This window comes from Pseudomonas sp. AC193 (assembly GCF_979258075.1).
This window is the reverse complement of the sequence record NZ_OZ409832.1, coordinates 2,244,756-2,302,426: the sequence shown is the minus strand read 5'-3', so window position 1 is coordinate 2,302,426 and position 57,671 is coordinate 2,244,756. Positions and strand designations below refer to the sequence as shown.

The window sequence follows — 57,671 nt, the reverse complement described above, 5'->3', positions numbered from 1 at the left end:
AAAGCCTGCGCACTCAGTATTCGCTCAAAAATGAAATGCAGCAGTTGTACCAGCAGGATTTGGTGGGTATCGAGCATGTGCAGGAAGTTCGGGTGCAGTTGCCGCATCTGTTGCTCGCCATGCAACGTGCAATCGCTACCAACAACGCGGACATCCGTATCAGCGCCAGAGCCCAGATGGATGTCGCCCAACAGCGACTGCATGAAGCGCTCGAGCAGGTTCGTCCGACACTGCGCCGACAGAGCAGCATCAGCAGCCTGGTGGAATTTGAAGTGTTATTACAGCGTCTGCAAAAAAATGGCGATGAGGCACTGGAACTGGCCGGCAAGGGCTCCTTGGGACAGGCCTTGATGTTGCTCAACAGTAAGGATTTTCTTGCGCTGGAGCAGGGCGGTGACGGGCTGCTCTCGCAGATCGAGAAAAACAAGGAAACCGACATCCACGATACGGCGAAGAACCTGGCGGAATACGCAGAGCGCAGTACTGCGATCACCTACATCTTGCTGCTGGGTGGTTCGGCGCTGGCCTTGCTGTTGACCTGGCTGGTCAGTTATTCGATTCGCGTGCCATTGAATCGCGTCCGCGTGGCGGTGGACGAATTGGCGTCCGGCAAGCTGGATGGCCAGATCCCGCACACCGATCTTCGCAACGAAACCGGAGACCTGGCGCGTGCTATCGCCACGCTGCAGCTGGAAGCTTGTCAGCTTGAGCGCCAGCGTTGGGTGAAAAACCACACCTCACTTCTGCAAGTGGGCCTGCAACAGGCGGAGACGCCGCAGCAGTTGGCCCAGGCTTTTTTCAGCCACATCGCGCCGCAGTTGGGCATGTGCCAGGGAGCGCTTTACGTTCTCTATGAAGGCGCGGCACGCCTGCGCCTGGTGGGCGGTTATGCGGTGGACAGTGCTCACCCGCTACCCACAGAACTCGATCTCGGGGAAGGGTTGCTTGGCCAGTGCGCACTGGATCGCCAACCTCGTCAGCTTGAGCATCTACCGGAACCGTTTTGGCATGTGCGCACGCCGTTGGGCGCTGCCCCCGCCAGCGTCCTGTTGGTTCAGCCCGTGTTGCGTGGCGAACGCCTGCTCGGGGTTATGGAAATGGCCGGTTTTCGCCAACTGGAAGAGAACGAAGCGCTGCTGCTGCAAGAAGTCCTGCCCAGACTGGCCGGTGCCATGGCCATTATGGAGCGCAGTGAGGCAGCCCAGGCGCTGCTCCTGGAAACTCGCCGTCAGGCAGACGAAATGGGCGCGCAAGCCTTGCAACTGGAACATCAGGCCAGCGAGCTGGAGGCCCAGCAGGCCGCACTGCGCGCCACCGAGGCCTGGTATCGCGGCATCATCGAGGCTGCACCGGACGGCATGCTGGTGCTGGGCGCCGATGGCCGCATCCTGATGACCAACCCGCAAATGGACACTTTGTTTGGCTATGCCCCCGGCGAGCTGATTGGCGCGAGCATTGAGCGTCTGGTACCGCAGGCTGCCCGCGAGCGGCACGTCAAGTTACGCGATGGCTTCATTGCCAGCGGCGGAACCCGGCAGATGGGCGGCGATCTGGACGATCTGAGCGGCGTGCGCAAGGACGGCAGCCTGTTCTCCGTGGAAATCGGCCTTTCCCACTTGCCCCGTCTGGAGGGGCGTGGCGTCTGCGTGTGCGCCTCGGTGCGCGATGTCAGTGAGCGCAGGGCGATGGAAGCCAGGTTGCGCACTGCCAGCGATCGCCTGAACCTGGCACAGGAGTCGGGTGACATCGGTCTGTTCGACGTCGATCTGGTCAGCGGCACAAACTATTGGACTCCCCAACTCGAAACCCTGTTTGGTCTGGAGCCTGGTGGCTTCGGTGGCACGCTGGCGCACTGGCAGGCGCTGGTGCATCCCGACGATGTCGCGCGGGTCAGCAGCACCTTCGAAAGTGCCGTTCAGAGTGGCGATGATCGGGCCGAATTCGATTTTCGCATCGTGCGCAAAAATGATGGTCGGGTGCGCACGTTCCGCTCGCTCAACCGTTTTTCACGCACACCGGACGGCAAGCCATTGCGCGCAACCGGGATCAACATCGACGTGACGGCTCTGGCGGAGGCTCGAGCAGCGGCCGAAGAAGCCACTCAAGCGAAGAGTGAGTTCCTTGCCAACATGAGTCATGAGATCCGCACGCCGATGAACGCCATCATCGGGATGAGCCATCTGGCGCTGCGTACTTCGCTGGACAATCGCCAGCGCAATTACATTGAAAAAGTCCATCGCTCGGCGGAGAACCTGCTGGGCATCATCAACGACATTCTCGACTTCTCAAAGATCGAAGCCGGCAGGATGAGTCTCGAACAGATTCCGTTCCGTCTGGAAGATGTACTCGACAGCTTCGCTGCCATGATCGGCCTGAAGACCGAGGACAAGGGTCTGGAATTGTTGTTTCAGATCCCGCCTGACCTGCCCACAGCTCTGCTTGGCGATCCCCTGCGACTGGGGCAGGTGCTGATCAATCTGGGCAACAACGCGGCCAAGTTCACCGAACACGGTGACATCGTGGTCGGCGTTGAAGAAATGGCTTCTCATAACGAACACGTGCAGCTGCACTTCTGGGTGCGCGACACGGGCATCGGCATGACCGTCGAGCAGTGTTCACGCTTGTTCCAGTCGTTCAGTCAGGCTGACAGTTCGATCACCCGTAAGTACGGGGGCACCGGGCTGGGGTTGTCTATCTCGAAGAAGCTGGTGGAACTGATGGCCGGCCGAATCTGGGTTGAAAGCCAACCGGGAGTCGGCTCCACGTTCCATTTCCAGGTGCAACTCGGCGTGCAGCAAGGCCTGCAACCGCGTCGTATGTTCAAGGCCGGGGAACTGCTCGGTATGCGGGTACTGGTCGTGGACGACAATGCGAGCGCCCGTGAAATTCTCTCGGGCATGGCGCGCAGCTTTGGCCTGGAAGTGGATGTCGCGCAGAGCGGTAGCACGGCGCTGCGCATGTTGGCCGACGCCGAGCATAAGGGGCTGCCTTACGATCTGGTCTTGATGGACTGGCGGATGCCGGGCATGGATGGCATGGAAGCCGTGAGCAGAATGCATTCTGCGAGTCTGATGCGCACACCATCGGTGATCATGATTACCGCTTTTGGCCGCGAAGAAGCCCGCGAAGAAGCCGAGCGCCAGGGCATCCAGTTACCGGTGGTACTGACCAAACCTGTCACGCCGTCATCGTTACTCGAAGCCATCGGTGTCGTGCTGGGCAGAGACACCCACAGCGATACGCGGGCTGGCGAACGTTCACAACAGAATGCCAGTACCGTTGCCAGTCTCAACGGCGCCCGGCTGCTTTTGGTCGAAGACAATGAGCTGAATCAAGAACTGGCCAGCGAGCTGCTGGAAAGTGTCGGCATCCGCTTGCGACTCGCTACGCACGGCCAGGAGGCCCTGGATATCCTCGCCGAGGATGGCGACTTCGATGGCGTGCTGATGGATTGCCAGATGCCGGTGATGGATGGCTACACGGCCACCCGGAAAATTCGCCAGCAACCGCGCTTCAGCACGCTGCCAGTGATCGCCATGACCGCCAACGCAATGGACGGCGACCGCGAGCGCGCGCTCGAATGCGGGATGAACGACCATATCTCCAAGCCGCTCAATGTCGAAAGCATGTTCGCCACAATGGCAAAGTGGATCAAACCTAAAGCGGCGAAACCATCGTTGAACGCAGGTTTCGCCGATGGATTCCCAGATCGTCTTGAGGGCATTGACTTGGCTGCGGGGCTCGCCACCTGCATGGGGCGGCGGGATCTCTACTTACGTCTGCTCTGCAAGTTTCGCGACACGCAGACAGACTTTGCCGAGCAATTCCAGGCCGCACAAACCGATCCGGATCCTGCCGCCGCCGTACGACTGGCGCACAGTTTGCGCGGCACCGCCGGCAACATCGGCGCCAAGGACGTGGCGCATGCCAGCGCTTTACTCGAGCAGGCCTGCCAGGATGGCGAGCCCGCTACGGTGCTGAAGACGCTGGCGATGCAGGTCGAGCATTGCTTGCTCCCGACCTTGGCGGCTCTGACCGGCCTTAAGGCGGACTCACTGGCCTCCACGGAGGGTTACCTGCCGGACGACTCGGCAATCGGCGAGCAACTGAATAGGCTGATCAGACTATTGGAGGAGGGGGATACGACGGCTTTGGACGTGCTGGCGGCACTGCGCAATATGCCACTTGATCGCGTCTTGGCAGAACGTCTGACACTCGCCGCGGCGCAGGTGGAATTGTTCGACTTTGATCGCGCCTTGAAGCTGCTTCAGTAAATATGAGTTGGGTTAGTGGGTTTTAACTGCAGTTGATCGTTTGTTACCGATAGACGCGGCTCGCGGGTGTCCGTTAACGGCCATAAGCGGACATTCGACAGATCGCGACTATGTGTTGTCGAGAGGTGCAGGTAACTGCTAAATAGAACGTGTTTACTCGCGAACTGAAAGGAATCGTATGAAGCAGATAGCAATGCTGGCCCTCTTCATCAGTGGTGCCGCCGCCATGACTGATCCGGTTTATGCCTTAGAGAAGGCGACAGACACAGCAGTTACGCCAGTCACAGTCGATAACTTCGTGAGGGCTGAGTCGGACACGTACATTGAATCCATGGCAAAGGAAGGGGGACTGGGCAAGCTCTATCATCGCCGCGAACCAGCATCTATTGATAAACAGACCGTTATTCGCCTCAATCGCGACACGCTTTATACCTCAGGGGTCTTCGATCTCGATGCGGGGCCGGTGAACATCACGCTACCTGACCCAGGCAAACGCTTCATGTCGTTGCAGGTCGTCAATCAAGATCACTACACCCCCAATGTCTTTTACGGCGCGGGATCCCACACACTAACCCGCGAAAATGTCGGTACACGTTATGTGTTCACCGCTATCCGTACGCTGGTAGATCCCAACAACCCAGACGACATCAAGCAAGTCCACGCTTTGCAGGACGCGATTAGCGCCAGCCAAAAGAGTCCCGGTGCTCTGGAGCTTCCTCACTGGGAGGCAACCAGTCAGAAGAAAGTGCGTGATGCGCTATTGGTTCTCTCATCGACGATCACTGATTTCAAGAAAGCTTTCGGCACACGAGAGGAAGTTGACCCCGTTCACCATTTGCTGGGCACCGCTGCGGGCTGGGGGGGCAATCCGGACAAGGATGCAACCTATCTGAGCTTCGCCCCTACTAACAACGACGGAAAAACGAACTACCGCCTTACCGTAAGGGATGTGCCTGTTGATGGCTTCTGGTCTGTCAGCGTTTACAACGCACAGGGATATTTTGAAAAAAATGCTGCCAACGCCTACACCCTGAATAATCTTACCGGTAAAAAATCGGATGACGGCTCAATCACCGTTCAATTCGGCGGGTGCGACTCGAATCCAACAAATTGCTTACCAATTATGAAGGGCTGGAACTACACGGTTCGCCTCTACCGGCCAAGGCAAGAGATACTCGCAAACACTTGGAATTTTCCTGATCCGCAACCAATCAAATAAACAGTCACATGGAGCTATTGCATTGGTCTGCCATGGGGCAAAAACGGTGGTTGATGACGGTCTGCTTCTGGCCGATTGCAGACTGTCGTAAATCATAGAAATCGGCAAAATTCCCCTCCTGATGTATGTTTGTTGTCACCGTTTTTACGACTATTCATGGAGGAAACTGACTAATGGCACGCATTGGATTGATACTGACGCCCGGTTTTGCGGACTAGGAATACGCTTTTATTGCTGGAACTGCGTCCCCCTATTACGGGATCGACGTCGGTTTTTTTTGCCACGGTTCCGGGACAGTTCAAGTCTCAGGGAGGGTTGGCTGTAACGGTCTATAGCAGTTTGCAACATTGTCTGGACTGGACGCCCGACGTTGTCGTCTTCATTGGAGGCATGGCCTGGGAGCGATCAGACGCTCCGGACATTCGAGACTTTCTTCGTACCAGTCGCTCAAGTGGCGCAACAATTGCCAGTATCTGTGGGGGAACGTTGGCACTAGCGAGGGCTAGCCTTCTCGACACCGTTCCTCATACCCCGAACAGTGCCGGTTTTTTGCAACAGAATGCCGTGGATTATGAAGCGAGCACCCTTTATAGAAACAGTCCGGTAGCTGTGGTGGCAGACCGAATCATAACGGCTCCCGGCCCTGCTCCCATTAGCTTCACCTGCGCAGTGTTCGAAAGCGCCGGACTGTCCTCAGAGATCGTTTCTCAGTTCAGATCAATGTTGGCAGCGGAACATTGATGACCACTTCGGCCGGGTAAACATCGAAACTGCAGTGGGCAGGCTTCGCGAGGCCGATGAAGTCTCAATCAACCATCACCTCATCCAGCGCCTGCTCAAGCGTGCTCACCGTACGCTCGATATTGTGCAGCTTCTCCAGCCCGAACAACCCGATGCGGAAGGTCTGGAAGTCGGCCGGCTCGTCGCATTGCAACGGCACGCCAGCGGCGATCTGCAGACCGTGGTTGGCAAATTTCTTGCCGTTTTTGATGTCGGCATCGTCGGTGTAACTCACCACCACACCTGGGGCCTGAAAGCCTTCAGCGGCGACGCTTTTGAAGCCCTTGCCGGTCAACATCGCGCGCACCCGATCACCCAGCACCTGTTGCTCGTCGCGAATCTTGGCGAAACCGTAGGCCTGGGTTTCTTTCATCACGTCGTTAAACCGTGCGAGGGAATCGCTGGGCATGGTCGCGTGGTAGGCGTGGCCGCCCTGTTCGTAGGCTTGCATGATTTGCAGCCACTTTTTCAGGTCGCAGGCGAAGCTGCTGCTTTGCGTGTGTTCGATGCGCTCAAGGGCCAAAGGGCTGAACATCACCAGTGCGCAGCAAGGAGAGGCGCTCCAGCCTTTCTGTGGGGCGCTGATCAGCAGGTCGACCGCGCATTTGTGCATATCAACCCAAAGCGTGCCCGAGGCGATGCAGTCCAGCACGAACAGACCACCCACCGCATGCACGGCGTCGCCGACGGCCCGCAGGTACTCGTCGGGCAGGATAATCCCGGAGGACGTTTCAACGTGGGGAGCAAAGACTATCTTCGGCTTCTGCGCGGCGATCGCTGCCAGCACTTCGTCCAGCGGCGGCGGGGCGTAGGCAGCCTGGTGGCCGTCGTCGACGGGGCGAGCTTTCAGCACCGTGGTGGCCGCCGGGATGTCGCCCATCTCAAGGATCTGGCTCCAGCGATAACTGAACCAGCCATTGCGTATCACCAGGCATTGCTGGCCAGTCGCAAACTGCCGCGCCACCGCTTCCATGCCGAACGTGCCGCTGCCCGGTACCACCGCAACGCCTTGGGCGTTGTAGACCTGCTTGAGGGTCTGGGAAATGTTCTTCATCACCGCTTGAAAGGACTGCGACATGTGGTTCAGCGAGCGGTCGGTGTAGACCACGGAGTACTCGACCAACCCCTCGGGATCGATACTGGGATAGAGCTTCGACATGGCGTAATTCCTTTGGCAGAGATGTAAGTGGGTTCGACCGTGCCTCAAGTATTGGCAAATGACAAGATTGCAGAGATTGAAATGCAGCCTCGGGTCAGGCAAAGAAGTGTAGGCAAAGGACAGCTATGAGCTGATTGAATGTCATCAATACGGTTAAAGTGCTCACCAATGTCTCCACCAACGTGTGAACGATGAATCCCGCGCTGTTTATTTCTCTCGATGGCCCCAAAGGCACCGGCAAAACCACATTGTTGGAAGCCGTGACGGCAGCCCTGAGGGCCGACAACAAGAAAGTCATCCGCCTGTGCGAGAGAAAAAACGATCCCGACAGGGCTGGCACCATGGCCCTCGTCAATCAATTCGCGAGACACCCCTCCACGGATCTGGAGTGGGCTATTTGTCAGCGTCTGGCGGATAGCCGCAGCTGGATTTCACAGCATGTGCTGCCCAAGCAACCGCTGGACAGCATCGTCCTGATCGACCGTTGGTACCCGTCAGACGCGGCGTTTCGGCGAACCGTCTCGTTCGCAGAGATTCTCCAAATGAACATGACGCGAGACGTGCGCGTGCCGGATCTGCATGTCGGCGTCGTGACCGATCCTGATATTTCCTGGGCAAGGGCGGCGGCACGCTCCCGGGGGTTGGGCAGCACGGTGATCCACAAGCGCGAAGAACACGTCGCGTGTACCGAGGCGTTCGCGCGAGCGGTGGCGGATCAGGGTTGGGTGTTGTGCCGCAATGAAGGCACGATTGAAGAGGCCGTGGCGCAGGTGGTTGGCGAGATTTATCGGGTTCTTCGGCAGCGCTCCGAGCAGTAGCGCACTTGCTCCCAGCAGCGCGCCCATTTCTTTCTCCAAGTGAAGGGAAGGCCGCAGGTCACGCAGGTTTTGACTGGCAGCTCGCTCTTTTTCACAACGACTCACCGTGATCCAGTTTGGCGAGCAAGAACTCGCCGCGTTGCCATAGCGCCTGCTGCTTGGCTTCAGGCATGCGGTCGAGGTTTTTATAGAGCATGCTCATGCGTTGATTGCCGCGCAGTAGGTCGCCGTGGCGCATGAGGAAGTGCCAATACAAAGAATTGAAAGGGCAGGCGCCGTCGGTGGTGCTTTCGCTGACTTTGTAGGCGCAGCCACGACAATAGTCAGACATGCGCTTGATGTACTGGCCACTCGCGCAATAGGGTTTTGAACCCAGATAACCGCCATCGGCGTGCATGACCATGCCCAGTGTATTGGGCAGTTCCACCCAGTCGAAGGCGTCCATGTAGATCGCCAGATACCAGTCGCATATCTGGCTGGGCGCGATGCCCGCGAGCAGGGCGAAATTGCCGGTAACCATCAGCCTTTGGATGTGGTGCGCGTAGGCATGTTCAAGGCTCTGTCCGATGGCCTGGCGCATGCAGTTCATCTGCGTTTCGCCAGTCCAGTAAAACTCTGGAAGCACGCGGGTGTTGCCGAAGACATTGCCTTGCGCGTAGTCGGGCATCTTCAGCCAGTAGACGCCATGGACGTACTCGCGCCAGCCGATCAGCTGCCGAATAAAACCTTCAGCCGCGTTGAGCGGAATGCCGCCCGACCAATAGGCTGATTCGACATCGCTGCAAATATGCCGAAGATCCAGCAGACCAATATTGAGCGCCGCGCTGATCCGCGCATGGAACAGAAAGGGTTCGTTGCTGGCCATGGCGTCTTGATAGTCGCCGAACGCGGCCAGTCCCCAATCGAGAAAGTACTCCCACAATGCCTGTGCGTCGGCGTGTGTCACCGGGTAGTCGAACGTGTCGAGCGCGCCGTAGTGGCTGGCGAAGTGTTCGGCCACCAACGCAAGCACCTCTTGGGTAACGGCGTCGGGTTTGAAGCGCACGGGAGGAGGGGGCCGAACGCCTTTGGGCAAGGCTTTGCGATTGTCGGCGTCGAAGTTCCAGGCGCCTCCGACCGGGCTGCCGTCCCCGTTGAGTAACAGCCTGCTTTTGCGGCGCATCTCACGGTAAAAGAACTCCATGCGCAGTTGCTTTTTGCCCTGCGCCCAGTCGGAAAATTCGCTCCTTGTGCAAAGAAAGCGAGCATCGCTATGCCAGTGGATTGGCAAGCCGCAATCCTTGATCGATTGCTCCAAGCGCCAGTCACCGCACTCTGTCAGGTGAATCTCACTGGGATTAAGCAGTGCGTGCCAGCGTTGTAATTCGTTCGGCACCGATCCGCTGTTGTCCGGATCCGTCAGCGTGACGTAGTGCACGCGCAACCCGCGCTGACGCAAAGCCTCGGCGAAATGCCGCATGGCACTGAAGATCAGCACGATTTTTTGTGGATGGTGGGGGACATGGCTGGCTTCCTCCATCACCTCGACCAGCAGCACGGCATCGTGATCCTGATCGAGGCCTTGCAGGGAGGCGAGGTCGAAAGACAATTGGTCGCCCAAGACCAGGCACAAGCGCTGCGTCGCATTCATCAATCGGAGTCCGTTAAGTTCGAGGTCATCGCCAGGCCGGCAATAAGTTATACAAGGGTAGTCCTCTGTATAGGTATTTGCGAGTCCAGCAGGAGGTCAGCAAACAGTGGTTTTCGGTTGCTGAAGCTCATCTCGATGGAACCAATCACCACGCCCGTTCCCCTAATGCTGTGCAGATAGCCTCTCGGCACACGCTCAGGTCGATTCTGAACTCTCCACTTACAGACGAAGGTTTGATGAATTATGAAAAGTGAACAAGTTGAAGGCGTTGCAGAAAAACTTGCTGGCAAGGCGCAGAGCGCAGTCGGGAAATTGATCGGTGATTCAAGGCTGGACGCTGAAGGCGCTGCACGTCAGGCCTCGGGCCAACTGACCAAAACCTACGGCGACACGTTGGACAACGTCTCGACGTTTGTTAAAGAAAAACCAGTGGCTGCACTGGCCATCGGTGCGGCAGTGCTGCTGTTGGTCAACCGCTTTCTGCGTCGTTGAATCACGAAAGGCAGACATAGCGGCTCTTCGGAGCCGCTTTCGTTTTATGATCTCAGCTAACCGAATTGACGGAATCACCCGCGCCCCATGCTCACGAACCTCTGGTATGTCGTTCTGCCCTCGTCGCAATTGACTGAAGGATTGATGCCGGTGCAATTGCTCGGGCAACCGTTTGTGGCGTTCCGTGATGAGGCGGGCGTCGCGCATCTGCTTTCGGATGTGTGCGTGCATCGCGGCGGTTCGCTGTCGGCCGGCAGCAAGGTTGGCAACAGCGTGCAGTGTCCGTATCACGGCTGGCGGTTTGGTGCGGATGGCGTCTGCACGCACATACCCGCGCAGCCAGACCAGCGGATTCCGGCGAAGGCTCGCGTCGACGCCTACCCAACGCTGGAACGCTATGGCTGGATCTGGGCGTTTTTAGGTGATCTTCCAGAAGCGGAACGTCCGCCTCTACCAACGCTCGACTGGATCGACGATCCGGCCATTCGTGTGGTCAGTGGTCATTTCGATTGGCAGGCCAGTTGGGATCGGATTATCGAAAACGGCCTCGACTTCGCCCACGCCCCGTTTGTGCATGGTTCAACCTTCGGCGATCCGGATCATCCCGAGATTGAAGCGTTCGATGTGGAAAGCGATGCGTGGAGCGGCAGCGCACAAATGCTCATGCGCAGGCCCGCGCGCAAAGGGCTGTTGAGACGCAAATCTTCCACCGAGTTTGTCAGTGTGGTCACCGTTCCGGGTTTTCATTTGTCCGGGCCGTGCACAACGCTGGAGCTCGAATTACCCAATGGCTGGCGGATCTACATCGTCTCAGCGCACGTGCCGATTGACGCCAACCGCACGCGAACCTGGTGGATGATGGGCAGAACATTCCTGCGCTCACGGCTGCTGGATCGCCGGTTCATTGCCAGCAATATTCGTATCTTTGAACAGGATCATGCGGTGCTGAAAAACGTACGCCCGGAGCGCGTGCCGGACTCCTTTCAGCAAGAGGTCTCGTTGAAATCTGATGCGCTGCAAATCGCCTTTCGTAAAGACGTGCAGGCACTGGAGCAGCGCGGCTGGCGCATTGATGAAGAACGCCTTGCGCGAACGTTCACCGGGCGTAAGGCTTGTGCGGTGCCGAGTCCCGAGCGTCGTCAAATCCGCGCCTGGGCGATTGAGCCGATCCCGCTGGTGGACATTACCGACAAACACGAATAGTCCAGTCTGGTAGAGGCGCCTTCGCCAAGACCAATGCAACGAAATCCACCTCCGGGCCTCATACATAAATGAATCGGGCGGTGTCGCTGTGCTGGATGCAAGGCCCGATCGCAGGCTCACTCCAACGAGAGGCAATGGTTTTCATGACGACGGCTGAACAGAACCAAGTGGCGTGGTTGGTCGAACAATCCATGCTGCATGCCGCAAGGCAGCGGGCCAAACTCTATTCGGGACAGGGCCGCTTGTGGCAGCAGCCCTACGCCCATACCCGCCCTCGGGACGCTTCGGCTTTGGCCTCGGTCTGGTTTACCGCGTATCCCGCTTCCATTGTTACCCGTGAAAACGGCACCGTGCTGGAGGCCTTGGGCGATGAAGGTTTGTGGCACCTGCTCTCGAAAATCGGCATTCAGGGCATCCATAACGGGCCGCTGAAAAAGTCCGGGGGCCTGCGGGGCACTGAGCACACGCCGACCATCGACGGCAATTTCGACCGCATCAGTTTCGACATCGACCCGCAATTGGGCACCGAGGCGCAGCTGCAGGCGCTGACCCGCATGGCCGCTGCGCATAACGCCGTCGTCATCGATGATGTGATCCCGTCGCACACCGGCAAGGGCGCGGATTTTCGTCTGGCCGAGATGGCCTATGAAGATTATCCGGGGCTCTATCACATGGTCGAAATCCGCGAGGAGGACTGGCCGTTGCTGCCTGACGTGGCAGAGGGGCGTGACGCGCAAAACCTCAGCCCGCAGCAGGTTGATGCGCTGCGCGACAAGCATTACATCGTCGGCCAGTTGCAACGGGTGATTTTCTTCGAGCCGGGGGTCAAGGAAACCGACTGGAGCGCGACGTCGATCGTCATGGGTGTCGATGGCAAGCCGCGCCGCTGGGTGTATTTGCATTATTTCAAGGAAGGCCAGCCATCGTTGAACTGGCTGGATCCGACTTTTGCCGCGCAGCAGATGATCATCGGCGATGCGCTGCACGCCATCGACGTCATGGGCGCGAAAATCCTCCGTCTCGATGCCAACGGTTTTCTCGGTGTGGAGCGCAAGCTCGACGGCACTGCCTGGTCGGAAAGCCACCCGCTGTCGATCACCGGCAACCAATTGCTGGGCGGAGCGATTCGCAAGGCCGGCGGCTTCAGCTTTCAGGAATTGAATTTGACGGTTGACGACATCGCTGCCATGTCCCACGGCGGCGCCGATCTCTCCTACGACTTCATCACCCGGCCGGCCTACCAGCACGCGTTGTTGATGGGCGATACCGAGTTCCTGCGGCTAATGCTGCGCCAGATGCACACGCTCGGCATCGACCCGGGCTCGCTGATCCATGCCTTGCAGAACCATGACGAACTGACGCTGGAGCTGGTGCATTTCTGGACGTTGCATGCCCACGACACCTACATGTTCCAGGGCCAGACGTTCCCCGGCAACATCTTGCGCGAACACATCCGTGAACAGATGTACGAACGCCTGACCGGCGAACACGCACCCTACAATCTCAAGTTCGTGACCAACGGCGTGTCCTGCACCACCGCCAGTATCATCACCGCCGCCCTCGGCATTCGCGACCTCGATGCAATCACCGCTGCGGATATTCAGCAGATCAAACAAATCCATTTGCTGCTGGTGATGTACAACGCGATGCAACCCGGGGTGTTCGCGTTGTCGGGGTGGGATCTTGTCGGTGCACTGCCTTTGCCGGCAGAGCAGGTCGAGCATCTGATGGGCGATGGCGATACCCGCTGGATTCATCGTGGTGCCTACGATCTGGTGGATCTGAACCCGGAGGCGTCGCTGTCAGCGGGCCTCATGCCCCGTTCGAAATCCTTGTACGGCAGCCTGCCTGCGCAAATGCAGGATCCGGATTCGTTTGCCTCGCAACTGCAGCGAATTCTCTCGGCGCGCCGTGCCTACGATATTGCCGCCAGTCGGCAGATTCTGGTTCCGGACGTTGAACACCCGGGGTTGCTGATCATGGTTCACGAACTGCCTGCGGGCAAAGGCACGCAGATCACCGCCCTGAACTTCGGCGCGACACCGATTACTGAAACCCTGCACCTGCCCAACATTGCGCCGGGGCCGGTGGTCGACATCATCAACGAGCGGGTCGAAGGTGACCTTACGCCGGAGGGTGAATTCACCATTGTTCTCGATGCCTATGAAGGCCTGGCGCTGCGGGTCGTTAGTAGTTCGCCGATGATCTAGGACTTTGCCGCTAGCGGGTGTTGTCAAATGTTCGGCAACACCCGCCGGCTATCGGGCCTTGACCGTCCACAGCTGATTGACCTTGGTCGTGTAGCTTTGGCTCATCAGGTCTCGACGCATCCCCCAGTCAGGCGCGGCGGGCACACTGGCCACCCGAAGGACTCCCTTGCCCCAGCGGCCATTGATCTCATCGAGAACGCTCATGACCTTGTCAGCCATCACCGGTTGGGTATGGGCGAACAGGTCATCCGTGAATTCACCCGGCTGCCGCAAATCCATCAGCAGCACTTCGGCCTTGCTGTATCTGAAACCCGGGCGAAACAGCCTATTGACCGCTTCCGTGGCTGCTTTCGTCATCAGGCGCACATCGTTGGTCGGGTAGGGCAATTCCACCAGCGCACCATTGGCATATTTCGCTTCTTCCGGATTGAACATGCCGGTGCGAATGCTCACGCGGATCTTCTTGCACAGCGAGTTCTGCGCGCGGAGTTTTTCGGCCGCACGCTGGGTGTAGGTCGCGACGGCTTCCTTGATCGGCTCGATCTGCGTGAGTCGCGTGCCGAACATTCGGCTGCAGCAGATTTCCTGCTTCGGCGGGTCAGCTTCTCCCAGTTCGAGGCATGACGTGCCGGCAAGCTCGCGCGCAGTCTTTTCGATCACCACGCTGAATTTCTGCCGAAGCATCCACGGGTCGGCCTTCGCCAAGTCCATGGCAGTGCTGATTCCCATGACTTCCAGGTGAGCTTTCATACGCCTGCCGATGCCCCAGACCTCGCCGACATCGGTATTGCGCAGCGTCCAGTCACGTTTGAATGGATCGCAAAGATCGACCACGCCGCCGGTGATGTCCAGCAGCCTTTTCGCGGTATGGTTGGCGAGCTTGGCCAAGGTTTTGGTGCGGGCAATGCCCACACCGACAGGAATGCCCGTGCGTTTGAGCAGTGCAGAACGCATCTGCCGACCAAACGCGGACAAGTCACCGGCAATGCCCGTCAGATCGGCAAACGCCTCGTCGATGCTGTAGACCTCAAGCGCAGGCACCAGCGATTCGATGATGGTCATGACGCGTTCGCTCATGTCGCCATACAACGCGTAATTACTGCTGAACGCGACGATGCCGTTACGGCGCAGATGATCCTTGATCTGGAAGTACGGCTGGCCCATTTTCACAAACGGTTTGGCGTCGTAGCTGCGCGCAATCACACAGCCATCGTTGTTGGACAGCACCACGATGGGCGTCTTCGCCAGGTCGGGCCGGAAAACTCGCTCGCAACTCGCGTAAAACGAATTGCAGTCAATCAGAGCGAAGACAGGTTCAGGTGTTGTCATGATCGCGCACGCTGTATTTCACCACACCCCAGATCACCAGCTCATCGCCTTCCATGACATGTCTTGCCGGGTATTTCGGGTTCTCTGATAAAAGCATCACGGCGTTCTCGCGCAGCAGCAGACGCTTGCAGAAGGGTTCGGAGTTCAGCGCAGCGATGACGATATCGCCACTGACCGCATCAATGCTTCGATCAACGACCACCAGATCCCCTGAATAGATGCCGGCGCCCTGCATGCTGTCGCCGTCAATTCTCACCAGGTACACGTGCGGCGCGCGGATGTCGAACAGCTCATCGAGGGAAATGTGCTTCTCGATGTGATCAGCCGCCGGGGAGGGGAAGCCCGCCGGCACACGGGATGAGTAGAGGGGCAGCTTCTGGCCGCCGGTCGCGAGTGGGCCGAGGAGGGTGATGCTCATGATGCAAGCCTTATCAGGTTAACTGTACATGCATACAGTTAACGATTTGCTTGGCTTTTGGTCAATCTAAGGGCACGGCAATTCGACGGATGACCGTATTGGCGGGCTAATCAGTTCCTTTGCAGAGCGTTTCATACCATTGCGCGTAAGGCGTATTGGAAACTTGATGCCTGTTGAGGTCGGGGCTGCCGTCGTTCCACCACACCGGGCCTCGTTCTCCAAGTGCAACTTTTGCAGCATGAACGCGTGCTCTTACTGCCTTCAATTGCTGAGGATCACTGGCGGCTTTTGCAGTTTTTACTTCCCGTCGGGCGGTCATTAGTTCGTCTACGAGTTGCTGTCGCAGATCTTCTTGCAGCGAGGGATTGGTGCATCGCCATAGCTGCCCTTTGACAACAAAGTAGCGACCGTCAGGCGTGACTGGATGCATTGCTGAGCTCCGATCGGCCAAAGAATGCTTGATGGACGATTGTCGAAGTATCGGGAACAGGAGGGCGGATCGTAGTTAATTCCTGAGGATCTACTGACTGGAAACGCCCGGCACGTCCATGTTGATCTTGCGCCAGCACGCTTCAGAAAAACTGTAGACCGAAAAGGCAATCAGCCCCAAGGCCATCACCATCAAAATCAGCCATCCTGCGGGCAGATTTTGCAGCGCGTCCAAAGCTTCTTTCATACCGGGAGGATCCATCGCCTGATAAGCGGAACCGCTGACGGCCAGCAGCAATGCGATCTCTATAAACACCACGCCACGGGCGATCAGACCAAATCGGGACACCGGGCGGACATAGCGCATGACGTCTTCGTCGGCCTCGAAATACTTTTCAAACGAGGCTTTCCAGCCCTTGATGATGTGAGCAATACCAACACCCAACGGAATAAGCGCGATCAGGTAAACCAATAAATTCGAGTATTCCCACGACAACAGATGCGCCAGCCAGTCTTTGGTTTGCCCTCCGGAACTGCCCGAACTTTTGATGCCGCTCACAAGCAGGCTCAATGCAAATAACGCGAGCGCGCCATTGACCAGACCGCCCGCCAAAAGACCCGCGCGAATTACCAAACCTTTGAGTTTTGTGCCGTGGTGATCAACATCACGCGTGGCTTGCAGTACACGCCAGGCTGCGAACGCGAGCAGACCTGCGACCACAATTCCTACTAAAAAATAGCCAAATGGCTGGGCCAACAAAGCTTCGAGACTTTTGTGACTGTCTTTGGGTTTGGTTGAGTCATGGGCGGCGAGTAACGCGAAGATACCGATGATCAAATAGAGCACGCCTCGAGCGGCGTATCCACCTCGAGCGAGTATCACAAGGCTGCGGTGCGCGGACATCGGATCAATTCCTGAGAGTAATAAGGAACAGACCGTTGCGGTTCGGAGGGGTTCTACCGCGATTTACTGGGTGGGGAATCCAGGTTTAGAGGCGCTAGTCGCCCAGAGAGGCGGAGCACTATGGCTCCGCACAGGCACTTCAGACTTTATTAGCGTTGAGCTTGCGCAGCTCTTCGTAAGTCGCCGACTGGACGAACCAGAAACCGGAAACGATGCACCAAACCAACGTGCCGGCAACGAAAATCCCCAGCGCTGGCAAGAAACCGGCGGTGAACAGAGACACGATAGCGACCAGCCAGATAACGGCCAGGGAAACGTAGAGGACGAGATTGTTGACGCTGATGACGAAGTCTTTCACAGGGCGTGTTCCTTACGGGAAGTGATAAAGCCCCCAATCCGGGGGGTGCGCATGCTATCACCAGCCGCCATGACTTTGAACAACAAGGCCCGTTGAAAGAGCGTGATCATCTGAAACGATTTTTTCGAAGTCGTGATGCAGGGAGGTTGTGAACAGCATTCCGTAATACATGATTTAACATAATATACATTACACGTAACAAAGTATTACGAGGCTGGGGTGGTTGCGCACAGCATTTCAATCTCCAGCATCGCCATCGGAACCTCTTTCCCCATAGCCTTTAGCAACCCGTTGAAATTCACCTCACTCAACCCTCATCACGCGTCAGCTTCTCAATCAGCGTTCGATGCTGTGGAAACTGATCCACGAGTTTCTGACGATCACCCATTTCCATGTCCGCAAAATCAAACCCTGGCGAAACCGCTTCGCTGATCAATCCAAATCCGTTCGGCCCATCCAGTAACCGTGAAGCTTTCCAGATTCCGCCCGGGACGTGTAATTGCAAAAGCTGTCCTGCGAGCATGTCGCTGCCCATTACCAACGTCTGCAACGAACCGTCAGCGTGAATCAGGCTGTACTCGATGGCGTCGCCCAGATGAAAGTAATGCAGGATGTCCGACTGATTGAAATGAAACTGGCCCACGGGCGATTGTTCATCCAGAAGATAATAAATAGACGTCATCAGGCATCGTGAACCATTGGCCGTTTCGAGCATGTCTCGATGGTCTGCCTGATAGGTTCTGCGAAAATAACCACCTTCGGCGTGAGGCTCCAGATTCAGTGCCCTGATCACATCCTCGGATCCCTTTCTGCGCTGAATCACGGCCTTCTCCTTCGAATATGCGGCTAACTTCTGGATAGCTCGACTAAACGGTCATTTAGTGTAGTTAAGTATATCGCCATCCCCAGACGCTCTCTCCAACTAAATTCAGGCAAAAAAAACCTCCCAAACGGGAGGCGAAGAATGAGAAGAGCCACAAGTCAACGTCCAATAGACTGGCTGCACACGCTAAGCGTACGCAGTGCCAGAATCTGTAGGCTATTTCCGTAACGGTTTGTTTTTCTCAATCCTTCACCCTCCCTGAGGTGATGTGTAATTTTCGACGTTGATCCTTCTCTATGGGTTGTCATCTACCTTAAAGACAAGGATTTACCATGAACTCTCCCGCCCTCCTTCGCCTGCTCTCCAACGACTTTGAAATCAAGTTGATGCGGTGGGCACTGATACTGATCTTCGCGATGTTTGGCTATGCCAAATGGTTTCCCTATGAAGCTCAGGGCCTGGTTCCGTTGCTCAGTAACAGCGCAATCCTCGGCTGGATGCACAGTGCGTTCGGGATACAAGGTGCCAGCTACGCCCTGGGTGTGGCGGAATCCGACGATTGGCCTGAGTTTGATTCTGGGCATCTGGTTTCCGCGAATTTCCGTGCTGGCGTCCGCAGGCTCGGTGGTCACTTACCTGACCACCCTCACCCTGATTTTCACCACGCCGGGCGCTTGGGAGGCGTCGGCTGGCGGTTTTCCGGCGATGGGCGGTGCGACCAGTTTTCTGATCAAGGATGCGGTGTTGCTGGCCGGCTCGGTGGTGTTGCTCAAGCACAGCCTGCTGACGGTGTTGAGAAACTCAAAAGGCAACTTCGCCTGCCAGAACCCGCTGGCCCCGGTTGAAGAGCACAGCGGACTTTGAATCTGTTCTGATCAGAACAATCATGCGCCCGGTTATACCGGGCGTTTTCATATCAGAAATCCACAGTGGCCGAGAGCAAATACGTCCGTGGCGTCGACAGCGTCAACCCCGGTTCACTGTCATCTGACGCCCCTGCCGAACTCCAGTAACGCTTATCCAGCACGTTCTCGATATTGCCGCGCAAGGTGATGGTCTTTTCATCCAGCTTGAACGCGTATCGCGTGCCGACATCGAAGCGCTCCCAGGAGTCGATCTCCTTCTGGTTTGACTGATCCAGATACTGCGAGCTCGAATAGATCCCGCGCCCTGTCAACGTCAGCCCCCGCACGTTCGGCACATCCCACTCAGCCCCCAAATTGACGTTGTACTTCGGCGTCGCTGGCGCACGATTGCCGTCAAACGTGCCGTTGGTGGTTTCAGTCAACTCGCTGTCGATGTACATCACACCGCCGAGCAAGCGGAAGCCTTTCAGGGGTTCGCCAAACACGCTGAGTTCAACGCCATTGTTCTCGCGTTTACCATTGGGCCCGAACACGCGCGTCGTCGCATTGGTTTCATAAGCAGGTTGCTTGATGCGGAAAACCGCAGCGGTCAGCGCATAGGCGCCGGCATCGTATTTAGCCCCGACTTCGACCTGACGGCTAATGAACGGCGGGAAAATCTCATCCTCGTTCACCGACGTCGACGGCGCGATCTTGCCCTGGCTCAGGCCTTCCATGTAGTTGGCGTACAGCGACAGCTTGTCGGTCGCCTTGAACAGAATGCCGCCGGATGGCGAAACTTTTTCCTCGTCATAAGCGGTGTCGCCCTTCACGTCATCGCTCCAGTCATCGACTTTGACCCGCTGCCAGCGCGCACCGAGGGTCAGCAGTAAACGATCATCGAAGAAACCCAAGGTGTCCGAGAGCGCCACGCCGCTGAAACGGTTTTCGGTATAGACCTTGGCGTCGTAGCGCGTCGGCGTGGCGGGTTTCGCTGTTTCCACCGGGTTATAGAGGTTGCTGCGCCCTGCCGCATAACGCGCGCCGCCGTTCTCGAAATCCATGTAGAAGTAGCTCGCCGCGAGGTTGACCTCGTGACTCACCGGCCCGGTGTGAAACCAGTTGCGCACACCGGCCGTGGCCGTACGCACATTTTCGTCACGGGTGAAATCTCGCGGAAGAACGCTGAAGTCGCCGGCATCGTTGGTGACGGAAACCGCGTGGCGCAGGAAGTCGTGGTTACTTTTTCGCGCACCGACGCCGCCGTACACCATCACCGAATCATTGACGTCGAACTCGGCGTTGACCGTGCCAAACGTGTCCTCGGTTTTCGCCTGGCTCCACGGTTGCGCGTAGTTGCGATGCACGTCGTTGGCGCTCGGCACCTTGGCGTTGGCGGCGACTTGCACGCGTTCCTGCGGCGCATCGGTATCGCGTTCGGTGTGGCCGACATCGGTGGAAAGCCGCAAGCGCTCACCGCGAAAATCCAGCCCCAACACCGCCATGTCGCGGTCGACACTCTGATGATCCCATTCAGTGTCGCCGGACTGTTTGACGCCATTGAAGCGCAGACCGAATTTGTTGTCCTCACCGAAACGCCGGCCGACATCCACCGCGCCGCCAAGCTGATTGTTCGAGGCGTAATTGGCGGTCAGCGAGGTGATCGGTTGGTCGGTGGCATGCTTGGGCACGATGTTGATCCCGCCGCCGACACTGCCCCGTGGCGAGATCCCGTTGATCAGTTGGCTCGGGCCTTTGAGGATGTCGACGCGATCGGCCATTTCCATGTCGATGGTGTACGTCGGCAACACACCGAAGAGCCCGTTGTACGAAACGTCGCTGTTGAACAAGCTGAAACCGCGAATGGTGAATTGCTCATAGCGGCCACCGGCCGGGTTGGTCGCGCGCACCGAGGGGTCGCTGGAAATCAGATCGCCCAAGGTGCGCGCCTGCTGATTCTTCACCGCCTCGCTGGTATAGGTGGTCATGCTGAACGGCGTTTCCATAAAGTCTTTCGACCCCAGCAAGCCCTGCGAGCCACGCCGCGCAACCTGGCCGCCAGCAAACACATCGGCATCGCTCGATCCGGTGGCGCCGAGAATCGAGGTCGGCGCCAGTTGCAGGCTGCTGCCATCGGCCGCAGGAATCAGCGTATAAGCGTGATCGCCCACCGGTTGCAGTTGCAGACCGGAGCCCAGCAACAAGCGGGTGAAGCCCTCCTCCACGCCATATTCGCCGGACAAACCGTTGCTGTTGCGGCCACTGACCAGCGCCGGATCCACCGACAGATTGACCCCGGCCAACCCGGCAAAGCGAGTCAACGCGGCACTCAAACTGCCGGCCGGTACCGAATAACTGCGGCGGGCCGCGTCATCGGCCCAACTGGATTGAATCAACACAGGGCTGGCACTCAGGCTCAGCAGGAGGCTCAACTGCAACAACGGACGCAAACGACTTGGGAATACTGCGGGCATTGGAAGAAGCTCTCGATTTTGTTCACTTACCTGCAATGACCGGTGAGGCGAATAAAAGGGACAGGCTTCAGACGATATTTTTTCGCGGCATCAACGTGACCCAGAAACGCGTGCGCGAATGCACCTCCAGCGGCAGGCTCGCCGCCAGCAGTGCGAGGACTTTATCGGTGTTGTCGAGGCGGAAACTGCCGGTGATGCGCAGATTTTCCAGTTCAGGATCCCAGCGCAATAAACCCGGGCGATAACGGCTTAACTCGCGCAGGAAGTCGCCTAATGGCTGGTTTTGCGCCATCAACACACCGTCGCGCCAACCGGGCATTTTCGTGTCGTAAGGCGTGACCAAACCGGCGCCTGAGGCTTGCAGGTTAATCTGTTGCCCTGCATTCAGTTGCAGCAAAGGCCCGTGCAACGGCTGCAATTGCACCGATCCGCTGAGCACCGATACGTTGCAATCACGCTCATTAAGGCGCACGCAGGCTTCGCTGCGGCTGACGATGATCCGGCCGTAAGGCGCATTGATCGTCAACGCCGCGCCGCCACGGACGTTGAGCGCCATTTCACCACGCACCAAGGTCAATTGACGGTTGGTGAGATCGACATTCACCGCACTCGCGGTGTTCAGTTGCAAGGTGCTGCCATCGGCCAGCAGCGTCTGTTTGTGTTCGCCGGTGCTGGTGTGCAAATCGGCGCGCCAGACGTCCAACGGTAATTGGCGACTGATCAGCCACGCCGTCGGCACCAATGCGGCCAGAGCCAGCGCCCGTTTCAGTGCCGCACGCCGCGCCAGATCCGGTCGATCGAGGGTGGCCATGGCCAACTCTGTGGGCAGACTGGAAAATCGCTGGCGTAATAACTGAATCTTCTGCCAGGCGTTTTCGTGGCGGCTGTCGCTCTCGCGCCAGGTCTTAAGCCGTGAGTAATCGGCTTCGCTGGCCTCACCGGACTCGAGCAACGCCAGCCATTGCGCGGCAGCCCGCGCCACTTCCCGCGCTTCATTACCGGGCGCTATTCTCATCATAGATCTAGCATCAAACAATGCTCGTAAGCCGTTGCCATATAACGTTTTATGGTTCGCTCAGAGACTTGCAAGCGTTCGGCAATCTCGCGATAACCCAGGCCTTCGAGCTGACTCCATAGAAACGCCTTACGCACCGCTCGCGGCAAGCCATCGAGTAATTCGTCCAGCGCTTGCAGGGTTTCCAGCAGCAGCCAACGCTGCTCGGGCGACGGCACGCACTCTTCGGGCAATTGCGCGAGGGCTTCGAGATAGGCTTTTTCGAGGCTGCGGCGGGTGTAGAAATTGCTCAGCAGACGTTTGCCGACCGTAAGCAAATAAGCTCGTGGCTCGCGCATGTCGACGATGGGTTGCGCGCTGCACAGCACGCGCATGAAGGTGTCCTGACTCAGATCCGCCGCATCCCAGGCATTGCCCATGCGCCGCCGCAACCAGGTTTCGAGAAAGCCACGATGATCGCGGTACAGCTCGTGCAGGCTCTGCTGCGATGGCGTCGCTGCTTCAGTCATCTCGAGAGGCCCTGCGCGAAGTAAGAATTCAAATGAGACTGATTCTAATTAACTTCACTCAGGAGACAAAGGTCTTTTTCGTCGCTGCAGCATTCATTAACGCTTCAGCGTCTCGCTCGGCAACTCGTTAAACAACGCCCGATAACTGCTGGAAAACCGCCCCAAATGCCAGAACGACCACTGCATCGCCACCTCCGCCACCGTGGTTTCCGTGGGTCTGCGCTTGAGCAATTCGCGGTGGGCACTGTTCAACCGGCGCAAACGCAGCCAGTGGCTGGGCGTCATTCCGGTGTACGCCTTGAACGCTTGCTGCAACTGACGCAACGACACGCCCGCAACGTTGGAAAGCTCAAGCAGATTGACGGTGTCTTCCGGTGAATCTGCGGCCCACTCCCCTACCCGTTTCATGATGTTTCGCTCTTCGGCGCGGCGCTGTAATCCGCCGCCGTCGAGACACACGCGTGCGTTGTCGAGGAGGAACATACAGTCCTCAAGCAGCTGTTTTGTCAGTGCATCTTTTTCATCAATATCAAGTGGTTGCGTCAACTTCGTGAGAGTTGAGCTTAACCAGCGACTGAACAGGGCGTTCTGTCCGCAGTTGAGCTGGGTCATGAACAAACCTTCGAGTTTCGCCACATCCAGACCGTGCTGACGGACGAACTGCGGGCCGAACACCACGGCAATTTCCTGATAGTTCTCCGGGGTGATCCAGATGTTGCGGCTGTCTTCGTTGAGCAGGTACAGCGCGTTATCACTGCGATCAAAACAAAACGCCAAAGCACCCGAGGGTGCGCTGAAATTCTGCTCGACGCGGGTGTTCATCTGCTCTTCGTAAACCTCGACACCCTGCAGATCCAGATAGCGGATCTGCCCGGCGAAATGGCCCGGCGACATCTGTTGGTAATGCTGTACCCAGCCCGGTGTGGCGCGCACTTGCTCGGCCACATCGGCGGTGTTGAACGCTTGTACCTGGAGCGGATTGCACGTTGTCATGGGGTGACCTTGCGCACTCTTTTGGTGCGCTTTGGTGCTGCTTAAAGTGGATAGATGGAACTGCAAGGCTCGCCCAAGATAGTCGTCAACGCGCCACAGGGGAAGGGGCGGAAGATGAAACCCGCCCTCCCCGGCGTCTATAAAACCAATAACGAGGTCTTTATGAATGCCCCTTTCGATCAGCTGTTCACGTGGCTGAAAGATCACAAGATTACCGAAGTTGAATGTGTGGTCAGTGACCTGACCGGCATTGCCCGCGGCAAGATCGCACCGACCAACAAGTTCCTGCATGAGCGAGGCATGCGCCTGCCGGAAAGTGTGCTGCTGCAAACGGTAACCGGGGATTTTGTCGACGACGACATCTACTACGACCTGCTCGATCCTGCCGATATCGACATGGTCTGCAAGCCAGTGGCTGACGCGGTCTACGTGATTCCATGGGCGATCGAACCGACCGCCATCGTCATCCACGACACCTTCGACAAGTTCGGCAACCCTATCGAACTGTCGCCGCGCAACGTCCTCAAGAAAGTCTTGCAGCTCTACACCGACAAAGGCTGGAAGCCGATTGTTGCGCCGGAAATGGAGTTCTACCTGACCCAACGCTGCGAAGACCCGGACTTGCCGCTCAAGGCGCCATTGGGTCGCTCGGGCCGTGCTGAAAGCGGTCGGCAGTCGTTTTCCATCGATGCCGCCAACGAATTCGATCCGCTGTTCGAAGACGTCTACGACTGGTGCGAACTGCAAGGTCTGGATCTCGACACGCTGATCCATGAGGACGGCCCGGCGCAGATGGAAATCAACTTCCGTCACGGCGACGCACTGGATCTGGCTGACCAGATCACCGTGTTCAAACGCACCATGCGTGAGGCTGCGCTCAAGCACAACGTCGCCGCGACGTTCATGGCCAAGCCGATTGGTGATGAGCCCGGCAGCGCCATGCACATTCACCAGAGCGTGGTTGAAATCGCCACCGGCAACCCGATCTTCGCCAATGAAGACGGGCAGATGAGCGAGCTGTTCCTCAATTACATCGGCGGTTTGCAGAAGTACATCCCGAAAGTGCTGCCGATGTTCGCGCCCAACGTCAACTCGTTCCGCCGTTTCCTGCCGGACACCTCGGCACCGGTCAACGTCGAATGGGGCGAAGAAAACCGTACCGTCGGCCTGCGCGTGCCGACCTCCAGCCCTGAAGCGATGCGTGTGGAAAACCGTTTGCCGGGCGCCGATGCCAACCCGTATCTGGCGATCGCCGCGAGCTTGCTCTGCGGTTACATCGGCATGGTCGACAAGGTGCAGCCGAGCGCTGCCGTGGAAGGTCGGGCTTATGAACGCCGCAACCTGCGCCTGCCGATCACCATCGAAGAAGCGCTGACGCAAATGGAAGAGTGCGAAACCGTTGCGCAATACCTCGGCGACAAATTCGTGCGGGGCTACGTCGCGGTGAAACGCGCCGAGCATGAAAACTTCAAGCGCGTGATCAGCTCGTGGGAGCGCGAGTTCCTGCTGCTGAGCGTTTAACCCCAAATCTGCACAAATCCCTGTGGCAGGGGGCTTGCTCCCGAAAGCGTCGGCACAATCACTATGGATGTCGACTGATACACCGCTTTCGGGAGCAAGCCCCCTCCCACATGGGGAATAGCGAAACGCCTGAAAAATCCAATAAATTTAAGAGGTGTCGATATGCGTCTGTTGAAATCCGTAATCCCGGTGGCCCTGAGCGTTCTGTTCAGTGCCGTAGCCCACGCCCAGCCACAAGTCAGCGTCTACAACTGGACCGACTACATCGGCGAAACCACCCTCGCCGACTTCCAGGCCAAAACCGGGATCAAGGTGATCTACGACGTTTTCGACTCCAACGAAACCCTCGAAGGCAAACTCCTCGCCGGCCGCACCGGCTATGACGTGGTCGTGCCGTCGAACCACTTCCTCGCCCGACAGGTAAAGGCCGGCGCGTTCCTTAAACTGGACCGCGAGCAACTGCCGAACTTCAAGAACCTCGACCCGAAACTGCTTGAACTGCTGCAGAAAAACGACCCGGGCAACGAGCACTCGGTGCCGTACCTGTGGGGCACCAACGGCATCGGTTACAACGTCGACAAGGTCAAGCAAGTGCTGGGCATCGATCACATCGATTCCTGGGCCGTGCTGTTCGAGCCTGAAAACCTGAAAAAACTCACCCAGTGCGGCGTGTCGATGATGGACTCCGCCGACGAAGTCTTCCCCGCCGTGCTCAACTACATGGGCATGGATCCGCGCAGCGAAAACCCGGAAGACTATAAGAAGGCAGAAGCCAAACTGCTGAGCATCCGTCCGTACATCACCTACTTCCATTCCTCGAAATACGTGTCGGATCTGGCCAACGGCGACATCTGCGTAGCCTTCGGTTATTCCGGCGATGTGTTCCAGGCCGCCAACCGCGCCAAGGAAGCGAAAAACGGTGTGAACATCGCTTACGCCATCCCGAAAGAAGGCGCCAACCTCTGGTTCGACCTGCTGGCGATTCCGGCCGATGCGAGCAACACCAAAGAAGCCCACGCCTTCATCAATTACCTGCTCGATCCGCAAGTGATCGCCAAGGTCAGCGCTTCGGTCGGTTACGCCAACCCGAACCCGGCCGCCAAGCAGTTCATGGATCCGGAGCTGGTCAACAATCCTGAGGTGTATCCGCCACAGGAAGTCCTCGACAAGCTCTACATTTCTACCACCCCGCCCCAGGCGATCATGCGTCTGATGACCCGCTCCTGGAGCAAAGTGAAGTCGAACAAATGAATCAGTACACCGAAGAACACGCCCGATCCTATTACGCCGCTTCGGCTCGGGCGACTGCACCTTATCCGCAATTGGAAGGTGATCTGAGCGCCGATGTCTGTGTGATCGGCGGCGGGTTCACCGGGGTGAACACCGCCATTGAACTGGCGCAGCGCGGGCTCTCAGTGATTCTGATCGAGGGCCGGCGAATCGGCTGGGGCGCCAGCGGGCGCAATGGCGGCCAGTTGATCCGTGGCATCGGCCATGACGTCGACGGGTTCGCCAAATACGTCGGTCAGGAAGGCGTGCGTTATTTACAGCGCGCCGGCATCGATTCGGTGGAGCTGGTGCGCAATCGCATTGGCGAAAACGGCATCGAGTGCGATCTGCGCTGGGGTTTCTGTGATCTGGCCAACACCACCGCGCAGTTCGATGCCTTCAAGGACGAACTGCTCGATCTCGCCGAACTGGGCTATGCCCACGAAACCCGTCTGATCGGCCCAGAGCAGATTCGCCAGCAAGTGGTTAACTCCGACATCTATGCCGGCGGACTGGTGGACATGGGCTCAGGCCACCTGCATCCGTTGGATCTGGTGCAAGGCGAAGCACGGCTGGCGGCTTCGCTCGGCGTGCGGATTTTCGAGCAAAGCAAGGTACTGGAAATCATCCACGGCGCCACCGTTCAAGTGCGTTGCGCCAATGGCAGCGTGCGTGCGGGCAGTCTGGTGTTGGGTTGCAACGCGCATCTGGATGAACTCGAACAACAGCTCAGTGGCAAAGTGCTGCCGGCCGGCAGTTACATCATCGCCACCGAACCGTTGTCCGAGGAGCGCGCCGCGCAATTGATTCCGCAGAATCTGGCGGTGTGCGACCAGAAAGTCGGCCTCGATTATTACCGGCTCTCGGCGGATCGGCGTTTGCTGTTTGGCGGTGCCTGTCACTACTCCGGACGCGATCCGGCCGACATTGCCGCCTATATGCGGCCGAAAATGCTCAAAGTCTTCCCGCAACTGGCCGACGTGAAAATCGATTACCAGTGGGGCGGCAAGATCGGCATCACGGCCAACCGTTTCCCGCAGGTCGGGCGCCTCAAGCAGCATCCAAACGTGTTCTATGCGCAGGGCTATTCCGGCCATGGTCTGAACGTCACGCATTGGTGCGCAAAACTGCTCGGCGAAGCGATTCACGCCGGCCACAGCCAAGGCATGGACGTGTTCAGCGGTGTGCCGCACATGACTTTCCCAGGCGGCCCGGCGCTGCGCTCGCCGTTATTGGCTCTGGGCATGTTCTGGTATCGCCTGCGCGAACTCATCGGCTAACATCCCTCCCCTGTAGGAGCTGCCGAAGGCTGCGATCTTTTGATTCTGTTTTTAAGATCAACAGATCGCAGCCTTCGGCAGCTCCTACATTTTCAATGACATATGGGTTGTTCACATTTGCTCTATCGCCAAGCACCTCTATATTAATGAGGTGCTTTTGCGTTACTGACGCTCAGTGCCCAATAAACCGAGGAGGACATGGATGAAGTCGTCAGCCGTCGACGAGCCGCGAGCACCAGGCCAGGCACCGATCAAGACCCGCCGTTTTGGCGTGTCATTGGTCTGGATCGTGCCGATTGTTGCCGTATTGGTGGGTATTTCGCTGGTCGTGCACAACATCATGCAGGAAGGTCCGACCATTACGGTCACCTTCAAGACCGGTGATGGTCTCACTGCCAACAAGACTGAAGTTCGCTACCGCAATGTGGTCATTGGCCACGTCTCGGATGTCGAGTTGAGTGACGACCACAAACACGTCAACGCCACCATCAAACTGGCCAAACAGGCTGAAAGCTTCACCCGCGAAGACTCGCAGTTCTGGGTTGTACGCCCGCGCATTGGTGCTGGCGGCGTATCCGGCATCGATACGCTGCTGTCCGGTGACTACATCGGCGCCGATATCGGTCAGGCGAACACCCGCGCGAAAAACTTTAAAGGCCTGGAGAATCCGCCGGCAATCACCTATGGCGAACCAGGCAAAAGCTTTACCTTGCATACTCAGGATCTGGGCTCTCTGGATATCGGTTCCCCGGTTTACTTCCGCAAAATCCCTGTCGGCCAAGTGGTTTCCTATGCATTGGACGCCGACGGCAAAGGCGTGAACATCGAAGTGTTCATTCATTCGCCCAACGACGCTTACGTCACGGAAAACACGCGTTTCTGGAATGCCAGTGGTATCGACGTCAACGTCGGCGCCAATGGTTTTGCGGTGAAGACCGAATCACTGTCGACGCTGCTGGTCGGGGGTATTGCGTTTCGCGCACCGGATTACAGCCCCAATGACACGGCTGCGGGCGACGACAAGAATTTCGAATTGTTCGCTGATCAAACCGCCGCCCTCGCCCCACCCAACGGCAAGGCCCAATACCTGACGCTGCGTTTCGACCAGGCCCTGCGTGGGCTGAAGGTCGACGCACCGGTTGAATTCCTCGGCGTTGAAATCGGTCGGGTGGTTGCGGTCAACCTCGACTTCGATGAAGTAAAACGCACCTTCCCGGTCAACGTTGGCATTGTCATCTACCCGCAGCGCCTCGGCCGGGCCCACGCGAAGATGCTCAAGGCGTTCAACCAGAAAGAAGATGACGAAGCCGCCGGCGTACGCCTGATCGGCACGTTTATCGAGAACGGCCTGCGCGCTCAGGCTCGCAATGGCAACCTGCTGACTGGGCAGTTGTACATCTCGCTGGATTTCTACCCGAAAGCGCCGAAAGTCGCGTTTGATCCGGCGGCCCGTCCGATCAGCATCCCGACCATTCCGGGCAGCCTCGAACAGTTGCAGGAAAAACTCGAAGCGATGGTCAACAAGATCAACGCGCTACCGGTGGAACGTATCGCCAGCAATCTCGATGGCAACTTGATCGAACTGCGTAAAGGCCTCACTCAGTTCAATGCGAAAACATTACCGGGCGTGCAAAAAACCCTCGGCGATGTCAGCAAAACGCTGGAGTCCGCCAATTCAACGTTGGCCGAAGATTCGCCACAACGCGAAAAACTCGGCGAAACGCTCGAAGAACTCGGACGGATGTCACGCTCGCTGCGTGAGTTGTCGGATTACTTGGGCCGTCATCCGGAATCGCTGATTCGCGGTCGCCCCGATAACGCCGCACCACTGGACCTTAAAGGCCCGCCACGCAATTGAGCACAGGAGCTGAAACCATGGCATTACCGTTGAAGATCACCGTGCTCGCTGCATGCTTGTTGCTCGGCGCCTGCCGCAGCGACCCGATCAGCTTTCACACCCTGACGCCGGTGCAACTGGGTAGCACCCGCGCCGGCGCGCAAATCCCGATTGAAGGCATCACCGTCCCGCCACAAGTCGACCGCCCGCAGATCGTTATCCGCCAGGGCAACAGCGGGCTGGCGATTCTAGAAACACAGTGGTGGGGAGCGAGTCTGGCCGATGAGTTACGCAGCGCGCTGACTGATCAACTGAGTAACACCAGTGGTCGCGGTAATGTATCGGTGCGCATCGATGTGCAGCGATTCGATTCGATTCCCGGCCAATACGCGTTGATTGATGCGAAATGGCGCCTGCGTCCGCTCGGCGACACGGACAACGGGCCGTTGACCTGCCGCTCTACCTTGCAGACGCCCTCAGGCTCGAGCATTGACGAGTTGGTGGCGGCCCAGCAGAACAACGTCAAACGTCTGGCTGCGCTGATCAGTCAGACCGCTGGTAATCCGCGTGCGTGCCCGCCCTCCTCCTGAGTCAGCGTCACTGCAAAGCGACAACCATTGGGCTCGCGGGTGCTCAGTTGCACCTGCCACTGTTGCTGGCTGCAGATTCTCTGCACCAGCGACAGCCCCAGCCCAAGCCCCTCTCCGCGCTGCTCATCGCCACGCACGAATGGCTGAAACATCGCAGGACGCTGCTCCTCCGGGATGCCTATGCCACTGTCCTCAACCACGAAACCGCTCTCGCCAAGCGTCAGCCGGACAAAACCGTCGTCGGTGTAGTGCCAGGCATTTCGTAGCAAGTTACCCATCACCGATTGCAGCAACGTCAGGTTGTACTGATCCGAGCCGGCCTGCTGTGGCTCGTAAACAAATTCCAGACCTTTTTCGCGAATCAAGCGACCCCAGACTTCCACTTGAGCATCGGCGATCTCCTTGAGTGTGCAGACGGACTGCGCGCTGACTTCCTCCGGCTTGCGGGCGAGCATCAGAAAGGTTTCCACCAATTGACGCATCTCATGGCTGGCGCGGGCGATGCGATTGACTTGCGCGGTGGTGCGCGCGTCCAGCGAAGGGTTGGCCAAGAGCAATTCACACGAGCTGGCGAGCACCATCAATGGCGTGCGCAACTCGTGGCTGACATCACTGGTGAAGAGTTTTTCGCGGCTGAGGGTTTCTCGCAAGCGCCCCAGTGTCTGGTCAAATGACAGAGCCAGTGCGCCCACTTCGTCGGCGGCATATTCAGGGTGCATGGGCGGCGCCAGCTCAATCAACTGATCGCGATGGCGAACCTGCTGCGCCAGGCGAATCACTGGCGCCATGACCCGTCGCGCCAGCAGCCGACCTAAAACGATCGCCAGCAAGATGCTCAGAATGAAACCGACGATTACCACAATGAACAGCAAGTGCTCGCGCTGTTCGAGGCTTTCCTGATCACGCAGCAGCACGTATTTACGCCCACCGACCAACTCGACCATCGCGTAAAAGTCATCGCCGTAGAACTTTATCTCCTGAAACCCCGCGGGCAGCGCTGCCAATTGTTCCGTCAGCGCCAACGGGCCGCGCCCGCCCTCAACGAAAAACAACTCGCTCTTCTCAGGCTTATGGCTCCAATGGCCAATGTCATCCATTGCCAGCAAGCGATGCAGCCCGCCACTGAGCGTGGTTGTAGTCAGCTTGCGTTCTACCACGTGCACGGTGGCGACGATGCCCAGCGCAAACACTCCGGCGACTAGCGCGCTCATCAAGGCAAACACGATCACGATGCGTTTTGTCAGGCTTTGCTTGAGATCCATCCGCTTGGGTGACTCCAGTGTTGTTATCGAGCTGCAAGATTGCAGCTTCACCGCGACCGATGAGTTTTGGTAAGACCTGGCAGTGAACAAAAACAGTATTTGAGTTTATTTATCAAATAGCCGTTTTAGTTGCACAGGTTTTTAATCGGCAATTTTTTTACATGTTCTTCACTGCTCCGCCACGGATCAGACCGTAGTGTTCAGCCAGCATTCAAGTCAAGCAACGTAGAGTCGCTCGCGTATCGATTATTACGTTGCGCTGAATGAAATATCAGGCGTTCAAAGGGGCAACATCGTGAGTCAATTAATACATTTAAAAACCTCACCGAAGTTAAGGCGCACGACCCTATTACGTTTGTTGATAGCGTTGGCTTGTGTTGTATTGGTGGCCATTCTGGTCAGTGGGTTTGTCTGGTGGCCGCGTTCACCAACCGATCTTGATCATGCGGCTGACAGCGTCACCGCCAATTGGATGAGCGCCTGGCAGCAAGGCGAAGTGGTCGCCCTGGTACGTCACACCGAACGCTGTGACCGCTCAAGCAATACGTGTCTGGGGCCGGCGGACGGCATTACGCAAGCTGGCAGCAGCGCGGCGGCCGTTGTCGGACAGGGTTTCATCAAGCTGGGCATGCATCAGGCGCAGGTTTTGAGCAGCCCGCTCACCCGCACCGCGCAAACCGCGCACGCCATGTTTGGTCACGATGCCAGCAGCCAGGACTGGCTCGCGACGTGCGGCCCGACGCTGCGTGATGAAATCGTTGCGCACAAAATGGCGCAACAGAATCTTGTACTGGTCACCCACAGCGGTTGTATCAGCGACTTTGAAAAACAGACCGGTTTTCCCCACGCGATTGCCGCCGAATACGGCAGTGTTCTGCTGGTGCGAATTGATGCGCAGAAGAAACTTGAAGTGCTGGGCATCCTCAATACGCCGTTCTGGCAGACGTTGAGCGCTAAATAGCACGCTGCAAAACCCGTCATTAATTTGCATTTTCATTATTTGCGCCAAGGTTCAGTCATGACGTCTGATAACAAATCGCTGCGCCACGCTGCCCGTCATTTAATGCCGCCTCCTGTGCCTTGCGCCTTGGTTCGTTGGGCGATCCCCGGCCTTATTGCGGCGTTCGTACTGTTTTACCTGTTACCGCTCGTGACCCACGGTTTGTGGATACCGGATGAAACCCGCTATGGCCAGATCAGCCAGGAAATGCGCCTGAGCGGCAATTGGGTCGCCCCGCATTTCATGGGCATCCGCTATTTCGAGAAGCCGATTGCCGGCTACTGGATGATCGCCATCGGCCAGGCGATTTTCGGCGACAACCTGTTGGGTGTGCGAATTGCCTCGGCGCTGAGTTCCGGCGCCAGTGTCTGGCTGACCTACCTGATGGCGCGCCGACTGTGGAACACCCCGCGCATCAGCGCTGCGTGTGCGTTGCTGTACATGAGTTTCGGTCTGATCGCCGGTCAGGCGGGATACGCCAACCTCGATCCACAATTCACCTTATGGGCCAACCTGAGCTTCGTCGCCGTGTGGTTTGCCATCGACAGCAACACCGTGCGCGCACGTCTCGGCAGTTGGGCGTTACTGGGCGCCGCGTGCGGCATGGGTCTGATGACCAAAGGTTTCCTCGCCTTGTTGCTGCCGGTACTGGTCGCCCTGCCCTACATGATCTGGCAGCGCCGTTTTAGCGAACTGTTGCGCTACGGCCCGGTGGCTGTGTTGGTCGCCGCGCTCGTCAGCGTGCCGTGGGCATTGGCTGTGCATATGCGCGAGCCGGACTTCTGGCGATTCTTCTTCTGGCATGAACACATCCGCCGCTTCGCCGCCGGCGACGACGCTCAACATGCGCGACCATGGTGGTTCTACCTGCCACTTCTGTTCGCGGCGACCTTGCCATGGGTGGTGTTGCTGCCCTCGACCCTGATCCGTGCGTGGTGCGAAAAAGGCCAACCGAAAACCGCGTTTCTGGCGCTGTGGTTTTTGTTGCCTCTGGGGTTTTTCAGCCTCAGCAGCGGCAAGTTACCGACGTACATCATGCCGTGCCTGATGCCGGTGGCGTTGCTGATGGGCCATACCGTCAGCCAATGGCTGGAGCAGCGGCATACTCGCTTGTTACGCCTCAATGGCGTGGTCAACACGGTGCTGGGCAGCGTCGCGCTGATCGCGCTGATCTATCTGCAAACCCACAAAGAGATCTACGCAAACACTGAGATGTTCAGCTTGTCGCTGGTGTTTGTCGTACTGATCGGCTGGATCATCGCCAACGCCCTGCAAATAATGCGTCCGTTGACGCTTTGGGCGATGCCCGCGCTGGGCATCGGTTTGCTGATTGCTTTACTGCCTGCCGCCATGCCGGCGCAAATCGTCGACAGCAAGATGCCGGATCAGTTTATCGCTGAGCATCAGCAGGCATTGAGCGAGACCACTTCACTGCTGAGCAATGATCTGGGCGCGGCGTCAGCATTGTCATGGCGTTTGCAGCGGCCACAAGTGGATTTGCTCAACACCGTTGGTGAACTCAAATACGGCCTCGATGACCCGGCAATGGCTTCACGCAAAGTCGATTTCGACAAGGTCGGCCAGTGGATGACCGAAGCGCGTAAAAAAGGCTCGGTGGGCGTGGTGATGCGGGTCAACAGTACCCAGGAGGTCGAGGAGACTGAACGATTACCGGTCGACGGCAAGCATTACCAGCGCGGCAATCTGCAGATCTACATCTTCGATAAGCGCCAGCCATGATCACCAAGGCCAATGGTCGCCGTGCCTTGCTGATTCTGCTCGCTGCCACCGCCGTGTTGTTGCTGTGCGGGTTGGGCAGCCGTGAATTGTGGGGCGCGGAAACCCGGTGGGCCAACATCGCGTTGCAGATGCTGCAGAGCGGTGACTATTTCGACCCGTATCTCAAGGGCGGCCCCTATTACGACAAGCCGTTGCTGTCGTATTGGCTGATCACCGCCAGTGCATGGCTGACGGGCGGGCTGGGGCCGTGGTCGCTGCGCTTGTCGTCGGTGATTGCGGCGTGGCTGAGCGTTTGGCTGGTGTACCTGCTCGGCGAGCAACTGTTTCGTAAAGGCACCGGATTGATTGCCGGCTGGATGCTGGCGACCACCTTCTATTTCGTGTTCTGGGCGCGGGTGGCCACGGCCGACATTCTCACGGTGTGCGGTGTACTGGCTGCGGTTTGGTGGTACTGGCGTGCACCCGATGAAACCAAGCTGTGGCGGTATGCGGTATTTTTCGGGCTGCTGTCACTGACGTCGCTGTTCAAAGGTTTGATCGGTTTCATCCTGCCGGGGCTGCTGCTCCTGCCACATCTGCTGCGTGATGGCCGCTGGAAACGCCACCTCAATCTGCGTCTGTGTGCGGCGTTGTTGATTGCCGGGGCGTTTTACATGACGCCGTTCCTGTTATCGCACCTGTACGGCGCGCCAAACTACGGGGAAAGCGGCCTGGGCCTGGTTCTGCGCGAAAACGTCGTGCGGTTTTTCCAGCCCTTCGACAACATCGGGCCGATCTACACCTATTTGTTGTATTTGCCGGTCTACACCTTGCCGTGGTCACCGTGCTGGCTGATCGCATTGTGGGTGGCCCTGCGCAATTGGCGCGACATCGAGCCCGATACGCGCTGGCTGATTCAGGGCTTGGGTTTGTTGCTGCTGTTTTTCACCGCCAGTGGCAGTCGTCGCAGTTATTACGTGCTGCCGCTGGTGCCGTTCGCGCAACTGCTCGGCGCGTGGTGGATCACCCGGCGCATGGCCGCGCGCAAGGTTGAAGGTCGCGGTCTGAAAATCGCTATCGGCGTTGCCGCTGTCTTACTGGCCGGCGTTCTCGGAGTTTTTTATCCGTGAACCAACGGCGGTGGCGGCGTGATCCGCTTCGGTGAAACCGTTCGCGAACAGGCCCGCCAACAGGCACCGCTCGATCAATGGCGAATGGTGATGGTCGAGGTCGACAACAAAGTGCCGATGTACCTGCAAACCGGCGGCGCGCCGTTCTATTACGTGGCGGAGACGGAAGACTTCCCTCGCAACGGTAACAGCGCCGCGATGATCGAATGGCTGGATCGCACCAGCGGTCAGCAGTGGAATCCACAACGCACCATCATCGTCGCCCAGTACCGCGCGGGCGATCCACTGCCGCTCGACTACCTGAGCGCCGATCACCGAATCATCACCACCACGCCGACGTACGGCGAGCAAGCCTTGCACGGCCGCGCCGACCAGAGCGTCGCGTACATCCCCAATCCCTCCTGAAAACCAGACGTTAGATGACGCACGGCCCTCGTGCGTCATCGAGTCGCTGCTAATCTGAATGGAAATGACATGTATTAACGGTCTGTTTGACGTTTTTTTCTCATTTGCCTGACTACATTGCCTGCGACTCAACACATGCAAATCATTCGCATTGCAGTCTGGCCGCGAGTGCCTGCACATAACGTCTAAAAAACAGGAGCGTTCTCGTATGAATCCACACCTTCCGTCTTTTCTGAAGCGTGCATTGCTGACCACTGCTCTGCTCGGGGCAGGGCCGGTATTTGCGGCTGACGGCGTCGGCCTGGTGGTCTACAACGCGCAGCACGAAAGCCTGACCAAATCCTGGGTAGACGGGTTTACCGAAGAAACCGGCATCCCGGTGACCATCCGCAATGGCGATGACACCGAGATGGGCAACCAGTTAGTGCAGGAAGGTGCGGCATCACCGGCGGACGTGTTCCTTACCGAGAACTCCCCGGCGATGGTGCTGGTCGACAACGCCAAGCTATTTGCGCCGATAGCGCCAGCGACGCTGGAACAGGTGGATTCGGCCTACCGCCCGGCCCACGGCCAATGGATCGGCATCGCAGCGCGTTCGACTGTGTTCGTCTACAACCCGATCAAACTGACGGAAAAAGACCTGCCGAAATCCCTGCTCGATCTGTCCGGGCCTGAGTGGAAAGGTCGTTGGGCAGCCTCGCCTGCCGGTGCCGATTTCCAGGCCATCGTCGCCGCCGTGCTGGAGCAGAAAGGCGAAGCCGCCACGCTTGACTGGCTCAAAGGCATGAAGACCAACGCCACCGTGTATCGCGGCAACAGCGCCGTGCTCAAAGCGGTGAATGCCGGGCAGATCGATAGCGGTGTGATCTACCACTATTACAGCTTCGTCGATCAGTCCAAGACCGGCGAAAACAGCAAGAACACCAAGCTTTACTACTTCAAGCATCAGGATCCCGGCGCGTTTGTGAGCATCTCCGGCGGTGGCGTGCTGGCGTCCAGCAAACACCAGGATGAAGCACAGAAATTCCTCCAGTACATCACTGGCAAGCAAGGTCAGGAAGTGCTGCACAAAGGCAATTCGTTCGAATACGCGGTTGGTAAGGGCATCGAGTCCAACCCGAAACTGGTACCGCTGAAGGATCTGGATGCACCGAAAGTCGATGCGTCGAAACTCGACAGCAAAAAAGCCGTCGAGCTGATGACCCAGGCCGGAATCCTGTAAGTGATGCCGCAAACCTTACCGGCGCCAGTCGCCTCAGCGGCCGGCGCTCACCTGTCACGCAAACCCCGCGCCCTCACGGGTCGCGGGGGATCGTGGGTGGTTGCGCTGGCGATCGGCGTTTCACTGCTGTCGCTGCTGCCGATCGCCTTTGTGATCGGCGTGTCGTGGGCCACCGGGTGGGCGACCATCGAAACCTTGGTGTTCCGCCCCCGGGTCGCTGAATTGCTGATCAACACCGTGTTGCTGGTGGTGATCACACTGCCCTTGTGCATCGTGCTCGGCACCACACTGGCGTGGCTGACCGAACGCACCAACCTGCCCGGCCGGCGCCTTTGGTCGTTGCTGGCCGTGGCGCCGTTGGCCGTGCCAGCGTTCGTTCACAGTTACGCGTGGGTCAGCCTGATTCCGTCGATTCACGGATTGCCGGCCGGTGTCCTGGTGTCGGTGATCGCTTATTTCCCGTTTCTCTATCTGCCGATTGCAGCGACGTTGCGGCGTCTCGATCCGGCGATTGAAGACGTTGCCGAATCCCTCGGTTTAAAGCCTTGGGCGGTGTTTTTTCGGGTGGTGTTGCCGCAGTTGCGTCTGGCCATTTGTGGCGGTGCGCTATTGGTCGGTCTGCATTTGCTGGCCGAGTACGGCCTCTACGCGATGATCCGTTTTGATACGTTCACCACGGCAATCTTCGATCAGTTCAAATCGACCTTCAATGGCCCGGCGGCAAACATGCTCGCGGGGGTTTTGGCCCTGTGCTGTCTGGCGATGCTCACCGTCGAATCCGCCGCTCGTGGCAAAGCGCGGTACGCCCGTGTGGGTTCCGGCAGCGCACGCGAGCAACGTACGGTGCTGCTGAATCGCGCAACGATAAGCCTTGGGTTGGTACTGCAAACGCTGACCTGTCTGTTGGCGTTGGGCGTGCCGTTACTGACCTTGAGTCGCTGGCTGATTGCCGGTGGAATCGAGGTTTGGCAAGGCGATGAGTTGTTACCCGCCCTGCTGCAAACCCTATCGTTTGGCGTGGCCGGCGCACTGCTGACCAGTCTGGCGGCGATTCCGATTGCCTGGCTGTCGATCCGTGCGCCGGGCAAATTGCAGCGTCTGCTGGAAGGCTGCAATTACATCACCAGTTCGCTGCCGGGGATCGTTGTTGCGCTGGCACTGGTGACCGTGACCATTCACTACGCTCGTCCCATCTACCAGACCACGATAACCGTGCTGCTCGCCTATTTACTGATGTTCCTGCCACGCGCATTGGTCAGCCTGCGCGCCGGTTTCGCTCAGGCACCGGTCGAGCTGGAAAACATCGCACAAAGCCTCGGCCGTTCGCCGTTACGCGCCTTGTGGCTAATCACTTTGCGCTTGGCAGCGCCCGGCGCGGCAGCAGGTGCTGCGCTGGTGTTTCTGGCGATCACCAACGAATTGACCGCGACCTTGCTGCTCGCCCCCAACGGCACACGCACCCTGGCCACCGGTTTCTGGGCTCTCACCAGCGAAATCGACTACGCAGCCGCAGCCCCTTACGCGCTGTTGATGGTGCTGCTATCGCTGCCGTTGACGGCCATCCTCTATCACCAATCCAGGCGCACTGCTGGCCGATGAACGCACTTGAACTGATTTCCCTGAGCAAATCCTTTGGCGCGCAGAAAGCGCTGGATGACATCTGTCTGTCCGTGCCGACCGGCAGCCGCACCGTTATTGTCGGCCCCTCCGGTTCCGGCAAAACCACGTTGTTGCGAATGATCGCCGGTTTTGAGTTTCCCGAAGCCGGCAGTCTGACCTTGAACGGCGAAGTCTTGGTCGACAGCACTCACGCGGTGCCGGCCTATCAGCGCCAGATCGGCTACGTGCCACAGGACGGCGCGCTGTTTCCGCACATGACCGTGAGCGCCAACATCGGCTTCGGCCTGGCGCTGACCGGCACGGCGAAAACCGAGCGCATCGCGCAGTTGATGGACAGCGTCTCGCTGGACGCCAACATGGCCCACCGTTGGCCCCACGAATTGTCCGGCGGCCAGCAGCAGCGGGTTTCGCTGGCCAGAGCATTGGCCCAGCAACCGCGCTTGATGTTGCTCGACGAACCTTTCTCCGCCCTCGACACCGGTTTGCGCAGCGCCATGCGCAAAATGGTCGCGCGGCTGCTCGAAGACGCGGGCGTCACCACGATTCTGGTGACCCACGATCAGGGCGAAGCCTTATCGTTTGCCGATCAATTAGCGGTGATGCGCGGCGGGCGCTTGGTGCAATCGGGTCACCCCATGGATCTCTACCGCTATCCGGACGATGAGCAAACCGCGCATTTCCTCGGCGAAGCGGTGGTGATGCCGGCGCGCATCGAATCCGGTTGGGCGCACTGCGACCTCGGCCCCGTACCGGTCAACAGCAACGGCTTTACCGGCACCGCGCAGATCATGCTCAGACCGGAGCAGTTGCAGTTGTCTGGCGCGGTGATCGGTAGCGAAGGTTGTCACGCGGTGGTCACTGAACGGGACTTTGCCGGCAATACCTGCACCCTCACCGTCGAGCTGCGCTCGCAGAACAACGATGAAACGGGTCGTTCATTGCTGGTGCGCAGTTCCGGCATGCACGCGCCCTCCACCGGCAGCGCCGTGCAGTTATCGATTCTCGGCGCCGCCCACGTCTTCGACCTGCCCTGATCAGAGGTCGAAGCGATCCACGGCGCGGCGACGTTCATTGTCGTCGCGCACATCGTAATTGGCGGTGGTTTGAATGTTGCTGTGATGCGCCAGTTTCTGCGCGATCGACAGGTCATGCTCCTCGATCACTCGGGTAATGAATGAACGCCGGAAGTCGTGGGGCATGATCTTCACCCCGACCTGCGTGCCGCGCTGACGGGCGATGTAGTAGATCGCGTGTTTGGTGATGCGCTCGCGGGTGATATGGCTGCCACGGCGGATGCGGTTGAACAGAAACGCATCATCGCTCTCGCCTTCCTTGAGCTGCTCGCGACGGAATTCCAGCCAGGCATTGAGCTTGGCGAACGCCCAGGTCGGCGCGTACTTGATCAGTTGTTTATTGCCCTTGCCGGTGACGGTCAGGCTGCGCTCGCGGAAATCGACCTGGTTCAAGTCCAGATCCACGGACTCCGACTTGCGCATGCCGGTGCCGTACAACAAGGCAATCACGGCAGCGTCGCGCAAACCCTGCGGGCGTGGATCCGCGGCGCAGACTTCCATCAACTCATGAATCAATGTGCGTTTGAGATTACGGCCCTGCGATAACCGCGTGCCAGCGATGCCTTTGACCGAACGCATCTTCAACAGATGATCCTGAGTGATCAGGCTCATGCGCCAGGCTTCGTTCATCACGCCGCGAACCGCGTTTACATACAGCGAAGAAGTATTCGGCGCGTAGTTGTCGGCGCGCAATGCGGCGACTAGCGCGATGACATCTTCAGGCTGAAGCGCATGCCAAGGGATTTCCTCAATGTTCACGTCTTCGAAACCGAGGCGGTCAGCCGCATCTTGCAATACATAACGCATGGTCAATTGGCTGGAGGGCGCCAGTCGTGCCAGATACAACGTCAGCGGATTAGTCTTGGGCGGGGTGGGTTCAATACTCGACAAGTCAATCAAACGAAACGGCCTTGAATAAATAACAGTTCAACAAAACAACTTAAAAGTGCAAAGAAACAGCTGTAAAGAGTGACTCTTCTGTAGGACATTTCTATTAAAAGTGCCGACCAACGGAAGAAGTCTGAACGGCGGCTGTATGGCTTACAAATATACGAATTGCCGACCGTATTTTGATGTTCCTTTCACAAAAACGAGCCTAACCTTAGTTACAACAGGTTGCCCCGAAAGGCCTACAACCTGCCGTCCACGGGCATAAAAGTCAATCAGGCATTCCCCGGACGGTATTCCAAACCATTGAAATCCCGTGTTTTTCAGACAATTGGCTGAAGGTTGGCTGTCGCCTCGAGGTTCTTATGAGTCATGCGTTTCTCCCATTCTCCCGCCCGAGTATCGGCGAAGAAGAAATAGCCGCCGTCGAACAAGTATTACGTTCGGGCTGGATAACCACCGGCCCAAAAAACCAGGCTCTGGAAGAACAGTTCGCAGACTATGTCGGGTGCCGGCATGCCGTAGCACTTTCCTCGGCCACGGGTGGGATGCACATTGCTTTACTCGCGTTAGGCATTGGCCCGGGCGATGAAGTCATTACGCCTTCGCAAACCTGGGTGTCGACCGCCAACATGATTTCGTTGATTGGCGCCAAACCGGTGTTTGTCGACGTCGACCGCGACACGCTGATGACCGACGCGGCACGTATCGAAGCCGCCATCACCCCGCGTACCAAAGCAATCATCCCGGTGCATTACGCCGGCGCGGCATTTGATCTCGATCCGCTGTATGCCCTGGCCGAAAAGCATGGCATCTCGGTCATCGAAGACGCCGCCCACGCGGCTGGCACTCGCTACAAAGGTCGTCATATCGGCTCGCACGGCACGGCGATTTTCTCCTTCCATGCGATCAAGAACATGACCTGTGCCGAAGGCGCGATGTTCGTCACCGACGACGAAGCGTTGGCCAGCCGTGTGCGCATGCTCAAGTTCCACGGTTTGGGCGTTGACGCCTACGATCGCCTGACCGGTGGCCGCAAGCCGCAGGCGCAAGTGATGGAGCCGGGTTTCAAATACAACCTCGCCGACATCAACGCCGCGATTGCGCTGGTACAGCTGCAACGTTTGGACGAGATCAATGCGCGCCGCACTGAACTCGCTGCGGCTTACCGGCAAAAACTCGAAGGCCTGCCGGTGCAGCCACTGGCCCTGCCCGTTTACGCGCAACAGCACGCCTGGCACCTGTTCATCCTGCGCATCGACAGCGAGCGCTGCGGCATGGATCGCGAAGCCTTTATGAAGGGCTTGCAGGATCAGGGCATCGGCACCGGCATCCATTTCATCGCCACCCACCTGCACACCTGGTATCGCCAGCGTGACCCGGATTTATACCTGCCCAACACCGAGTGGAACTCGGCACGGCTGTGCTCGATTCCGCTGTTCCCCGACATGAGCGATCAAGATCTTGATCGCGTGGTCGGGGCCATCGCCACCCTCATGGATAAACGCCTGTGAAACCCTATCCGATTCGCTGCGTGTCGATCGTCATCCCGGTCTACAACGAACAGGACAGCCTCCCGGAACTGCTGCGCCGCACCGAAGCGGCGTGCCGGATGCTGCGTCACGACTATGAAATTGTCCTCGTCGATGACGGCAGCCGGGACGAATCCGCCAACATTCTTGAGGAAGCCGCCACCCGCGAAGACAGCCCGTTCGTGGCGGTCATTCTCAACCGCAACTACGGCCAGCACGCGGCAATCATGGCTGGCTTCGAACAATGCAAAGGTGATGTGGTGATCACCCTCGACGCCGATCTGCAAAATCCGCCGGAAGAAATCCCGCGCTTGGTCGCCGAAGCGGAAAAAGGTTACGACGTGGTCGGCACCGTGCGCGGCAATCGTCAGGATTCGGCATTGCGCCGCTACCCCTCGAAGCTGATCAACCTCGCCGTGCAGCGCTCCACCGGCGTCGCCATGAGCGACTACGGCTGCATGCTCCGCGCTTATCGCCGCACGATCATCGACGCGATGCTCGCCTGCCGTGAGCGCAGCACGTTCATCCCGATTCTGGCCAACAGCTTCGCCCGCCACACCACCGAAATCGTCGTCGCCCACGCCGAGCGTGAACACGGTGATTCGAAATACAGCCCGATGCGTTTGATCAATCTGATGTTCGACTTGATCACCTGCATGACCACCACGCCCCTGCGTTTGTTGAGCATCGTCGGTTTCGCCATGGCCGGTCTCGGCGTGGCGTTCGCTGCGGCGTTGATCGTGTTGCGTCTGGTGTTCGGGGCCGGATGGGCCGGTGACGGCATGTTCGTGCTGTTCGCGGTGCTGTTCGTGTTCACCGGTGGCCAGTTCATCGGCATGGGCCTGCTCGGCGAATACCTGGGGCGCATGTACAGCGACGTGCGCGCCCGCCCGCGTTTCTTCATTGAAAAAGTGTTGCGCAGCCACCCTTCCCACCCGGCGCCTGCGATCACGGTTGATGGTCTTTCTTCTACTTCTACTACCGGTCAGGTTCTCTCATGAGCGCAAAAACTGTTGTCTTCGCTTACCACGATATTGGCTGCGCCGGCATTCAAGCCCTGCTCGACAGCGGCTACGACATTGCCGCCGTGTTCACTCACGCTGACGACCCGAAAGAGAACGCTTTCTACGCCTCGGTCGCGCAACTGTGCGCCAGCAAAGGCATCCCGGTGCATGCGCCGGAAGATGTTAACCACCCACTGTGGATCGAGCGGATTGCCAAGCTCAACCCTGAGTACATTTTCTCCTTCTACTACCGCAACCTGCTGAGCGAACAGCTGCTGACCACCGCGAAAAAAGGTGCGTTCAACCTGCACGGCTCGTTGTTGCCAAGCTACCGTGGCCGCGCCCCGGCGAACTGGGTGCTGGTCAACGGTGAAAGCGAAACCGGTGTGACCCTGCACCGCATGGTCAAACGTGCCGATGCCGGCGCCATCGTCGCGCAACAACGCGTGGCCATCGAGCGCAGCGACACCGCGCTGAGCCTGCACGGCAAACTGCGTATCGCCGCGACCGATCTGTTGCGTGACACCCTGCCAGCAATGCTGCAAGGCAAGACCAGCGAAACCGCGCAGGACGAATCGCAAGCCACGGTATTCGGTCGTCGCACGGCGGCGGACGGCAAACTGGTCTGGGCCAAACCTGCTGAGCAACTGTTCAATCTGGTGCGCGCCGTCACCCAGCCTTATCCGGGCGCGTTCTGCGCTGTGGGCGAGCACAAGCTGATCGTCTGGAGTGCCGAAGTCGTCAAAGGCAACGACGGTCAGGCGCCGGGCCGGGTGATCAGTGTGGATCCGCTGCGCATTGCTTGCGGTGAAGACTCGCTGGTGATTCTCTCCGGCCAGCGCAACGACAACGGCCTGTTCCTCAGCGGCCCGCAACTGGCCAGTGAGTTGGGTCTGGTCGACGGTTCGCTGCTGCGCGGCGCTGAATCCGGTCGTGCGCCACGTCGCACGCGCGTGCTGATCCTTGGCGTCAACGGCTTTATCGGCAATCACTTGTCCGAGCGTCTGCTGCGTGATGATCGCTACGAAGTCTATGGTCTGGACATCGGTTCCGACGCCATCGACCGTCTGCGCAGCCACCCGCATTTCCATTATGTCGAAGGCGACATCAGCATTCACTCCGAGTGGATCGAATACCACATCAAGAAGTGCGACGTGGTTCTGCCGCTGGTGGCCATCGCCACGCCGATCGAATACACCCGCAACCCGCTGCGCGTGTTCGAGCTCGACTTCGAAGAAAACCTCAAACTGGTGCGCTACTGCGTCAAGTACAACAAGCGCGTGATCTTCCCGTCGACCTCGGAAGTCTATGGCATGTGCCAGGACAAGCATTTCGACGAAGACACCTCGAACCTGGTGGTCGGCCCGATCAACAAGCAGCGCTGGATCTACTCCGTGTCCAAGCAACTGCTCGACCGCGTGATCTGGGCGTACGGCGCCAAGGGTTTGAATTTCACTCTGTTCCGTCCTTTCAACTGGATGGGCCCGCGCCTTGATCGTCTGGATTCGGCGCGTATCGGCAGTTCCCGCGCCATCACCCAACTGATCCTCAACCTGGTCGAAGGCACGCCGATTCGTCTGTTCGACGGTGGGGAGCAGAAACGCTGCTTCACCGACATCGCTGACGGCGTCGAAGCACTGGCGCGGATCATCGATAACGACAACGACGTCTGCAACGGCCAGATCATCAACATCGGCAACCCGGACAACGAAGCGAGCATTCGCCAGTTGGGTGAAGAGTTGTTGCGCCAGTTCGAAGCGCATCCGCTGCGTGACAACTTCCCGCCGTTCGCCGGTTTCCGCGACGTGGAAAGCAAGGCGTTCTACGGCGCCGGTTATCAGGACGTCGAGCACCGCAAACCAAGTATCGCCAACGCCAAGCGCCTGCTCGACTGGACGCCAACCGTGGAGATGCGCGAGACCATTGGCAACACGCTGGACTTCTTCCTGCGCGAAGCCATGCTCGAAATCGCGGACAAGCGCTAATGCAGGCCGGTCTACGCATCGACGTCGACACCTTTCGCGGCACCCGTGAAGGTGTGCCGCGTTTGCTGGAAATGCTCGACGAAGCGCAGATCAAGGCAACGTTTTTCTTCAGTGTCGGCCCGGACAACATGGGCCGGCATCTGTGGCGCCTGATCCGCCCGCAGTTCCTCTGGAAAATGCTCCGTTCCAATGCCGCCGGCCTGTATGGCTGGGACATTCTGCTGGCCGGTACGGCGTGGCCGGGCAAACCGATTGGCCGCGAGCTCGGGCACCTGATGCGTCAGGCCCGCGACGCCGGTCATGAAGTTGGTCTGCACGCGTGGGATCACCACGGTTGGCAAGCGAATGCCGGGCGCTGGAGCGACGCGCAACTGGTCGAGCAGATTCGTCAGGGCGTCGACACCTTGAGCGACATCCTTGGCGAGAAAATCACCTGTTCCGCCGCCGCCGGTTGGCGCGCCGACGAGCGCGTGATCGAGGCCAAGCAAGCCTTTGGCTTTCGCTACAACAGCGATTGCCGGGGGGCGCAGTTGTTCCGTCCGTTGTTGGCGGACGGCACGCCCGGCACGCCGCAGATACCGGTGGATCTGCCGACCTTCGATGAGGTGGTCGGCCCCATCGTTGCCGCGCAGGATTTCAACGCGTTCATCCTTGAGCGGTTTCGCCCGGAAAAGCTCAACGTCTACACCATTCATGCCGAAGTAGAAGGGATTCTGATGGCAGAGGATTTTCGTCAACTGCTGGCCGATGCGCGCCAGCGAGGTATCGACTTCAAACCGCTGGGCGACTTGCTGCCCGAGTTCTTCAACACTTTGCCCGTGGGTCGCGTACAGCGCGGCACTCTCGATGGCCGTGAAGGCTGGCTGGGAGTGCAAGGCGCATGATTAAACGCTGGGCATTGCCGCTGCTGTTATTGGGAATCTGCTTGCTGGCGTATCTGCTGCCATTGGGCTCGCACGGTTTGTGGATTCCTGATGAGACACGCTACGCGCAAATCAGTCAGGACATGCTGCTGAGCGGCAACTGGGTATCGCCGCACTTTATGAGCCTGCGTTATTTCGAGAAGCCGATTGCCGGCTACTGGATGATCGCGCTCGCGCAGGAAGTGTTCGGGCAAAACCTGTTCGGTGTGCGCTTCGTTTCGGCGCTGAGCACCGGGTTGAGCGTGTGGCTCTGTTATCTGATCGCCAGGCGTTTGTGGAACGAGCCACGCAAGAGCTTTGCCTGCGCCCTGCTCTACATGAGTTTCACCATCGTTGCCGGTCAGGCGGGGTACGCCAACCTCGACCCGCAGTTCACCTTTTGGGTCAACCTGAGTCTGGTGGCGCTGTGGTTTGCTGTCGACAGTCACACCAGCGGTAAACGCATGCTGGCCTGGGCAGTGCTGGGGCTGGCGTGCGGCATGGGTTTTATGACCAAGGGCTTTCTCGCGTGGTTGTTGCCGGTGTTGATCGCCCTGCCGTGGATGCTCTGGCAAAAGCGCTGGCGGGAACTGCTGACATACGGCCCGGTGGCGATTGCCATCGCGATCCTCATCAGTTTGCCGTGGGTGCTCTCGGTGCATGCGCAAGAGCCCGACTTCTGGCGGTTCTTCTTCTGGCATGAACACATCCGCCGTTTTGCCAGTGACGACGCCCAGCACGATGCGCCGTGGTGGTTTTACCTGCCGCTGCTGTTGGCGTTCAGTCTGCCGTGGGCGGGTTTGATCCCGACAGCGTTCAAGCAGGCATGGCACGCGCGCGCCCAGCCCCACGTGGTGTATCTGCTGCTGTGGCTGCTGATGCCGTTGCTGTTTTTCAGCCTGAGCAACGGCAAGTTGCCGACCTACATTCTGCCGTGCCTGCTGCCGCTGGCGCTGTTGTTGGGCAATGCGTTGGCCGACCGTTTGCGGCTGGAACAGGGTCGAGCATTGGGTCTCAATGGCCTGCTCAATCTGCTGCTCGGCATCGTTACGTTGATTGCACTGGTTTACCTGCAACTGACCAAACCGGTTTACGACCACGAACTGCACAGTCTGGTGCTGGTGTTTATCGGGCTGATCGGCTGGATCATCGCCAACCTGCTGCAAGCCTTCCTGCCGCTGCAATGCTGGGCGGCCCCGGCGTTTGGCAGTTTGCTGCTGATTGCGGTGTTGCCGGCGGCGCTGCCCAAATCCGTGATCGCCAACAAGACGCCCGATCAATTCATCAAACATCACCTCACCGAACTGGCCGAGACCACGCACTTGCTGAGTAACGATCTCGGTGCCGCGTCTGCGCTGGCCTGGCGAGTGAAACGCCCGCAAGTGGCGTTGTACAACACGATAGGCGAACTGAAATATGGCCTTGCCTATCCTGACGGTATTCAACAACGGGTCGATCCCGATCAAGTGCAACAGTGGATGCGCGAGGCGCGCCGCAGCGGTTCGGTCGGCGTGGTGATGCGGGTCAAGGGGCAGGACGAACTGGACGAAATCGACAGATTGCCAAAGGACGGCGTCCGCTACGAACAGGGCAACCTGGTGATCATGATTCTGCCCAAGGAGGCGTCATGAGCCTGTTGCTGCTGTTGGCCGCGTGCCTGCTGACCTGCCTGGGACAGGTTGCGCAAAAGTACACCGTGGAGAGCTGGCGCGGTGTTGAGTCGACATGGGCCGCCAAACTGCGCTCGCCATGGCTATGGCTGGCCCTGCTCGCCCTCGGCTCGGGCCTGCTGGTCTGGCTGCTGGTGTTGCAGCGCCTTGAGGTCGGCATCGCTTATCCGATGCTCAGCCTCAACTTCGTGCTGATCACTTTGATTGCGCGCTTCGTCTTCCGTGAACCGATCGACCGCCAGCATTGGCTTGGTGTCGCGCTGGTGATCGGCGGTGTGGTTCTGCTGGGGCAACAGACATGAGCCCGCGTCGTGGCATTACCTTCGCCCTCGGCAGCGTGTTGCTGGTCAGCGCCGCGCAACTGGCAATGCGCTGGAGCATGACGCGCCTGCCCGCACCGGAACAATGGCTGGCATTCGACAGCCTCGACCTGCGTGCCCTGGCCGTGGTTGTTGCGGCGATTTTTGCCTACGCCTTATCGATGTTGTGCTGGTTGGTTGCCCTGCGCGATTTGCCGCTGGGCCGCGCCTATTCGCTGCTGAGCATCAGCTATGCGCTGGTGTACCTGCTGGCGGCCAGTCTGCCGCTGTTCAACGAATCCTTCAGTTTCACTAAATCGCTGGGCGTGGCGTTGGTCATGCTCGGGGTCATCACCATCAACACGCGTCCGGCTCGTGCGCCTGCACTCAGGAGTGCTCCATGAAAATCACAGTATTTGGCAGCGGTTACGTCGGTCTGGTGCAAGCGGCGGTATTGGCCGAGGTTGGCCATGATGTCGTGTGCATGGACGTCGACCAGAAGAAGGTCGATCTGTTGCGTCAGGGCCACGTGAGTATTTTCGAACCGGGGCTGGCCAGCCTGGTGCGCGAAGGCCTCGATTCCAAACGCCTGCTGTTCACCACCGATGAAAAACTCGCGGTGCAACACGGTCGGGTGGCGTTTATTGCCGTGGGAACGCCGTCACGCGAGGACGGCTCGGCGGATCTGCGTTACGTGCTCTCGGTGGGCGATGCGATTGCCCGGCACCGCGAGCAGCCGCTGATTCTGGTGGAGAAATCCACAGTACCGGTGGGCACCGGCGATACCTTGCGCGCGCACATCGAGAAAGCGCTGATCAAGGTCGGTCGGCTGCTGCAGTTCGATATCGTTTCCAACCCTGAATTTTTGAAGGAAGGCTCGGCGGTTGCTGACTGCCGCCGCCCGGATCGCATCGTCATCGGCTGTGAAGGTGATGACGTGCGCGACGTGATGCGCGATCTGTACTCACCGTTCAACCGCAACCATGACCGCATCATGTTCATGGATCTGCGCAGCGCTGAACTGACCAAATACGCCGCCAACTGCATGCTGGCGACCAAGATCAGCTTTATCAACCAGATCGCTGAACTCGCCGAACACTTGGGCGCCGACATTGAGTCGGTGCGCCAAGGCATCGGCGCCGACACGCGCATCGGTTATCACTTCATCTATCCGGGTTGCGGTTATGGCGGTTCGTGCTTCCCGAAAGACATGCGCGCGCTGATCCACAGCGCCGAAGAGGCGCATTGCTCCAGCGATTTGCTGCAAGCGGTCGAGGCGATCAATCAGCGGCAAAAACACAAGCTGTTCGAGCGCATCAATGCGTTCTATCAAGGCGAACTGCGCGGCAAGACCTTCGCCCTGTGGGGCCTGGCGTTCAAACCGAACACCGACGACATGCGCGATGCGCCGAGCCGTGTGTTGCTGGAGGAGTTGTGGGCCGCCGGCGCCAGCGTGCGCGCGTTCGATCCGGAAGCCATGCAGGAAACCCAGAACCTTTATCCAGACGAATCGAAACTGATGCTGATGGGCACTCCGGAATCGGTATTGCCGGGCGCCGACGCACTGATCATCTGTACCGAATGGCAGCAGTTCAAGGCACCGGATTTCGACCTGATCAAACAGCGTCTGAACAATCCGGTGATCTTCGATGGCCGCAACCTGTACGACGCCGAGCGCTTGGAGCGCAACGGTATCCAGTACTTCCCGATGGGCCGTGGCGAGTCGCGCAAATTGCCGATTCCGCTGCAACAATGGCCGCACGCGTCCGACGTCGCTTGATCACCTTATCGCCTGAGATTCGCCGGCAGTCCTTGATCGCAGGGCTGCTGGCGTTTTTTTTGCTGATGGCCGGGGTCTATGGGCAGGCGCCGATCGGTTTTGATTCGCGGTTTGTGTTGTTTGCGCAGGAAATGCTGCGCCATGGGCCGACGGTGTTTCCGACCACGTATGGTCAGCCGTATGCCGATTATTCGGCGCTGTCGACGTTGTTTATCTGGCTGTTGTCGTTACCGTTTGGCACGGTCAACGCTTTCACTGCCTGGGCGCCGAGTGCGATTGCCGGGGCGGTGATTGTGACGGTGATGTATCGCCTGTTGGCGCCCTACTCCCGGCGCTGGGCGTTGATCAGCATTGCGCTGTTGCTGCTCACCAGTACGTTTGTTACCGAAGTGCGCGCGGTGTCGCAGGACTTGATGCTCGCGGCGGTGGCGTTTGCGGTGTTTTATCTGGGCTATGCGCATGATCATTTTGGTCTTGCGCGCCGCTGGCCGCTGATCTTTGTTTTGCTCCTGCTCGGTTTCGGCATTCGCGGGCCGATGGGGCTGGTGGTGCCGACCGGCCTGCTCTGCAGCTATTACGTGCTTGATCGGCAGTGGTCGCGGTTGTTGGTGTTTGGTGTGTTGGCGTCGGTGTTGCTGGCGGCGTGTGTCGGGCTGCTGTTATGGCTGGCGCAACTCAGTTGCGGCCCGGCGTTTGTACAGGATGTGATTCGCATGCAGTTCATGGGGCGCATGGACGGGAGTGAAGGCGTCAGCGGCTCGCTGTATTACTTCACCAGTTCGCTGGGCAACTATGCGTTGGCGTATCCGTTGGCACTGCTGGCGTTGGCTGCAGCGTGGTTGAGCAAACCGCAGCAGCGCGGCCCGGCTTTGCGGCTTGTGCAGTATTGCGCGGCGGCGGGACTGATTGTGATGGTCGGATTGTCGATTCCGCAGGCGAAAAAAGCGCGGTATCTGCTGCCGATGTTGCCGATGGCGGCGATCATTGCCGCGTATCCGTTTCAGGTGGTTCACGGCTGGGTATTCAGGTGGTTGCGCGGTTTGATGTTAGGTCTATGGCTACTGACGCCCGGGTTGTTGCTGGTGGTTTTGTTGATCGCGCGCCGACGGTTTCCTGAGCAGTTGAGTGACGTTTCGTTTGTCTTGATCGCATTAGGCGTTCTGCAACTGGTTGCACTGTCGCGACTGCTAATCCCGCGCTGGCGACCAGAAGTCCTCGCGCTGTGTGCAGTGTTGGCGTTATGGACGGTGTATGCGGCGGTGTTTGAACCGGTGGAGCGGCGCTTGTACGACACGCAGACTTTCAGTCGAGCAGCGTTTGCCCTGGTTCAACAAAATCCTGCGCCGCTGGTGCTGCACGGGATGGGCAAAGATGCGAAGGCAATCAAGTTTATGGTCAACATCGAGCAGGATCTGCAACCGCAGTTCACTGAGTCGGTGCAACAACTCGAAGCGCTCAAAGGCCCCACATGGCTAATGATGGATCGCAATGACTTGCAATCGCTCAAAAGCACGCCTCTAGAGAACCTGCAGCCCTTGCTCAGCGGTCGTTTCGACAAAAACGATTACGTCCTGCTGCACCTGAAACCCTTGTAGGAGCTGCCGAAGGCTGCGATCTTTTGGCTTTTTTACAATCCAGATCAAAAGATCGCAGCCTGCGGCAGCTCCTACATGACCAGAACGTTTACTGTGCGTCGTGCCCTATTGGCTGACGCGACCGCCCTTCCCGCCATTGAACGCTCGGCTTCCGAGCTGTTTCGCCTTGATCCGTCACTGGCATGGTTGGCGGATGCGGAAGTGCCCGATGCTGCGCATCAGGTACTGGCGATTGAGCAATCGTGCGTGTGGGTGGCTGAACACGATGATCAACAACTGGCCGGGTTTCTGCGTGCGGTGGAGGTCGACCAGCAGTTGCACATCGAAGAGCTGTCAGTGAGCCAGTTGTTTCAGGGGCAAGGCATCGGTCGCGCGCTTGTGTCCGCCGCTATCGAACACGCGCGCCGACGCTCAATGCGGGCCGTAACACTTACCACGTTTTGCGACTTGCCTTGGAATGCGCCGTTTTATCAACGTATGGGTTTCGTCGCGTTGACTTCTGACTCAACCGATCAGCACTTGCGCGAAGCACTGCAAGCCGAAGTCGCCCATGGCTTTCCCGGCGAACGCCGCTGCGCCATGCGCCTGGCAATCATCTGAGACCAGCGCAAGCCCCTGTGGGAGCGGGCTTGCTCGCGAAGCTTTTGGCGGTTTAGGACTTGAGGAAGCTATCCGGCATTGACCACTGTGAATTCGTAATCAACCCCCCACTTACCTCCGAAGCTTGTAAATTGCGTTACGTTCAAAGAGATTTTACCCAGTGGAAGAGGTTTCGTTACTACCTCCCAATATCCCTGCGTATCGACCGTTGCACTACCCCAAGAAGTACTCTGATCACGTAATTCATACACTGCGAGTGTGGCACCGGGAAAACCGCGCCCTTTCAACAACATCACCGGGGCAACCTGTTCACCATTTGAATGACTTTCAAGCATCGTTACCGGACTAATATCCGCCACTTTAACCACCACGGATGGCGTGAAATATAAAGAGGCCTTGCCGTCGAGAATCTGCTGGGCAGTGAAGTGGAAATCGTCGACCGGCAGCTCCCGATTGATGCACGCGCACCAGTCACCGTAAGCGTCGACCACAGCGGTGGCGTACACCGTGGTGCCATCTCCGGACTTATGCACATTTACTCGGGCACCGGGTATTCCTTTGCCGCTGATCCAGAAACGCCTGTCGACGATGGCTCCGGTCAAAGGGCTGTCGATTGCAGGCGCTGCAAAATTTGCACTGACCTGCACGACGTTGAAGATCGGATTTGGCTTCAACTCTGCAGACCAAACCCCGTAACGAGCCTGAAGTACCGTCAGCGTTTGCACACCCACGGCAAAAGGAGGAAGACGCATAGCCCAGCGCCCCCGCTCATCGACCCGCGCCTGCTGCAATTCCTTGCCGTTGTGACGAACGTACACCAGCGCACCGACGACGCCACTGCCTGCCAGCATCGGCTCCAGCCCGACCTCTTCACCCGGAAATGGTCGGTCGAGTGTGGGCGCGCTGAAACCGGTCGGCGGCTCCTCGATCATGAATCGCCCGCTTCGCACCCACGGAGACTTTTTCCCGCCCAAGGTTTGCTGCACGACGACCCAATTGGGCCCGGGCGCAAGATCTGTGTTGCCCTCGACTGACCATTTGCCAGACTGATCAACAGTGGTCATCGGGGCATGATTGATGGAAGGGTTGAATAGATCGGCCACCTGAATCGTCGCACCGGGCATCCCGCGGCCGCTGAATACCACTCTTGATACGAGGACGTCACCGTCTGTAGGGTAAACGATCAGTGGATTAGCCAGATCCTGAAGAAGGATCGTGGCCGCCTCACTGATTTCACCTCCGTGGTTATCTCTGGTGCTCCACGCTTCAAGGCTGTAAGGACTGTCTCCCGCTAGCGTACGGGTCAACATGCCTGACCAGCGACCGTCGGCATCTACAAGAAAATCGCCAATGACTTCGGTATAGCCCTTGCGGCGAACTTTAACCTTGTCACCGGGAAAGCTGTGACCAGAGAGCACTACCGCCGCAGGATTGACCGACTCTCCCGCGTTTGGGCTTTCGATCAGTGGTGCGTTGGTAACCGTGCGAAACGTGCGCGTAACACTGGCTCGTGTTCCGCCGGCAAATGCCTGCTTGATCCGCAGGTTTTTCGAGCCTACCTGCTCAAAAAACACGTTAGCCTTCCAGTTGCCATTGACGTCGACAACAACGCCGCCGGGCGGTAGATACTCGGTCTCCGTCTCATTGGGCAGGCCTGGATTCTCGACGAGATATAAGGTGACCTTGGCACCGGGCAGGGCTGTACCTGAAAACTCGCTGCGTCGTCCGTAATCACGGTTATTGACGGGAACAACGATCGATGGGACTGGCACCATCACGTTAAACAGTACAGAGGCACTGCGCTGGGAATCCTGTTTTTCGAAGGTCTGCAGGGCATAAATATCGTGCTCGCCCAAGGTCAGGTCTTTGCTCAGATTTACCGTCCATACACCCGACGCGGGCACGATAGTTTGGCCCAGCGCCGGGCCTCCCACCTTGTTGTCGAACACTGCGACGGTGGCGCCTTCGTATCCGTTTGTCCCTTTGATTTCGGGTCGAAGGCCTGTTTCCTGTTGATTTGCCGGGAAGGTGATCACGGGTTTAGGCGTTTCGACTGTGAACGTTTCTGAGCCGGCCGCCACCGAGTCCTGCCCGCCAAACATCTGGATGACAGAGAAAGAGTGTTTGCCGGGCTTGAATTTGATATCGCGACGAAACTCCCAATTGCCGTCAGCAGAAGAAACGGGGTGCGTCGTCTGGCCAGTGTAGGTCAAGGACAGACTCGCTCCAGGCCAGCAGGTGCCTTTGATCCTCGGGGAAAAATCTTCTAGCACGACACTGCTGATCGTGGGTGCCAATGGATTGATAATCAGAGGCGCTGGCGCCGTAACCGGTAGTGAGTAAACGCCATTCATCAACTGCCGTACCGACACGGTATAGCTGCCCGGTGCAACCGCAGTAGCGGTTGTCGCCGTCCAGTTGCCGGTGGCTGTAACGGCTGCCGGTAACAAAGTAACCGTCGTTGTGCCGATTAACTCGACCACGATAGTTGCAGCCGCCAGACCCTGCCAGACACTGCCCCGTCCGGTAACGGTGGGAATTTGTCCGATCAAGGTTGGCGTGTTGACGGTCGGAACAGGCGTCGGCACGTCGAAGACAGGTGCATCGGGATGATAGATTGAAAAGATCCACGCGCTACCATTGGCAATTTTTTGCCTCGCCCCCCAACCGGAGCCGGTCGTACCAGGTTTGATGGTAATGGGGGTCGTTTCGAAGTAGCCCTGCGAGTTCACCAACGCGGTCGCATTTGGACTACCAGAGCCGGGGTGAGCTTCGATGGTTGCACCGGGAAAGCCCGTGCCTTTAAATATTGTTGTCGTGCCGGAATAGCAGACTTTAGTGATAACCGGAGGCGCGGGTCTTACAGTCAGGGCGACAGGCGCGCTGCGCGTTGACGCATTGCTATAGAAACGTAACAGCGCCGTCACGCGGGCAACGCCAGGCACCAGTGCAATATTGATCGTGGCGCTCCAGGCACCATTGGCCCCCGTGACACCCTGACCAATTTTTTCATTGCTCAGATCACGGTAAATATCAATTTGTATGCCTGGTACACCCGTGGAATGCGTTCCTGTCAGGGTTGGCAACATATCCACCAAGCCCGGATTTGCAACGACGGGCGCTGACAAGATTGAAAATTGATGACTATCGGCCCAGCCAGACACGACATTTTGCAGGGTTTGTTTACACGTCAAGTTGATCGGACGTTCAGGCAGTGCGTTTGTAATCGTCACACTCCAAGAGCCATTCGCCGCAACTACCCCCTCACCATAAACGAGGTTGGGCACACCGGCCTCGACAACTTCTATTTTTGCACCAGGGCAACCGGTGCCGGTGATAGTCGGTTTAGGCGTTAAAACAATACCATCCTGAGGGCGTGTAATTATTGGCTTGCCAACCAGATAGACTGTGTGCACCGCTGAGTGCGGGGTGTAGTACGTGCCTGAATACTGCTGAGTGATAAACTGCAGCTTCATGTTGGTTCTGTTGTTTACAAAAGTTGACCAGTCACCGTTACTGTTGACATCGATACCCAGTGCTACCACATTGTGCTCTGTGATATGGAGGTTGACTTTTGCATTAGGACTCGCCTTGCCAGTAATAGTAAAGCCTGACGAAGACTGGATAGCTATGTTATTCGCAGGCGTCGTTATTGTGGGAGTCCAATTTACCGTAAAACTAATATCGTCCGACCGACTTTCCATCTGCCAATACGGCCCACTCCCCGCCAGGTAAGCAGTGTACACGCCAACCGTCAGTGATAATGGAATGCGCCAGGTATTATTATTAACCGACGCCCAGCCAGTCAGAGCAGCATTATCGGAAGACCGCCGAAGTTGAACCCTAGTTGAATGGGATGAATCTCCCGTACCGGAAAATTCAAAATCTTTACTTGAAATGGTAGACGGGGGTAACGTTATCGTCGGCAATTCTGCGATGTGATAAAAACCAGAAGACATCCAGTCGCTCCAGCCATTACTTTGGTGTTTCTGTCTGTAATGGAAGTCATTTCGACCGCGATTAAGTTTTGCCGGCGGAAAAAATTCAATGGGATCAAGAGGCCGATCGGCGGATGTGTAAGTCTGTTCCGTATGAGTACTACCATCAGGGGAACGAAATCGAATCTGATACTCAATCCAAACACCTCCAAACCTTTGGGACTTAAATCTTTGCCCTCTAGGAATGACCCAGCCCTCTTTGGGTATTACGTAAGATGCTATATAAAGAACGCCTTCCTCCCCTTCATTCTCTCCTGAATTACCTGAGGAGAAAGATGGGATAATTGGAAATTCTTCGTTACTCATTTTATGCCTCTTGGCGCGGTGGTTTGGGCACTGTGATTCAAACGCCAAAGTCAGCCCGCTGCCTACCTGTAAAATCTGACAGTCCCGACAAGCGGTCATAGCTTCCGTATATCTCCTTCTACTTACTAACGGACATCTCACCTTGACCACTGGCACCCGTCCAGAGAGGATGGCCCACGCCCGCCAAAACCTCGAAATAAGGACATTCCCCCCGCCGTGGCCACCTACTCCCCCCTCATCCGCCGGCTAATGGTCGCCTCCCTGACCGTCGTCGTCAGCCGCGCCCTTATCAGCCCGTTACTCACGCTCTTCCTCAGCAACAAACTCGGCCTCAACCCCCAGGACGTCGGACTTCTGCTGGGCATCGCCGTATTCAGCGCCACACTCCTGTCGCTTTACGGCGGCTACATCATCGACCGACTCGACAAGCGTCAATTGCTGATCCTGACCATGCTTTCCAGCGGCATCGGTCTGATGCTGCTGACCTTCGCGCAGAACCTTTATCTGGTCACTTTGGTGCTGATCATCAGCGAAACCGCGTCAGCACTTTTCCTGATTTGCTCGAAGGCGATCCTCAGTGAAAACCTGCCGGTGGGCCAACGGGTCAAGGCGTTTTCGCTGAACTACACGCTGACCAATATCGGCTACGCGGTTGGCCCGATGATGGGCGTGGTGATTGCCGGCGTGCAGCCGTCGGCGCCGTTTATCGTTGCCGGGGCGATTGCCATTGGCAGTATTTTTTTGCTGCTGGGCGCCAAGAAAGAGGCAAGCTCGGACACATCGGTCAGCCCGCCGCAGAGTTTTTTGAACACCCTGATGATCCTGAAAAACGACCGGACGATGATCCTCTTCACCCTTGGCTGCCTGCTCAGCACATTGGTGCACGGGCGCTTCACCTTGTACCTGTCGCAATACCTGTTGGTCACGCACACCCAGCAACAGACGCTGGACACCATGGCCGCCCTGCTCGCCTGCAATGCGATCACGGTGATTTTGCTGCAGTACCAGATCGGACGATTCCTCAAACGTGAACATCTACGCCACTGGATTGCGGGCGGCACAGCGTTGTTCATCGTCGGGTTGATCGGTTTCAGCCTCGCCGACAGCCTGGTGGGCTGGTGCATAGCGATGTTTATCTTCACTTTGGGCGAGATGATTATTTACCCGGCGGATTTCCTCTTCGTCGATACCCTCGCCCCGGAAGAACTGCGCGGCAGCTACTACGGCGCGCAGAATCTGGCGGCACTCGGTGGCGCGGCGAGTCCAGTGATGTGCGGGTTTCTGCTGATGCACACGCCAGCG

44 protein-coding genes and 3 pseudogenes (2 of these 47 cut by a window edge) are annotated in these 57,671 nt (G+C 58.1%); 31 read left to right on the top strand and 16 right to left on the bottom strand.

Annotation, left to right across the window (positions count from 1 at the left end; all coding sequences use genetic code 11):
- The 3 genes and pseudogenes from ACZZ0D_RS10535 to ACZZ0D_RS10525 all read left to right on the top strand — a co-directional run.
- Window positions 1-4,274 carry the 3' portion of a response regulator gene (locus ACZZ0D_RS10535; protein ID WP_463553163.1) on the top strand. The gene continues 100 nt to the left of window position 1, outside the view, so only the last 4,274 of its 4,374 coding nucleotides appear in the window; the start codon falls outside the window, past its left edge; the stop codon is at window positions 4,272-4,274.
- A gap of 226 nt (window positions 4,275-4,500) precedes the next feature.
- Window positions 4,501-5,493: a DUF1254 domain-containing protein gene (locus tag ACZZ0D_RS10530; protein ID WP_401239407.1), complete on the top strand. Its 993-nt coding sequence runs from the start codon at window positions 4,501-4,503 to the stop codon at window positions 5,491-5,493.
- Window positions 5,494-5,723: 230 nt separating this feature from the next.
- Window positions 5,724-6,234: pseudogene (locus ACZZ0D_RS10525) on the top strand (DJ-1/PfpI family protein).
- Window positions 6,235-6,298: 64 nt separating this feature from the next.
- Here ACZZ0D_RS10525 and ACZZ0D_RS10520 read toward each other — a convergent pair.
- Window positions 6,299-7,432 (bottom strand): aminotransferase class V-fold PLP-dependent enzyme, encoded by a 1,134-nt coding sequence (locus ACZZ0D_RS10520; protein WP_463553162.1) that lies wholly within the window; start codon window positions 7,430-7,432, stop codon window positions 6,299-6,301.
- A gap of 191 nt (window positions 7,433-7,623) precedes the next feature.
- Between ACZZ0D_RS10520 and ACZZ0D_RS10515 the strand changes: the two genes are divergently transcribed.
- Window positions 7,624-8,250 (top strand): dTMP kinase, encoded by a 627-nt coding sequence (locus tag ACZZ0D_RS10515; RefSeq protein WP_463553161.1) that lies wholly within the window; start codon window positions 7,624-7,626, stop codon window positions 8,248-8,250.
- On the opposite strand, the gene ACZZ0D_RS10510 is transcribed toward ACZZ0D_RS10515, so the two are convergent.
- Both ACZZ0D_RS10510 and ACZZ0D_RS10505 read right to left on the bottom strand, forming a co-directional pair.
- Window positions 8,217-8,345 (bottom strand): DUF2256 domain-containing protein, encoded by a 129-nt coding sequence (locus tag ACZZ0D_RS10510; RefSeq protein WP_159811761.1) that lies wholly within the window; start codon window positions 8,343-8,345, stop codon window positions 8,217-8,219. The genes ACZZ0D_RS10515 and ACZZ0D_RS10510 overlap by 34 nt on opposite strands.
- Window positions 8,342-9,880 (bottom strand): cryptochrome/photolyase family protein, encoded by a 1,539-nt coding sequence (locus tag ACZZ0D_RS10505; protein ID WP_463553160.1) that lies wholly within the window; start codon window positions 9,878-9,880, stop codon window positions 8,342-8,344. The genes ACZZ0D_RS10510 and ACZZ0D_RS10505 overlap by 4 nt, the downstream gene beginning before the upstream one ends.
- A gap of 243 nt (window positions 9,881-10,123) precedes the next feature.
- Here ACZZ0D_RS10505 and ACZZ0D_RS10500 point away from each other — a divergent pair, with 243 nt between their 5' ends.
- From ACZZ0D_RS10500 to treS, 3 genes are all read left to right on the top strand, one after another.
- Window positions 10,124-10,372, top strand: a complete 249-nt coding sequence (locus ACZZ0D_RS10500) for a CsbD family protein (protein ID WP_053120194.1) — start codon at window positions 10,124-10,126, stop codon at window positions 10,370-10,372.
- 87 nt (window positions 10,373-10,459) lie between these two features.
- The gene (locus ACZZ0D_RS10495) at window positions 10,460-11,575 is read left to right on the top strand and encodes an aromatic ring-hydroxylating dioxygenase subunit alpha (RefSeq protein WP_463553159.1); all 1,116 of its coding nucleotides are present in this window, start codon (window positions 10,460-10,462) and stop codon (window positions 11,573-11,575) included.
- A 143-nt stretch (window positions 11,576-11,718) separates the two neighbouring features.
- A complete protein-coding gene (gene treS, locus ACZZ0D_RS10490; RefSeq protein ID WP_463554793.1) occupies window positions 11,719-13,785 on the top strand; it encodes a maltose alpha-D-glucosyltransferase in 2,067 nt (688 codons plus the stop codon).
- Window positions 13,786-13,833: 48 nt separating this feature from the next.
- Here the strand turns inward: treS and umuC are convergent, their stop codons facing one another.
- From umuC to ACZZ0D_RS10460, 6 genes are all read right to left on the bottom strand, one after another.
- Window positions 13,834-15,114, bottom strand: a complete 1,281-nt coding sequence (gene umuC / locus ACZZ0D_RS10485) for a translesion error-prone DNA polymerase V subunit UmuC (protein ID WP_463553158.1) — start codon at window positions 15,112-15,114, stop codon at window positions 13,834-13,836.
- Window positions 15,101-15,532: a LexA family protein gene (locus ACZZ0D_RS10480; RefSeq protein ID WP_053120212.1), complete on the bottom strand. Its 432-nt coding sequence runs from the start codon at window positions 15,530-15,532 to the stop codon at window positions 15,101-15,103. Before ACZZ0D_RS10480 ends, umuC begins: the two co-directional genes overlap by 14 nt.
- A 106-nt stretch (window positions 15,533-15,638) precedes the next feature.
- Window positions 15,639-15,962 carry a hypothetical protein gene (locus ACZZ0D_RS10475; RefSeq protein WP_463553157.1) on the bottom strand — a complete coding sequence of 108 codons (324 nt, stop codon included), beginning with the start codon at window positions 15,960-15,962 and terminating at the stop codon, window positions 15,639-15,641.
- 90 nt (window positions 15,963-16,052) lie between these two features.
- Window positions 16,053-16,865, bottom strand: a complete 813-nt coding sequence (locus tag ACZZ0D_RS10470) for a DUF1206 domain-containing protein (protein WP_463553156.1) — start codon at window positions 16,863-16,865, stop codon at window positions 16,053-16,055.
- Between the two features lie 139 nt (window positions 16,866-17,004).
- Complete coding sequence (locus ACZZ0D_RS10465; protein WP_053120216.1) at window positions 17,005-17,223, bottom strand: hypothetical protein; 219 nt, start codon at window positions 17,221-17,223, stop codon at window positions 17,005-17,007.
- A gap of 307 nt (window positions 17,224-17,530) precedes the next feature.
- Window positions 17,531-18,043: a cupin domain-containing protein gene (locus tag ACZZ0D_RS10460; protein ID WP_463554792.1), complete on the bottom strand. Its 513-nt coding sequence runs from the start codon at window positions 18,041-18,043 to the stop codon at window positions 17,531-17,533.
- A 335-nt stretch (window positions 18,044-18,378) separates the two neighbouring features.
- On the opposite strand from ACZZ0D_RS10460, the pseudogene ACZZ0D_RS10455 reads away from it, so the two are divergent.
- Window positions 18,379-18,498, top strand: a pseudogene (locus ACZZ0D_RS10455) (hypothetical protein); the annotation flags it as partial.
- Window positions 18,499-18,568: 70 nt separating this feature from the next.
- Complete coding sequence (locus tag ACZZ0D_RS10450) at window positions 18,569-18,910, top strand: DUF417 family protein (protein ID WP_463553155.1); 342 nt, start codon at window positions 18,569-18,571, stop codon at window positions 18,908-18,910.
- A 52-nt stretch (window positions 18,911-18,962) separates the two neighbouring features.
- Here ACZZ0D_RS10450 and ACZZ0D_RS10445 read toward each other — a convergent pair whose 3' ends face one another.
- The 4 genes from ACZZ0D_RS10445 to ACZZ0D_RS10430 form a co-directional block, all read right to left on the bottom strand.
- Window positions 18,963-21,365: a TonB-dependent siderophore receptor gene (locus ACZZ0D_RS10445; RefSeq protein WP_463553154.1), complete on the bottom strand. Its 2,403-nt coding sequence runs from the start codon at window positions 21,363-21,365 to the stop codon at window positions 18,963-18,965.
- 67 nt (window positions 21,366-21,432) lie between these two features.
- Window positions 21,433-22,380 carry a FecR domain-containing protein gene (locus ACZZ0D_RS10440; RefSeq protein ID WP_463553153.1) on the bottom strand — a complete coding sequence of 316 codons (948 nt, stop codon included), beginning with the start codon at window positions 22,378-22,380 and terminating at the stop codon, window positions 21,433-21,435.
- A complete protein-coding gene (locus ACZZ0D_RS10435) occupies window positions 22,380-22,889 on the bottom strand; it encodes a sigma-70 family RNA polymerase sigma factor (protein WP_401238016.1) in 510 nt (169 codons plus the stop codon). Before ACZZ0D_RS10435 ends, ACZZ0D_RS10440 begins: the two co-directional genes overlap by 1 nt.
- Window positions 22,890-22,985: 96 nt before the next feature.
- Window positions 22,986-23,882 (bottom strand): helix-turn-helix domain-containing protein, encoded by an 897-nt coding sequence (locus ACZZ0D_RS10430; protein WP_463553152.1) that lies wholly within the window; start codon window positions 23,880-23,882, stop codon window positions 22,986-22,988.
- A 162-nt stretch (window positions 23,883-24,044) separates the two neighbouring features.
- Here ACZZ0D_RS10430 and ACZZ0D_RS10425 point away from each other — a divergent pair, with 162 nt between their 5' ends.
- From ACZZ0D_RS10425 to ACZZ0D_RS10405, 5 genes are all read left to right on the top strand, one after another.
- Window positions 24,045-25,403 carry a glutamine synthetase family protein gene (locus ACZZ0D_RS10425; RefSeq protein WP_463553151.1) on the top strand — a complete coding sequence of 453 codons (1,359 nt, stop codon included), beginning with the start codon at window positions 24,045-24,047 and terminating at the stop codon, window positions 25,401-25,403.
- Window positions 25,404-25,565: 162 nt separating this feature from the next.
- Window positions 25,566-26,654 carry a polyamine ABC transporter substrate-binding protein gene (locus ACZZ0D_RS10420; protein WP_053120227.1) on the top strand — a complete coding sequence of 363 codons (1,089 nt, stop codon included), beginning with the start codon at window positions 25,566-25,568 and terminating at the stop codon, window positions 26,652-26,654.
- Window positions 26,651-27,952, top strand: a complete 1,302-nt coding sequence (locus ACZZ0D_RS10415) for an NAD(P)/FAD-dependent oxidoreductase (RefSeq protein ID WP_463553150.1) — start codon at window positions 26,651-26,653, stop codon at window positions 27,950-27,952. Before ACZZ0D_RS10420 ends, ACZZ0D_RS10415 begins: the two co-directional genes overlap by 4 nt.
- A 202-nt stretch (window positions 27,953-28,154) precedes the next feature.
- Window positions 28,155-29,810 (top strand): PqiB family protein, encoded by a 1,656-nt coding sequence (locus ACZZ0D_RS10410; RefSeq protein WP_463553149.1) that lies wholly within the window; start codon window positions 28,155-28,157, stop codon window positions 29,808-29,810.
- 17 nt (window positions 29,811-29,827) lie between these two features.
- The gene (locus tag ACZZ0D_RS10405; RefSeq protein WP_463553148.1) at window positions 29,828-30,379 is read left to right on the top strand and encodes a PqiC family protein; all 552 of its coding nucleotides are present in this window, start codon (window positions 29,828-29,830) and stop codon (window positions 30,377-30,379) included.
- On the opposite strand, the gene ACZZ0D_RS10400 is transcribed toward ACZZ0D_RS10405, so the two are convergent.
- Window positions 30,337-31,641 carry a sensor histidine kinase gene (locus ACZZ0D_RS10400; protein ID WP_463553147.1) on the bottom strand — a complete coding sequence of 435 codons (1,305 nt, stop codon included), beginning with the start codon at window positions 31,639-31,641 and terminating at the stop codon, window positions 30,337-30,339. The two genes, ACZZ0D_RS10405 and ACZZ0D_RS10400, sit on opposite strands and share 43 nt — an antisense overlap.
- 382 nt (window positions 31,642-32,023) lie before the next feature.
- Here ACZZ0D_RS10400 and pmrG point away from each other — a divergent pair, with 382 nt between their 5' ends.
- The 6 genes and pseudogenes from pmrG to ACZZ0D_RS10370 all read left to right on the top strand — a co-directional run bounded on the left by pmrG (window position 32,024) and on the right by ACZZ0D_RS10370 (window position 39,771).
- A complete protein-coding gene (pmrG, locus tag ACZZ0D_RS10395; protein ID WP_463554791.1) occupies window positions 32,024-32,602 on the top strand; it encodes a lipopolysaccharide core heptose(II)-phosphate phosphatase PmrG in 579 nt (192 codons plus the stop codon).
- Window positions 32,603-32,659: 57 nt separating this feature from the next.
- A complete protein-coding gene (arnT, locus tag ACZZ0D_RS10390) occupies window positions 32,660-34,381 on the top strand; it encodes a lipid IV(A) 4-amino-4-deoxy-L-arabinosyltransferase (protein ID WP_463553146.1) in 1,722 nt (573 codons plus the stop codon).
- Window positions 34,378-35,895, top strand: a pseudogene (locus tag ACZZ0D_RS10385) (ArnT family glycosyltransferase). The gene arnT (ACZZ0D_RS10390) and the pseudogene ACZZ0D_RS10385 overlap by 4 nt, the downstream one beginning before the upstream one ends.
- Before the next feature lie 208 nt (window positions 35,896-36,103).
- Complete coding sequence (locus ACZZ0D_RS10380) at window positions 36,104-37,117, top strand: iron ABC transporter substrate-binding protein (protein ID WP_463553145.1); 1,014 nt, start codon at window positions 36,104-36,106, stop codon at window positions 37,115-37,117.
- Window positions 37,118-37,120: 3 nt separating this feature from the next.
- Complete coding sequence (locus tag ACZZ0D_RS10375; RefSeq protein WP_463553144.1) at window positions 37,121-38,716, top strand: ABC transporter permease; 1,596 nt, start codon at window positions 37,121-37,123, stop codon at window positions 38,714-38,716.
- Window positions 38,713-39,771 carry an ABC transporter ATP-binding protein gene (locus tag ACZZ0D_RS10370; RefSeq protein WP_463553143.1) on the top strand — a complete coding sequence of 353 codons (1,059 nt, stop codon included), beginning with the start codon at window positions 38,713-38,715 and terminating at the stop codon, window positions 39,769-39,771. The genes ACZZ0D_RS10375 and ACZZ0D_RS10370 overlap by 4 nt, the downstream gene beginning before the upstream one ends.
- On the opposite strand, the gene ACZZ0D_RS10365 is transcribed toward ACZZ0D_RS10370, so the two are convergent.
- Window positions 39,772-40,617 carry a site-specific integrase gene (locus tag ACZZ0D_RS10365; protein WP_463554790.1) on the bottom strand — a complete coding sequence of 282 codons (846 nt, stop codon included), beginning with the start codon at window positions 40,615-40,617 and terminating at the stop codon, window positions 39,772-39,774.
- Window positions 40,618-41,063: 446 nt separating this feature from the next.
- Between ACZZ0D_RS10365 and arnB the strand changes: the two genes are divergently transcribed.
- From arnB to ACZZ0D_RS10315, 10 genes are all read left to right on the top strand, one after another.
- Window positions 41,064-42,212 (top strand): UDP-4-amino-4-deoxy-L-arabinose aminotransferase, encoded by a 1,149-nt coding sequence (gene arnB, locus ACZZ0D_RS10360; protein WP_463553142.1) that lies wholly within the window; start codon window positions 41,064-41,066, stop codon window positions 42,210-42,212.
- Window positions 42,209-43,231 (top strand): undecaprenyl-phosphate 4-deoxy-4-formamido-L-arabinose transferase, encoded by a 1,023-nt coding sequence (gene arnC / locus ACZZ0D_RS10355; RefSeq protein ID WP_212550999.1) that lies wholly within the window; start codon window positions 42,209-42,211, stop codon window positions 43,229-43,231. Before arnB ends, arnC begins: the two co-directional genes overlap by 4 nt.
- Complete coding sequence (arnA, locus tag ACZZ0D_RS10350; RefSeq protein ID WP_463553141.1) at window positions 43,228-45,219, top strand: bifunctional UDP-4-amino-4-deoxy-L-arabinose formyltransferase/UDP-glucuronic acid oxidase ArnA; 1,992 nt, start codon at window positions 43,228-43,230, stop codon at window positions 45,217-45,219. Before arnC ends, arnA begins: the two co-directional genes overlap by 4 nt.
- Complete coding sequence (arnD, locus tag ACZZ0D_RS10345; RefSeq protein ID WP_463553140.1) at window positions 45,219-46,103, top strand: 4-deoxy-4-formamido-L-arabinose-phosphoundecaprenol deformylase; 885 nt, start codon at window positions 45,219-45,221, stop codon at window positions 46,101-46,103. Before arnA ends, arnD begins: the two co-directional genes overlap by 1 nt.
- A complete protein-coding gene (gene arnT / locus ACZZ0D_RS10340; protein WP_463553139.1) occupies window positions 46,100-47,752 on the top strand; it encodes a lipid IV(A) 4-amino-4-deoxy-L-arabinosyltransferase in 1,653 nt (550 codons plus the stop codon). Before arnD ends, arnT (ACZZ0D_RS10340) begins: the two co-directional genes overlap by 4 nt.
- Window positions 47,749-48,093 carry a 4-amino-4-deoxy-L-arabinose-phosphoundecaprenol flippase subunit ArnE gene (gene arnE / locus ACZZ0D_RS10335; protein WP_463553138.1) on the top strand — a complete coding sequence of 115 codons (345 nt, stop codon included), beginning with the start codon at window positions 47,749-47,751 and terminating at the stop codon, window positions 48,091-48,093. Before arnT (ACZZ0D_RS10340) ends, arnE begins: the two co-directional genes overlap by 4 nt.
- A complete protein-coding gene (gene arnF / locus ACZZ0D_RS10330; protein ID WP_463553137.1) occupies window positions 48,090-48,494 on the top strand; it encodes a 4-amino-4-deoxy-L-arabinose-phosphoundecaprenol flippase subunit ArnF in 405 nt (134 codons plus the stop codon). Before arnE ends, arnF begins: the two co-directional genes overlap by 4 nt.
- A complete protein-coding gene (locus ACZZ0D_RS10325) occupies window positions 48,491-49,870 on the top strand; it encodes a UDP-glucose dehydrogenase family protein (RefSeq protein WP_463553136.1) in 1,380 nt (459 codons plus the stop codon). The genes arnF and ACZZ0D_RS10325 overlap by 4 nt, the downstream gene beginning before the upstream one ends.
- Window positions 49,843-51,465, top strand: a complete 1,623-nt coding sequence (locus tag ACZZ0D_RS10320) for an ArnT family glycosyltransferase (protein ID WP_463553135.1) — start codon at window positions 49,843-49,845, stop codon at window positions 51,463-51,465. The genes ACZZ0D_RS10325 and ACZZ0D_RS10320 overlap by 28 nt, the downstream gene beginning before the upstream one ends.
- Before the next feature lie 75 nt (window positions 51,466-51,540).
- Window positions 51,541-52,065 (top strand): GNAT family N-acetyltransferase, encoded by a 525-nt coding sequence (locus ACZZ0D_RS10315; RefSeq protein ID WP_463553134.1) that lies wholly within the window; start codon window positions 51,541-51,543, stop codon window positions 52,063-52,065.
- Between the two features lie 68 nt (window positions 52,066-52,133).
- Here the strand turns inward: ACZZ0D_RS10315 and ACZZ0D_RS10310 are convergent, their stop codons facing one another.
- Entirely contained in the window at window positions 52,134-56,369 is a 4,236-nt protein-coding gene (locus ACZZ0D_RS10310; RefSeq protein WP_463553133.1) for an Ig-like domain-containing protein, read from the bottom strand.
- A gap of 216 nt (window positions 56,370-56,585) precedes the next feature.
- Between ACZZ0D_RS10310 and ACZZ0D_RS10305 the strand changes: the two genes are divergently transcribed.
- Window positions 56,586-57,671, top strand: the 5' portion of a protein-coding gene (locus ACZZ0D_RS10305) for an MFS transporter (RefSeq protein ID WP_463553132.1). Its footprint extends 93 nt past the window's final position; 1,086 of the gene's 1,179 nt are visible here — the first part of the coding sequence; it begins with the start codon at window positions 56,586-56,588; its stop codon lies beyond the right edge, outside the window.

Bases quoted from the DNA above. Each gene is read 5' to 3' on its own strand.
- ACZZ0D_RS10530 (WP_401239407.1), top strand. From the start codon at position 4,501: ATGACTGATCCGGTTTATGCCTTAGAGAAGGCGACAGACACAGCAGTT.
- ACZZ0D_RS10520 (WP_463553162.1), bottom strand. From the start codon at position 7,432: ATGTCGAAGCTCTATCCCAGTATCGATCCCGAGGGGTTGGTCGAGTAC.
- ACZZ0D_RS10515 (WP_463553161.1), top strand. From the start codon at position 7,624: ATGAATCCCGCGCTGTTTATTTCTCTCGATGGCCCCAAAGGCACCGGC.
- ACZZ0D_RS10505 (WP_463553160.1), bottom strand. From the start codon at position 9,880: ATGAATGCGACGCAGCGCTTGTGCCTGGTCTTGGGCGACCAATTGTCT.
- ACZZ0D_RS10500 (WP_053120194.1), top strand. From the start codon at position 10,124: ATGAAAAGTGAACAAGTTGAAGGCGTTGCAGAAAAACTTGCTGGCAAG.
- ACZZ0D_RS10495 (WP_463553159.1), top strand. From the start codon at position 10,460: ATGCTCACGAACCTCTGGTATGTCGTTCTGCCCTCGTCGCAATTGACT.
- treS (WP_463554793.1), top strand. From the start codon at position 11,719: ATGACGACGGCTGAACAGAACCAAGTGGCGTGGTTGGTCGAACAATCC.
- umuC (WP_463553158.1), bottom strand. From the start codon at position 15,114: ATGACAACACCTGAACCTGTCTTCGCTCTGATTGACTGCAATTCGTTT.
- ACZZ0D_RS10480 (WP_053120212.1), bottom strand. From the start codon at position 15,532: ATGAGCATCACCCTCCTCGGCCCACTCGCGACCGGCGGCCAGAAGCTG.
- ACZZ0D_RS10475 (WP_463553157.1), bottom strand. From the start codon at position 15,962: ATGCATCCAGTCACGCCTGACGGTCGCTACTTTGTTGTCAAAGGGCAG.
- ACZZ0D_RS10470 (WP_463553156.1), bottom strand. From the start codon at position 16,865: ATGTCCGCGCACCGCAGCCTTGTGATACTCGCTCGAGGTGGATACGCC.
- ACZZ0D_RS10445 (WP_463553154.1), bottom strand. From the start codon at position 21,365: ATGCCCGCAGTATTCCCAAGTCGTTTGCGTCCGTTGTTGCAGTTGAGC.
- ACZZ0D_RS10440 (WP_463553153.1), bottom strand. From the start codon at position 22,380: ATGAGAATAGCGCCCGGTAATGAAGCGCGGGAAGTGGCGCGGGCTGCC.
- ACZZ0D_RS10435 (WP_401238016.1), bottom strand. From the start codon at position 22,889: ATGACTGAAGCAGCGACGCCATCGCAGCAGAGCCTGCACGAGCTGTAC.
- ACZZ0D_RS10430 (WP_463553152.1), bottom strand. From the start codon at position 23,882: ATGACAACGTGCAATCCGCTCCAGGTACAAGCGTTCAACACCGCCGAT.
- ACZZ0D_RS10425 (WP_463553151.1), top strand. From the start codon at position 24,045: ATGAATGCCCCTTTCGATCAGCTGTTCACGTGGCTGAAAGATCACAAG.
- ACZZ0D_RS10420 (WP_053120227.1), top strand. From the start codon at position 25,566: ATGCGTCTGTTGAAATCCGTAATCCCGGTGGCCCTGAGCGTTCTGTTC.
- ACZZ0D_RS10415 (WP_463553150.1), top strand. From the start codon at position 26,651: ATGAATCAGTACACCGAAGAACACGCCCGATCCTATTACGCCGCTTCG.
- ACZZ0D_RS10410 (WP_463553149.1), top strand. From the start codon at position 28,155: ATGAAGTCGTCAGCCGTCGACGAGCCGCGAGCACCAGGCCAGGCACCG.
- ACZZ0D_RS10405 (WP_463553148.1), top strand. From the start codon at position 29,828: ATGGCATTACCGTTGAAGATCACCGTGCTCGCTGCATGCTTGTTGCTC.
- ACZZ0D_RS10400 (WP_463553147.1), bottom strand. From the start codon at position 31,641: ATGGATCTCAAGCAAAGCCTGACAAAACGCATCGTGATCGTGTTTGCC.
- arnT (WP_463553146.1), top strand. From the start codon at position 32,660: ATGACGTCTGATAACAAATCGCTGCGCCACGCTGCCCGTCATTTAATG.
- ACZZ0D_RS10380 (WP_463553145.1), top strand. From the start codon at position 36,104: ATGAATCCACACCTTCCGTCTTTTCTGAAGCGTGCATTGCTGACCACT.
- ACZZ0D_RS10375 (WP_463553144.1), top strand. From the start codon at position 37,121: ATGCCGCAAACCTTACCGGCGCCAGTCGCCTCAGCGGCCGGCGCTCAC.
- ACZZ0D_RS10370 (WP_463553143.1), top strand. From the start codon at position 38,713: ATGAACGCACTTGAACTGATTTCCCTGAGCAAATCCTTTGGCGCGCAG.
- ACZZ0D_RS10365 (WP_463554790.1), bottom strand. From the start codon at position 40,617: ATGCGTTATGTATTGCAAGATGCGGCTGACCGCCTCGGTTTCGAAGAC.
- arnB (WP_463553142.1), top strand. From the start codon at position 41,064: ATGAGTCATGCGTTTCTCCCATTCTCCCGCCCGAGTATCGGCGAAGAA.
- arnA (WP_463553141.1), top strand. From the start codon at position 43,228: ATGAGCGCAAAAACTGTTGTCTTCGCTTACCACGATATTGGCTGCGCC.
- arnD (WP_463553140.1), top strand. From the start codon at position 45,219: ATGCAGGCCGGTCTACGCATCGACGTCGACACCTTTCGCGGCACCCGT.
- arnT (WP_463553139.1), top strand. From the start codon at position 46,100: ATGATTAAACGCTGGGCATTGCCGCTGCTGTTATTGGGAATCTGCTTG.
- arnE (WP_463553138.1), top strand. From the start codon at position 47,749: ATGAGCCTGTTGCTGCTGTTGGCCGCGTGCCTGCTGACCTGCCTGGGA.
- arnF (WP_463553137.1), top strand. From the start codon at position 48,090: ATGAGCCCGCGTCGTGGCATTACCTTCGCCCTCGGCAGCGTGTTGCTG.
- ACZZ0D_RS10325 (WP_463553136.1), top strand. From the start codon at position 48,491: ATGAAAATCACAGTATTTGGCAGCGGTTACGTCGGTCTGGTGCAAGCG.
- ACZZ0D_RS10320 (WP_463553135.1), top strand. From the start codon at position 49,843: ATGGCCGCACGCGTCCGACGTCGCTTGATCACCTTATCGCCTGAGATT.
- ACZZ0D_RS10315 (WP_463553134.1), top strand. From the start codon at position 51,541: ATGACCAGAACGTTTACTGTGCGTCGTGCCCTATTGGCTGACGCGACC.
- ACZZ0D_RS10310 (WP_463553133.1), bottom strand. From the start codon at position 56,369: ATGAGTAACGAAGAATTTCCAATTATCCCATCTTTCTCCTCAGGTAAT.